52 protein-coding genes and 1 pseudogene (2 of these 53 cut by a window edge) are annotated in these 56,697 nt (G+C 58.3%); 16 read left to right on the forward strand and 37 right to left on the reverse strand.

Going from position 1 to position 56,697, the window contains the following annotated elements:
- On the forward strand, positions 1-726 hold the end of the coding sequence (zwf, locus tag QRN46_RS15300; protein WP_285355635.1) for a glucose-6-phosphate dehydrogenase. It extends 798 nt beyond the left edge of the window; 726 of the gene's 1,524 nt are visible here — the last part of the coding sequence; the start codon falls outside the window, past its left edge; it ends in the stop codon at positions 724-726.
- Complete coding sequence (locus QRN46_RS15305; protein ID WP_285355636.1) at positions 723-1,532, forward strand: HAD family hydrolase; 810 nt, start codon at positions 723-725, stop codon at positions 1,530-1,532. The genes zwf and QRN46_RS15305 overlap by 4 nt, the downstream gene beginning before the upstream one ends.
- A 44-nt stretch (positions 1,533-1,576) precedes the next feature.
- Here QRN46_RS15305 and nhaB read toward each other — a convergent pair whose 3' ends face one another.
- The 3 genes from nhaB to QRN46_RS15320 all read right to left on the reverse strand — a co-directional run bounded on the left by nhaB (position 1,577) and on the right by QRN46_RS15320 (position 4,995).
- Positions 1,577-3,079, reverse strand: coding sequence for a sodium/proton antiporter NhaB (nhaB, locus tag QRN46_RS15310; protein WP_285355637.1), 1,503 nt, complete (start codon positions 3,077-3,079; stop codon positions 1,577-1,579).
- 74 nt (positions 3,080-3,153) lie between these two features.
- Positions 3,154-4,443, reverse strand: a complete 1,290-nt coding sequence (locus QRN46_RS15315) for an NHL repeat-containing protein (protein ID WP_285355639.1) — start codon at positions 4,441-4,443, stop codon at positions 3,154-3,156.
- A 285-nt stretch (positions 4,444-4,728) separates the two neighbouring features.
- Positions 4,729-4,995, reverse strand: coding sequence for a hypothetical protein (locus QRN46_RS15320; RefSeq protein ID WP_011334006.1), 267 nt, complete (start codon positions 4,993-4,995; stop codon positions 4,729-4,731).
- Between the two features lie 344 nt (positions 4,996-5,339).
- On the opposite strand from QRN46_RS15320, the gene QRN46_RS15325 reads away from it, so the two are divergent.
- Positions 5,340-6,665: a sigma-54 dependent transcriptional regulator gene (locus QRN46_RS15325; protein ID WP_201818350.1), complete on the forward strand. Its 1,326-nt coding sequence runs from the start codon at positions 5,340-5,342 to the stop codon at positions 6,663-6,665.
- A gap of 82 nt (positions 6,666-6,747) precedes the next feature.
- On the opposite strand, the gene fapF is transcribed toward QRN46_RS15325, so the two are convergent.
- From fapF to QRN46_RS15370, 9 genes are all read right to left on the reverse strand, one after another.
- Positions 6,748-8,052 carry a fibril amyloid transporter FapF gene (gene fapF / locus QRN46_RS15330; RefSeq protein WP_011334008.1) on the reverse strand — a complete coding sequence of 435 codons (1,305 nt, stop codon included), beginning with the start codon at positions 8,050-8,052 and terminating at the stop codon, positions 6,748-6,750.
- Positions 8,053-8,097: 45 nt separating this feature from the next.
- On the reverse strand, positions 8,098-8,844 hold the full coding sequence (gene fapE / locus QRN46_RS15335) for a fibril amyloid subunit FapE (RefSeq protein ID WP_285355643.1): 747 nt from the start codon (positions 8,842-8,844) through the stop codon (positions 8,098-8,100).
- Positions 8,845-8,887: 43 nt separating this feature from the next.
- Complete coding sequence (fapD, locus tag QRN46_RS15340; RefSeq protein WP_285355645.1) at positions 8,888-9,568, reverse strand: fibril amyloid maturation endopeptidase FapD; 681 nt, start codon at positions 9,566-9,568, stop codon at positions 8,888-8,890.
- Between the two features lie 62 nt (positions 9,569-9,630).
- A complete protein-coding gene (gene fapC / locus QRN46_RS15345; RefSeq protein ID WP_285355647.1) occupies positions 9,631-10,632 on the reverse strand; it encodes an amyloid-like fimbrin subunit FapC in 1,002 nt (333 codons plus the stop codon).
- 68 nt (positions 10,633-10,700) lie between these two features.
- The gene (fapB, locus tag QRN46_RS15350) at positions 10,701-11,273 is read right to left on the reverse strand and encodes a fibril amyloid subunit FapB (protein WP_285355649.1); all 573 of its coding nucleotides are present in this window, start codon (positions 11,271-11,273) and stop codon (positions 10,701-10,703) included.
- A gap of 1 nt (position 11,274) precedes the next feature.
- On the reverse strand, positions 11,275-11,724 hold the full coding sequence (gene fapA, locus QRN46_RS15355; RefSeq protein ID WP_285355651.1) for a functional amyloid chaperone FapA: 450 nt from the start codon (positions 11,722-11,724) through the stop codon (positions 11,275-11,277).
- 357 nt (positions 11,725-12,081) lie between these two features.
- Positions 12,082-12,606 carry an AAA family ATPase gene (locus QRN46_RS15360; protein WP_285355653.1) on the reverse strand — a complete coding sequence of 175 codons (525 nt, stop codon included), beginning with the start codon at positions 12,604-12,606 and terminating at the stop codon, positions 12,082-12,084.
- Positions 12,603-13,166, reverse strand: a complete 564-nt coding sequence (gene pnuC, locus QRN46_RS15365) for a nicotinamide riboside transporter PnuC (protein WP_201818353.1) — start codon at positions 13,164-13,166, stop codon at positions 12,603-12,605. The genes QRN46_RS15360 and pnuC overlap by 4 nt, the downstream gene beginning before the upstream one ends.
- An 81-nt stretch (positions 13,167-13,247) precedes the next feature.
- Positions 13,248-14,882, reverse strand: coding sequence for a methyl-accepting chemotaxis protein (locus QRN46_RS15370; RefSeq protein ID WP_102686233.1), 1,635 nt, complete (start codon positions 14,880-14,882; stop codon positions 13,248-13,250).
- Between the two features lie 303 nt (positions 14,883-15,185).
- Here QRN46_RS15370 and QRN46_RS15375 point away from each other — a divergent pair, with 303 nt between their 5' ends.
- Together QRN46_RS15375 and QRN46_RS15380 are read left to right on the forward strand one after the other, a co-directional pair.
- Positions 15,186-16,016 carry an undecaprenyl-diphosphate phosphatase gene (locus QRN46_RS15375; RefSeq protein WP_285355658.1) on the forward strand — a complete coding sequence of 277 codons (831 nt, stop codon included), beginning with the start codon at positions 15,186-15,188 and terminating at the stop codon, positions 16,014-16,016.
- Positions 16,013-16,441 (forward strand): DUF1294 domain-containing protein, encoded by a 429-nt coding sequence (locus QRN46_RS15380; RefSeq protein WP_285355660.1) that lies wholly within the window; start codon positions 16,013-16,015, stop codon positions 16,439-16,441. The genes QRN46_RS15375 and QRN46_RS15380 overlap by 4 nt, the downstream gene beginning before the upstream one ends.
- Here the strand turns inward: QRN46_RS15380 and QRN46_RS15385 are convergent.
- Both QRN46_RS15385 and QRN46_RS15390 read right to left on the reverse strand, forming a co-directional pair.
- Positions 16,438-16,797, reverse strand: a complete 360-nt coding sequence (locus QRN46_RS15385; protein WP_285355663.1) for an MmcQ/YjbR family DNA-binding protein — start codon at positions 16,795-16,797, stop codon at positions 16,438-16,440. The two genes, QRN46_RS15380 and QRN46_RS15385, sit on opposite strands and share 4 nt — an antisense overlap.
- The gene (locus QRN46_RS15390) at positions 16,794-17,702 is read right to left on the reverse strand and encodes a LysR substrate-binding domain-containing protein (protein WP_127798053.1); all 909 of its coding nucleotides are present in this window, start codon (positions 17,700-17,702) and stop codon (positions 16,794-16,796) included. The genes QRN46_RS15385 and QRN46_RS15390 overlap by 4 nt, the downstream gene beginning before the upstream one ends.
- A gap of 127 nt (positions 17,703-17,829) precedes the next feature.
- Here QRN46_RS15390 and QRN46_RS15395 point away from each other — a divergent pair, with 127 nt between their 5' ends.
- Both QRN46_RS15395 and QRN46_RS15400 read left to right on the forward strand, forming a co-directional pair.
- The gene (locus QRN46_RS15395) at positions 17,830-18,441 is read left to right on the forward strand and encodes an FMN-dependent NADH-azoreductase (RefSeq protein ID WP_221614699.1); all 612 of its coding nucleotides are present in this window, start codon (positions 17,830-17,832) and stop codon (positions 18,439-18,441) included.
- A 235-nt stretch (positions 18,442-18,676) separates the two neighbouring features.
- On the forward strand, positions 18,677-19,714 hold the full coding sequence (locus QRN46_RS15400) for an alpha/beta hydrolase family protein (RefSeq protein ID WP_011334022.1): 1,038 nt from the start codon (positions 18,677-18,679) through the stop codon (positions 19,712-19,714).
- Between the two features lie 4 nt (positions 19,715-19,718).
- On the opposite strand, the gene QRN46_RS15405 is transcribed toward QRN46_RS15400, so the two are convergent.
- Both QRN46_RS15405 and QRN46_RS15410 read right to left on the reverse strand, forming a co-directional pair.
- The gene (locus tag QRN46_RS15405; RefSeq protein WP_285355668.1) at positions 19,719-20,906 is read right to left on the reverse strand and encodes an MFS transporter; all 1,188 of its coding nucleotides are present in this window, start codon (positions 20,904-20,906) and stop codon (positions 19,719-19,721) included.
- A gap of 144 nt (positions 20,907-21,050) precedes the next feature.
- Entirely contained in the window at positions 21,051-22,637 is a 1,587-nt protein-coding gene (locus QRN46_RS15410) for an ABC-F family ATPase (RefSeq protein WP_039768209.1), read from the reverse strand.
- Between the two features lie 390 nt (positions 22,638-23,027).
- Between QRN46_RS15410 and lpxO the strand changes: the two genes are divergently transcribed.
- Positions 23,028-23,927, forward strand: coding sequence for a lipid A hydroxylase LpxO (gene lpxO / locus QRN46_RS15415; protein ID WP_221614697.1), 900 nt, complete (start codon positions 23,028-23,030; stop codon positions 23,925-23,927).
- Positions 23,928-23,969: 42 nt separating this feature from the next.
- Here the strand turns inward: lpxO and ku are convergent, their stop codons facing one another.
- Complete coding sequence (gene ku, locus QRN46_RS15420) at positions 23,970-24,830, reverse strand: non-homologous end joining protein Ku (RefSeq protein WP_236196379.1); 861 nt, start codon at positions 24,828-24,830, stop codon at positions 23,970-23,972.
- A 191-nt stretch (positions 24,831-25,021) separates the two neighbouring features.
- On the opposite strand from ku, the gene QRN46_RS15425 reads away from it, so the two are divergent.
- Both QRN46_RS15425 and QRN46_RS15430 read left to right on the forward strand, forming a co-directional pair.
- The gene (locus QRN46_RS15425) at positions 25,022-25,363 is read left to right on the forward strand and encodes a hypothetical protein (protein WP_007957453.1); all 342 of its coding nucleotides are present in this window, start codon (positions 25,022-25,024) and stop codon (positions 25,361-25,363) included.
- 50 nt (positions 25,364-25,413) lie between these two features.
- Positions 25,414-26,559 (forward strand): PQQ-dependent sugar dehydrogenase, encoded by a 1,146-nt coding sequence (locus QRN46_RS15430; protein WP_285355677.1) that lies wholly within the window; start codon positions 25,414-25,416, stop codon positions 26,557-26,559.
- Between the two features lie 5 nt (positions 26,560-26,564).
- Here QRN46_RS15430 and QRN46_RS15435 read toward each other — a convergent pair whose 3' ends face one another.
- A complete protein-coding gene (locus QRN46_RS15435) occupies positions 26,565-27,668 on the reverse strand; it encodes a GNAT family N-acetyltransferase/peptidase C39 family protein (RefSeq protein WP_285355678.1) in 1,104 nt (367 codons plus the stop codon).
- Between the two features lie 92 nt (positions 27,669-27,760).
- Here QRN46_RS15435 and QRN46_RS15440 point away from each other — a divergent pair, with 92 nt between their 5' ends.
- From QRN46_RS15440 to ilvA, 3 genes and pseudogenes are all read left to right on the forward strand, one after another.
- A complete protein-coding gene (locus QRN46_RS15440; protein WP_243459083.1) occupies positions 27,761-29,335 on the forward strand; it encodes a RimK family ATP-grasp domain-containing protein in 1,575 nt (524 codons plus the stop codon).
- A gap of 7 nt (positions 29,336-29,342) precedes the next feature.
- Complete coding sequence (locus QRN46_RS15445) at positions 29,343-30,266, forward strand: magnesium transporter CorA family protein (RefSeq protein ID WP_064381745.1); 924 nt, start codon at positions 29,343-29,345, stop codon at positions 30,264-30,266.
- Positions 30,267-30,470: 204 nt separating this feature from the next.
- A pseudogene (gene ilvA / locus QRN46_RS15450) lies at positions 30,471-31,460 on the forward strand (threonine ammonia-lyase, biosynthetic); the annotation flags it as partial.
- 26 nt (positions 31,461-31,486) lie between these two features.
- On the opposite strand, the gene eco reads toward ilvA, so the two are convergent.
- Complete coding sequence (gene eco, locus QRN46_RS15455) at positions 31,487-31,972, reverse strand: serine protease inhibitor ecotin (protein WP_011334035.1); 486 nt, start codon at positions 31,970-31,972, stop codon at positions 31,487-31,489.
- A 370-nt stretch (positions 31,973-32,342) separates the two neighbouring features.
- Here eco and QRN46_RS15460 point away from each other — a divergent pair, with 370 nt between their 5' ends.
- A complete protein-coding gene (locus QRN46_RS15460) occupies positions 32,343-32,612 on the forward strand; it encodes a DUF1652 domain-containing protein (protein WP_011334036.1) in 270 nt (89 codons plus the stop codon).
- Here QRN46_RS15460 and QRN46_RS15465 read toward each other — a convergent pair.
- Together QRN46_RS15465 and QRN46_RS15470 are read right to left on the reverse strand one after the other, a co-directional pair.
- Complete coding sequence (locus QRN46_RS15465) at positions 32,609-33,007, reverse strand: hypothetical protein (RefSeq protein WP_011334037.1); 399 nt, start codon at positions 33,005-33,007, stop codon at positions 32,609-32,611. The two genes, QRN46_RS15460 and QRN46_RS15465, sit on opposite strands and share 4 nt — an antisense overlap.
- A gap of 90 nt (positions 33,008-33,097) precedes the next feature.
- Positions 33,098-33,358, reverse strand: a complete 261-nt coding sequence (locus QRN46_RS15470) for a DUF2790 domain-containing protein (RefSeq protein ID WP_011334038.1) — start codon at positions 33,356-33,358, stop codon at positions 33,098-33,100.
- Positions 33,359-33,847: 489 nt separating this feature from the next.
- On the opposite strand from QRN46_RS15470, the gene QRN46_RS15475 reads away from it, so the two are divergent.
- Positions 33,848-34,144 carry a hypothetical protein gene (locus QRN46_RS15475; protein ID WP_011334039.1) on the forward strand — a complete coding sequence of 99 codons (297 nt, stop codon included), beginning with the start codon at positions 33,848-33,850 and terminating at the stop codon, positions 34,142-34,144.
- Positions 34,145-34,243: 99 nt separating this feature from the next.
- Here QRN46_RS15475 and QRN46_RS15480 read toward each other — a convergent pair whose 3' ends face one another.
- From QRN46_RS15480 to QRN46_RS15510, 7 genes are all read right to left on the reverse strand, one after another.
- Complete coding sequence (locus QRN46_RS15480; RefSeq protein ID WP_285355686.1) at positions 34,244-35,140, reverse strand: tetratricopeptide repeat protein; 897 nt, start codon at positions 35,138-35,140, stop codon at positions 34,244-34,246.
- Positions 35,141-35,217: 77 nt separating this feature from the next.
- Positions 35,218-36,189, reverse strand: coding sequence for a tetratricopeptide repeat protein (locus QRN46_RS15485; RefSeq protein WP_041475264.1), 972 nt, complete (start codon positions 36,187-36,189; stop codon positions 35,218-35,220).
- 205 nt (positions 36,190-36,394) lie between these two features.
- Entirely contained in the window at positions 36,395-37,369 is a 975-nt protein-coding gene (locus QRN46_RS15490) for an SEL1-like repeat protein (protein WP_111539340.1), read from the reverse strand.
- Positions 37,370-37,546: 177 nt separating this feature from the next.
- The gene (locus QRN46_RS15495; protein ID WP_011334043.1) at positions 37,547-38,533 is read right to left on the reverse strand and encodes a tetratricopeptide repeat protein; all 987 of its coding nucleotides are present in this window, start codon (positions 38,531-38,533) and stop codon (positions 37,547-37,549) included.
- Entirely contained in the window at positions 38,530-41,820 is a 3,291-nt protein-coding gene (locus QRN46_RS15500) for a hypothetical protein (protein ID WP_236676533.1), read from the reverse strand. The genes QRN46_RS15495 and QRN46_RS15500 overlap by 4 nt, the downstream gene beginning before the upstream one ends.
- Positions 41,821-41,855: 35 nt before the next feature.
- Positions 41,856-42,719: a DUF4123 domain-containing protein gene (locus QRN46_RS15505; protein ID WP_011334045.1), complete on the reverse strand. Its 864-nt coding sequence runs from the start codon at positions 42,717-42,719 to the stop codon at positions 41,856-41,858.
- Positions 42,710-44,764 (reverse strand): type VI secretion system Vgr family protein, encoded by a 2,055-nt coding sequence (locus tag QRN46_RS15510; protein ID WP_285355691.1) that lies wholly within the window; start codon positions 44,762-44,764, stop codon positions 42,710-42,712. The genes QRN46_RS15505 and QRN46_RS15510 overlap by 10 nt, the downstream gene beginning before the upstream one ends.
- Before the next feature lie 362 nt (positions 44,765-45,126).
- Between QRN46_RS15510 and QRN46_RS15515 the strand changes: the two genes are divergently transcribed.
- The gene (locus QRN46_RS15515) at positions 45,127-46,428 is read left to right on the forward strand and encodes an OprD family porin (RefSeq protein WP_285355693.1); all 1,302 of its coding nucleotides are present in this window, start codon (positions 45,127-45,129) and stop codon (positions 46,426-46,428) included.
- Between the two features lie 57 nt (positions 46,429-46,485).
- Here QRN46_RS15515 and QRN46_RS15520 read toward each other — a convergent pair whose 3' ends face one another.
- From QRN46_RS15520 to QRN46_RS15560, 9 genes are all read right to left on the reverse strand, one after another.
- On the reverse strand, positions 46,486-47,106 hold the full coding sequence (locus QRN46_RS15520) for a transglycosylase SLT domain-containing protein (RefSeq protein WP_285355695.1): 621 nt from the start codon (positions 47,104-47,106) through the stop codon (positions 46,486-46,488).
- Between the two features lie 44 nt (positions 47,107-47,150).
- Positions 47,151-48,089 carry a carbohydrate kinase family protein gene (locus QRN46_RS15525; protein ID WP_207864352.1) on the reverse strand — a complete coding sequence of 313 codons (939 nt, stop codon included), beginning with the start codon at positions 48,087-48,089 and terminating at the stop codon, positions 47,151-47,153.
- Positions 48,090-48,102: 13 nt separating this feature from the next.
- Complete coding sequence (xylB, locus tag QRN46_RS15530) at positions 48,103-49,599, reverse strand: xylulokinase (protein ID WP_285355700.1); 1,497 nt, start codon at positions 49,597-49,599, stop codon at positions 48,103-48,105.
- A 204-nt stretch (positions 49,600-49,803) separates the two neighbouring features.
- Positions 49,804-51,276: a mannitol dehydrogenase family protein gene (locus QRN46_RS15535; protein ID WP_011334051.1), complete on the reverse strand. Its 1,473-nt coding sequence runs from the start codon at positions 51,274-51,276 to the stop codon at positions 49,804-49,806.
- Between the two features lie 16 nt (positions 51,277-51,292).
- Positions 51,293-52,396, reverse strand: coding sequence for an ABC transporter ATP-binding protein (locus tag QRN46_RS15540; protein ID WP_041475265.1), 1,104 nt, complete (start codon positions 52,394-52,396; stop codon positions 51,293-51,295).
- A gap of 23 nt (positions 52,397-52,419) precedes the next feature.
- Positions 52,420-53,250: a carbohydrate ABC transporter permease gene (locus QRN46_RS15545; protein WP_285355704.1), complete on the reverse strand. Its 831-nt coding sequence runs from the start codon at positions 53,248-53,250 to the stop codon at positions 52,420-52,422.
- Positions 53,251-53,258: 8 nt separating this feature from the next.
- The gene (locus tag QRN46_RS15550; RefSeq protein ID WP_011334053.1) at positions 53,259-54,185 is read right to left on the reverse strand and encodes a carbohydrate ABC transporter permease; all 927 of its coding nucleotides are present in this window, start codon (positions 54,183-54,185) and stop codon (positions 53,259-53,261) included.
- 145 nt (positions 54,186-54,330) lie between these two features.
- Positions 54,331-55,641 carry an ABC transporter substrate-binding protein gene (locus QRN46_RS15555; RefSeq protein ID WP_221614688.1) on the reverse strand — a complete coding sequence of 437 codons (1,311 nt, stop codon included), beginning with the start codon at positions 55,639-55,641 and terminating at the stop codon, positions 54,331-54,333.
- 226 nt (positions 55,642-55,867) lie between these two features.
- Positions 55,868-56,697 carry the 3' portion of an AraC family transcriptional regulator gene (locus tag QRN46_RS15560; RefSeq protein WP_011334055.1) on the reverse strand. 76 nt of this gene lie beyond the right edge of the window, so 830 of the gene's 906 nt are visible here — the last part of the coding sequence; the start codon falls outside the window, past its right edge; its stop codon occupies positions 55,868-55,870.

The raw sequence follows: 56,697 nt of genomic DNA on the forward strand, positions 1-56,697 counted from the left end.
GCGATGGAGCCGCCGGCCGCGTTCGGCGCCGATGCGGTGCGGGGCGAGAAGGCCAAGGTGGTCGGCGCGATCCGCCCCTGGACCCTCGAAGAAGCACGGGAAAACTCGGTACGCGGCCAATACAGCGCCGGGGAAGTCGCTGGCAAACCGGTGTCCGGTTATCGCGATGAAAACAATGTCTCGCCCGACAGCACCACGGAAACCTACGTGGCGCTGAAAGTGATGATCGACAACTGGCGCTGGGTCGGCGTGCCGTTCTACCTGCGCACCGGCAAGCGCATGAGCGTGCGCGACACCGAGATCGTCATCTGCTTCAAACCGGCGCCGTATGCGCAATTCCGGGATACCGAGGTCGACGAATTGCAGCCGACCTACCTGCGGATCCAGATCCAGCCCAATGAAGGCATGTGGTTCGACCTGCTGGCCAAGCGGCCGGGGCCGGCGCTGAACATGGCCAACATCGAGCTGGGCTTCGCCTACAAGGACTTCTTCGAAATGCAGCCGTCCACTGGCTACGAAACCCTGATCTACGACTGCCTGACCGGTGACCAGACGCTGTTTCAGCGCGCTGACAACATCGAGAACGGCTGGCGCGCGGTGCAGCCGTTCCTCGACGCCTGGCAACAGGACGCGAGCGTGCAGAGTTATGCCGCTGGCGAAGACGGGCCGAAAGCCGCCGATGATCTGCTGACTCGCGATGGTCGCGTCTGGCATGGTCTCGGATGAGTGAGCCGATCCGTTTTCTGTTGAGCGACATGGACGGCACGCTGTTGTTGCCCGATCACAGCCTGAGTCAGCGCACTATCGACGCGGTTCGTTCGCTGCGCGAAGCGGGCGTGTTGTTCAGTCTCGCCACGGGACGGCCGCCCAAAGCGATGCTGCAACAAATCGAAGCCTTGGGCGTCGATCTGCCGACCGCTGCGTTCAATGGCGGCACGATCGTCAATCCGGATGGCAGCATTCTGGTCGCGCATTACCTGCCGGCCACGGCAGCGTTGACCGCACTGGCACTGTTCGCCGATCAGCCGGAGGTCGAAATCTGGGTGTTCAGCGGTGGCGACTGGCTGCTCAAGGATCCGTACGGGCCGATGGTGCCGCGCGAGCAGCATGGGCTCGGTTATCCGCCGGTGGTGGTGGAGAGCTTCGAGCCTTATCTGGAGCGTATCGACAAGATCGTCGCGACCAGCAATAACACTGATCTGCTGATCGAGTTGGAGGCGCGGTTGCTGCCGAAGGTCGAGGGCATGGCGCAGGTGTCGCGCTCGCAACCGGTGTATCTGGACGTGACGGCGCTGGAGGCCAACAAGGGCTCGGCGCTGGTGACGCTGGCTGAACATCTGGGCGTGCCGCTGGCGCGGACGGCGGCGATTGGCGATGGTGGCAATGATCCGGCGATGTTTCATGTCGCCGGTTTGGCGATTGCCATGGGACAGGCCGAGGACGCGGTGAAGCGTCAGGCCGATGTAGTCACCGGGCCGAACACTGAGGACGGGGTGGCGCAGGCCATCGAGAAATACATTTTGCCGCGCTGATTCATGCATAAAAAACGGGAGCCCCAGGGCTCCCGTTGTCGTTTTTACAGCCAGTAGCTCACGGCATACCAGCCGAGCAATCCCATCACGATGGTGTAAGGCAACGCCATCCACACCATCCGCCCGTAGGACAACCGTACCAGCGGCGCAATCGCCGACGTCAGCAGAAACAGAAACGCCGCCTGACCATTGGGCGTCGCCACGCTCGGCAGATTGGTGCCGGTGTTGATCGCAATCGCCAGCGTCTCGAAGTGCTCGCGGCTCATGTGTCCGGACAGGAAAGCCTGTTTTACTTCAGTGATATAGATCGTGGCAACGAACACGTTGTCACTGATCGCCGACAGCAGGCCGTTAGCGATGAACAGCATCCCCGGTTGCTGGTCGGCCGGCAGTGCCAGGACCCACTGGATCAGTGGTGCAAACAGTTGCTGGTCGTGAATCACCGCGACCACGGCGAAGAACACCACCAACAACGCGGTGAACGGCATCGCGTCCTTGAATGCGCTGCCCAGTCGGTGCTCGTCGGTGATCCCGGTGAACGCAGTGATCAACACAATCACCATCAGTCCGATCAAGCCGACTTCCGCGATATGGAACGCCAGCCCGGCGATCAGGATCAGCGCAGCGCAGCCTTGCACCAGCAGGGCGGCGCGTTGACGCGGGGTGCGCTCGGCGTTGTCTTCGGCGGCGTAGTTGGCCAGCACGGCACGTACGTTGTCCGGCAGCAGCGTGCCGTAACCGAACCAGCGCAATTTCTCCAGCAGCAGGCAGGTCACCAGTCCCGCGAGCAGAACCGGCAGGGAAACCGGTGCGACCTTCAGGAAAAACTCGGCGAAGTGCCAACCCATCTCGTGGCCGATCAACAGGTTCTGCGGTTCGCCAACCAAGGTGCAGACGCCACCCAGTGCAGTACCGACGGCGCCGTGCATCAACAGACTGCGCAGGAAGGCGCGAAACTGTTCCAGATCCTCGTGATGCAGCTGGGGCAGATGCCGGTCATCGCTGAATTCGCTGTCCTGGCGCGGATCGTTGCCGGAAGCCACCCGGTGGTAAACCGAATAGAAGCCGACGGCGGCGCTGATGATCACTGCGGTGACGGTCAGTGCGTCGAGAAACGCCGAAAGAAATGCCGACAGAAAGCAGAACATCAGGGCCAGCAGCGCCTTCGAACGCACGCCCAGCAACAGGCGCGAGAACAGGAACAGCAACAGGTCTTTCATGAAATAGATGCCAGCGACCATGAACATCAGCAGCAGAATCACCGGGAAATTGTGCTGCAACTCTTCGTACAGCGCCTGGGGCGTGGTCATTTTCAGCAGCAGCGCTTCGATCAGCAGCAAGCCGCCGGGCATCAGCGGGTAGCACTTGAGCGCCATGGCCAGGGTGAAAATGAACTCGATCACCAGCAACCAGCCAGCGGCGACCGGGCCGACGCTCCACAGCACCAGTGCGTTGAGGATCAGGAACCCGACGATGCACGCCTTGTACCAGCGGGGCGAATGCCCGAGAAAATTGTGCGCGAACGCTTGGGCCATCGAACCGGACATCGGTTGCTCCTTGTATTAAGAAGCGCGCAAGTTGCCGTAAGCCATGGGCAAGATCAAGTGTAGGAAGGTTCGCATCAATGATTCAGATAACGCGCGACTACTGCGCGGTAGTTGCCATCCAGCGAATAACCGCCCACCAGAATCTCGCCCCCCGGCTGGATCGCCAGCGAAGTGGCGGTATCGAGGCTGCGCCCCAGCCGTGTGCGTAACCAGCCATTACCGGAACCGAAGCTTCGATCAAGGCTGCCGTTGGCCAGATAGCGGGCGACGATGAAGTCGGCTTCAACCCCGCCGATGGTCGCGCCGACCGCGAGGGTGCGACCGTCCGGCATCACCTGCGCTGCGCTCCACTGGCAGCCGCTGGGGCCGATTTCCAGAAGATGCGGCTGACCACCGTTGCAGTGCAGGTCTGGGCGGCCGTTGCCATGGACAGACAGCGCCATGCATCGAATCGGATCGCGGCTGCTGCCAAAACAATGCAAATGCTCCGCTGATTCGATGACCTGGTTGACCAGGGTGCTGTGCCCCTGGGCCTTGAAGGCCATGAAACCGTCCACCGCAAAGCGTTCATCGAGCCGCCCGTCCGGCAGGTAGCGGGCGAGCAGGCCTTCCTGAGGGAAGTCGATGGAACCGGCCACTACGATGCGTCCATCGTCTTGCAACAGCAAGCCACCGAGCCAGGTATTGAGCAGCAAGTGACGGACCATGACGAACCCGCGACCGTTGAAGGACGGGTCGAGGCTGCCATCGGGTTTGAGGCGGATCAGCATGCCGACGTGGTCGGCCAGTTCGAAGTGATGGTTGGCGATCAGCAGGATATGCCTGTCCGGCTGCACCGCGAAATCGCAGGCTTCGGCGCCCGGAACGCCTGGCGGGAGCCAGGCATCGCGAGTGCCCATGGACAGGTCGCCGGGCAGACGGACAATCTGTCGACCGTTGTCACCGAAATCCCGGTCAGGTCGGCCCTGAGCATCGAACATCGCCAGGGCGGGCAGGGTGCGATGTTCTGATTCGTAGTGCAGGCCCGCCAGCAGAATCCGCCCGTCGGGCAAGACTTGAACCTTGCCGCCGGTGGCTTCGAAACCGGCAGCGAACCGGCCTATCACGCTGCCTTGAAAGCCGAACCCCAGATCCGCCGAGCCGTCCTCAAGCAGACGGGCCAGACCGAAACAACTGCCTTGAGCAGTGCCCACCTTGGCGGCGACCAAGATCCTGCCCTGCGCGTCGAGCGCCACGCTCTGGATCAGGCTGGACGTACTGCCGGCGAAATAGACCTGCGCAACACCGTTACTCGAAAAGGTCTTGTCGAGTTGTCCGGCGTTATTCGCAAGCGTCGGCAGCGCTATGGCGATCTGGGATGACATGCATGCTTCTCCTTGCTAGTCGACCGATTTCCGGGAGGCGAAACGGGTAACTGCATGAGCGGAACATTCAATCCCTGAATACGCGCAAGTACAACTGACATAACTAACAGGTGGAGGGTCGCACTGTGCCAGAACAGTGTCTTTTTGAACCAGTCGCAAGCCTGCCAAGCATTCAGGCGCGAAAGTATTGAGGAAAGTTGTACAAAAAGACTGAAGTTGGAAAAAGATTCGCAACTAACAGAAGAGGGCGGATGACTTGAGCGTCATCCGCATTACCCGCAAATATCAGTGTGGCATCGACCAGGATTGCAACGCGTAGCCTTCTTCGCTCAGTTCGGCGCGGGCTTGTTGCAACAGGTGTTCAAGTTGCGCCGGATCGGAGTAGGCGCTGCTTGGGATCTGGGTGCGACCGATGTGGGAGTTGGTGCGGTCGATAACGGTCAGGCTCAGTTCGCCATTGCCGTCTTGTGGGGCCCAGGCGACGCATTGAAAAGGTTCAAATGCGCGGTTGGCAATCAAAAGAGCTTCGTTGATACGGAGCGGGGCGGTCATGGGGTCTTCTCTCTATAGTGCCCAATCAAGTGATGTGCCGTCGGTTGGGCTTACCGTTCGGCGAGTTACTTGTACTGATGCACGCAACCCGCTGACAGGTCACACAGAATCTGAAGAAATTTCGACTTTCTTTCATACCTTCAATATTCAGACAGATTTTGAAAGCCTGGCGAAAGAATCAAGTCGATAGCTAACTAATAAAGCGCGTTCTTATAACTGCTTCACTTGCACGCCTATAAGCAATCGATACAAGACGCCGTCAAATTCTTGCTAATGTAACAGTCAGGTTTGCCAAATGACTGTTTTTACGATCATTTCCTAAAATTTGGCGCCAAGGAACAGTCATGAGCGAAGCGCCTGCATTAAGACGTTTATTGGTCGTCGACCCGTGCGACGACTGTCACCGATTGTTGCCGGGTTTACGTGCCGTGGGTTGGGACGTCGACAGTTGCAGCCTGGAAAATGCCGCCGACCGAAGCTGCGATGTCGGCCTGTTGCGATTACAGCCTTTTCACCTGGAACGTCCCGAAGCCGTCAAAGAGCTGATCAGCCGCAGTGGCACCGAGTGGATCGCGGTGCTGAATCAGGAAGTGCTGCGCTTGCAGAACGTCGGCGATTTCGTTTGCGAGTGGTTTTTCGATTTCCATACCTTGCCGTTCGACGTGTCGCGGGTGCAGGTCACCCTCGGAAGGGCGTTCGGCATGGCGCGGTTGCGCGGTCAGGGCACAATTCACGTCGATCAGCCGGAACATGAACTGCTGGGCGACAGCAAACCGATCCGCGAGCTGCGCAAGTTGCTGAGTAAACTGGCGCCCACCGAGTCGCCGGTTTTGATCCGCGGCGAAAGCGGTACCGGCAAGGAACTGGTCGCCCGCACCCTGCACCGGCAGTCGCAACGCCACAGCAAACCGTTTGTGGCGATCAACTGCGGGGCGATTCCCGAGCACTTGATCCAGTCCGAATTGTTCGGCCACGAGAAGGGGGCTTTCACCGGCGCTCATCAACGCAAGGTCGGGCGTATCGAAGCAGCCAATGGCGGCACTTTGTTTCTCGATGAAATCGGTGATCTGCCGTTGGAGCTGCAAGCCAATCTGTTGCGTTTTCTCCAAGAAAAACACATTGAACGGGTCGGCGGCAGTCAACCGATTCCGGTGGATGTGCGGGTATTGGCGGCGACTCACGTCGATCTTGAGGCCGCGATCGCGAAAAAGCGCTTCCGCGAGGACTTGTACTACCGTCTTAACGTCCTGCAGGTGGTAACCGCGCCGTTACGCGAGCGCCACGGCGATCTGTCGATGCTGGCCAACCACTTTTCCCATTTCTACAGCCATGAAACCGGCCGTCGTCCGCGCAGCTTCAGTGAAGACGCGCTGATCGCCATGGGCAAACACGACTGGCCGGGCAATGTCCGCGAACTGGCCAACCGGGTGCGTCGAGGCCTGGTGCTGGCCGAAGGGCGGCAAATCGAAGCGCGTGACCTGGGGCTGATCAGCCAGCAGTCGATCGCGGCACCGATGGGCACCCTGGAAGACTACAAGACCCGCGCCGAACGCCAGGCGTTGTGCGATGTGTTGAACCGGCACAGCGACAATCTCAGCGTTGCCGCCAAAGTGCTGGGGGTTTCCCGACCGACTTTCTATCGTTTGCTGCACAAGCACCAGATCCGCTAGGGCGCGGCGCTTTCTGAGTCCAGGAAGCTGAAAAGGCCCGCTGCGATGCAAGTCGCAGCGGGCCTTTTCATGCTGTTGCGGTTTAGAAGTAATACGGGAATTTCAGGCTGAAGGAGAAGTCCGGGGCATCGTCCGTCATGCCGATGGACAGGTTGGGCACAATGGTCAGGTTGTCGGTGGCCGCGATGGTCATGCCGACGTTGAAGTAACCGGCGTTGGCGTCGCTGGACACCACCGATTCCCAATCCCCGCCATCCTGTTTCAGCTTGCTCTTGCGTTGTACCAGGTCAGACACTGAGAACGACATACTCATCTTCTCGTTCAGTGCGAAGGCAACGCCCGCACCAATCTGGAAGCTGTCGCCGATGCGAACCTTGCCCGGGTTTTTCTGGTTGACGGTCGAACTGATGTCGTCGAACGACTCCTCGAAGTTATGGGTGTAGGACAAACTGCCGAACAACACGGCAGGGTCAAACGTCTTGACCAGCGAGATGCCCGGGGTGATCGACCATACGCCGTTGCCGGTAGGCAAGGTGTCAGGCACGAACAGGTTCGAGTTGGCATCGGTCTGGCGCAGCTTGATCCCGAACGGGTCCTTGCCGGTTGGCGCCTTGACCCGCAAGGAAACCACGGCATCCGGAGTGTTGACCGACTCGTCCAGGAACTTATACGCAATGCCGAAGTTGACGTCGCCGAGAGTCGGGTCGCGGCTGACGTCCTGTTCGGTGGTGACGTTGGATGCACCGCCGTTGCCGCCGCCGGACTGATAGGTCGATTCGCGATACACGACCGGCACGTTCAGGTCGAATTGCCAGCGGTTGTCGAAGTTATAGCGGCCCGTCAGGTCCAGCGTCCAGGTATCGGCCTTGATCCGGTCGAGGTTGATGTTGCCCAGAAAAATCGAGTCCAGGGCGAGGAAACCGTTGAGGATCAGTTGGCGGGTGTCGTAGCGCGAATAGGTCACGCCGGTTTCAAAGCTGAACTTGCCGCCGCCAAAGAAGCCGCTGGCTTCGTCATACAGGTTGGACACGCTCTGTGCCGGTTGCGAATCGTCGGCCAGCGACTGGCCATAGGATGCACCGCTGCCCCCGGCGGCGCCCCCCGACGCTGCTGCAGCCCCGGTCCCTGCAGCCACCCGGTTGCCTTTCATGTCCGAAGGCGATTTGGCCAGGCGTTTTGGGGGTGGTGAGGCGGGCTGTTCTTCAACCTGGCGGACCCGTTGTTCGAGCACCGCCAGGGCTTTCTGTTGTACTTCGTATCGTTGCTTCAGCTCCAGAAGTTCCTGTTTCAGGGCTTCTACGTCGGCGTCGGGTGCTGCTTGCAGCATCGCCGCGGGTAGAAGAGTACTCAAACATACAGCGGCACGCAGTGATACTGATCGATACATGAATAAGCCGTCCCTTTAAGCCCAATGATCGAGACTCAGCGTAGTTCAATATCCGATATTGCGTAGCGCCCCGAGTTGAGTCAGGTTGCAGTCCAGTGCGCCGGCACTTCTGCCGTTATTGTTCAGGACAACGTTGAGTTGTGTCAGGTTGTTGACTACGTTTGCGTTACCGAGCAAGCGGGTGTTTTGCAGCAGTCCGCCCTGGGCGACCTGTTGCAAGGCGGTACCCTGATTGCCGGAGGCCTGAATGGCCATTTGTACACCGCCGCCTGTGGCCGAAACCGCGACGCTGCCGGCGCCGTTGCTGCCGGTAATGGTCTGGCCGGCCATCAAGGCCTGGCCCTGTGCGGGCATCAGTGCGGGTGCCTGACTGGCTTCTTTGACGTTGATCGCAACGTTGTTGTAGGCGGCGTTGCCATCGCCAGCGGCGCGCACACTCTGCGTTACGCCCTGGCTGGAGTTGAGTCCCGCTCCACCAATGACCGCGCCAGTGCCCAGTTCCGGGGTACTGCCGTTGCCGTGTTCCTTGATGGTCGAGACGTAGAATTCAGGTTTTACCGAAGCGGCCTGCAATTGCATCGAGGCCGATGCCCCGATCAGATCTCCACTGGCATTGCGCCAGGTACTGCTCATGACGACACCGAAGCTGATGATCCGGCCCGGCATGACATAGCGACCGCGTAGCTCGGCGAGCTCCTGGTCCTTGATTTCGATGGGTTTGAATCCTGCATTGGCATAGCCTGACGCGCTCGCTGCCAGGCAGGCGGCGGCCAGCCAGTATGAGGTTTTCATCTGCTGCTCCCGGGACATCCAGCCCCACTCTTGTAATCGGCGATTAAAAGAAGTCGCTCTGTATGAACCCGAAGTCCATCAATTCAGCATCTTTGACCGGGTTGAATCCATCCAGCTTGTTTTTGGCCGTCAGCGGTGTCGGAGGACTGCGTAATGCATTGGTCTTGTCGTATCCGGGGCCGACGATGGCAAAGACAATGCCGTTCCAACCTTTGACAAAGTCATCATGGGAGTAGCGTTTGTGTCCTAAAACCGGGTCTCCGATGTAAACCCAATCCTTGTCCGCCCGCTGCATCACCACGAAATGCTTGTAGCCGCGAATTTCCATCAGTACCACCACCGGGATCGTGACTGCGTCGAGTTTTTCTCGGGGAATCTTGTAGCCTCTGGCGCGCATGCCGATGCTTTCTATGTAGCGCTTCATGTCCAGCATGGAAAAACCCTGAGTACGGACAAGGTTCTGGTCAGCGTTGACCAGCATGCCTTTGATGATGTGCTCTTCATCGACGTCGAGCCAATAGGCCTGGCGCAATACCGTCGCCAGTGCGGCGGCGCCGCAGCTGAAGTCGGTTTTCTGTTCGACGATGTCGGCAAACTTGCGCTCACGGATGCTTTGCACGTTCTTGTAGACGAGCGTGCCGCCCGGCAAGGCAGCAACGGGCATCTGGGCAGCCTGGGTCAGGCCGCAGAAGCAAAGCAGAGCGAGGAGGGCAGTCTTACGCATGATCGATACGCCTTTGGGACTGAGGAAAAGCCCCGTTTCCGGGGCTTTCGTTTCGATCGCGATTACATGCAGGCTTTGCAACCTGCGGCGATGGACAGCGAGTTGCTTTGTTGGTTGCCCACACCTGCCGATACGTTCGCTCCGCCGTTGCCGGAGAAGTTGTTCATCGAACCGGTCATGGTTGCGGTGTTGGTTACAGGGTTTTTCCAGCCATCTTTGGTCAACACTTGTTGAGTGGTGACGCCAGCGAGGCCAAAGGTGCCCACAGCTTCGAACTTGGCTTTTTGGTCATCGTTGCCGCCGTGGCCGCCGCCACGGTTGCCATAACCACCGTGGTGGTCATCGTCTTCGATGGTCGCAGTACCTTTGGCCTTGAACACGCCAGCAGCTGCGAAAGTACCGGTGAGGGTGTCTTTTTTGTAGGTCTGCACGCCTTTGTTATCTACGACCAGGCCAGTGGAAGACTGGTTGGCAGCAGCAGCGGCAGTGGCGACACGACCACCCGATACGGCGATTGCCAGGTTGTTTTTCTGTTGGTTGAAGTTGCCGGAAGTCACGTTGATGCCGATGTTCCCGGAACCGTTGTTGCCAGCGTTGTTAAGTGTAGCGGTGTTGGTGGTCGACGAGTTTTTCACATAGTTGTTGTTGTTGACTTGAGTGGCACTCGAGGCAGCAACAGCAGTACCGAAGATGAAACTTTCGTCGGCGGTGGCCAGTGCGGCGGCGTTGTCTTGTTGGTTGCCGTCGCCGGCTGCAACGTTGGCGCCCATGTTGCCGTTGGAGTTGTTCAGCGAGTTGTCAGCCTTCGCATCGTTTTTAGTGCCCTGGTTTTTCACCACGTTGCCATCGCTGTTTTGTGCATCGAGCACTGCAGCGCCGGCGCCGGCGGTAATTTGCAGAAGTTGTTCCAGGGTAGGGCCTTTTGGACCATGGTTGTTGCCATGACCATTGCCGTGCCCATTACCATGACCGTGATCATCATCACGACCGCCTGCCTGTGCTGCGATTGCCATCACTGCTGCGAGTGCGAAAACCAGTGGTTTGAGGGCCATTGTAGGTTTCATGGTGTTTCTCCGTGCTTATTAGTTGGTTAAGTGTTGGTACTTTCTAATTGCACTGCTTTTTATTTGGGTCAGTCTGCGACCCGGATGCTCAGGGTGTTAGCCATTCGGTTCCCCACCCCGGCACTCTGGTTCACCTGGATTACCCCTCGGCTGCCGGTGAAGGCCTGATCACTTGTCGTGACCTGGCGACTGCCGGGTGAGGTGCCAGTTGCTCCTGAGCTCGGTAACAACGCCACGTTCTGTTGGGAAAGGGCGCTATCGTCAACGGCCTGCGGGGCAGCACTGATGCTGACGCGCGTGACGTTGGCCATCTGGTTGTTGGCCCCGGCGCCCTGGTTCACGCCCAGGATCCCGTTGCCATTACTGAAAGAGTTGCCGCCGATGTTGGCGCTCGCATTGATCGAGCGGTCGGCAGGAGTGTCGATTTTCTGTTTCACGCTGGTGGTCGCGTGGGATTCGGTGCCAATGGCGATCGCCTTGACGTTGGCCTGTTGCATCTGGTCGCCGGCGGCCTGGTTGACGTTGAAGTTGCCGCGGTACTGAACGCCGGAGTCTTGAATGTTCGCGTTGTTCACAGCGCTTGGGTCGGCCATCACGCTGGAGCAACCGAGCAGGGCGAGCAGGAGCAGGGAACGATTCATGTCATTGGCCTCCAGCCATGCGGGTCAACGGAGCAAGACCGGAACTCATCGCACGGTTGACGGTATTGGAAATCGAGCCGCCGGCACCGCCGCCATGGCCGCTGCTCATGCCGGGCAGGCCGTTCTGGTTGGTCAGGTTGTTCATGCCGGGCAGGTTGGAGTTGGGGGTGTTGATGTTGCCGCGGATGGAAGAGCCGCTGGCGACACTGGCAAAATCGCCATCACTCAGTTCCGTGTTGCTCAGGGTCGAATTGACCCGGGCCGAAGGGTTGGCATTGACGGTGGTCGGGTATGGGTCTTTGCCGCCGTTGCGGCCGATCGGGATCGGCTGGACATCACGATTGAGTACGATCACGCCATTGCCTTCGGCCTGAACGTTGAAACTGAGGAAAGTGCTGGCAGCTGATCCGATCAGCAGAAGGCAGGTGAAGGCTTTATTGATATTCCCCACGACGGCAATTCCTTCTTCAGTGGGCTGAGCCTGTTCAGCGTTGTGAAGGAGAGAGCGAAAGCTGTGCCGCTTTTGAAATATCTTTAAATTTCAATGCGTTGGGTTTGACGAGTGCAGGCCTGATACAAAAGCTGTTTCATCGTTGAAACAAGTCATTGTCTTCGCAACCCCTTAATGCCATTGCAAAGCTCTGGAACAAGGGTTTGCGCGCAGGTGTTTCAGTTGCGTAACAAGTCGCATGACAAAGGGATGAAGGGCGCTGAGACGGGCACTTTGCACCCGCAGGAGTGTTTCAGGAACGGACACTTTTGCCCCAATACAGGGGGCTACGGCGGGGCAAACGCCCCGAAAACCCGGTCAGTCCGCGAGCAGGGCGCGCACCGCGTCGAAGGCTTGCTGATGGCGTTCGAGCCAGTTGCCCTGAATGATCTGCAAGGGTTGGTGATGGGTTTCCAGCCAGGTCCGGGTGGCCTGATAGAACGCGAGCCGTTCACTGAAATCGGGCTGGCAGCGCTGACCATCGTCCGTCCACTCGATCTGTTCGGGGGAGAGCAGCAGGTGCAGGTCGTAATGCCGCGCCAGCAACTCGGTTTCCAGCCAGGGCGGGCAGTCGCCGAACAGCGTCTGGCTCCACAGGATATTGCTCAGCAGATGCGTATCGAGAATCAGCAGCCGCGGCTGCTGCGCACGTGCCGCGTCTTCCCATTGCAACTGGCCGCGAGCGATCTCGGGAATATCGGCCAAGCAGGTATCCCGAGGGTACAGCTCGATAAACCAGCGCACGTATTCATCCACCCGCAAGCCGCCGAACTGCTGTTGAATCCCGGCCGCCAGCCAGCTCTTGCCCGTGGACTCGGGGCCGGTCAGGACAATCACTTTCATCGTTGCAACGCCGGGTCGGCACGCCATTCGCGCCAGCCTTGCACCGCGATCAGGGTGAACAGGGCATACAGCGCCGCTGTGAGGTACAGCCCTTTATAGAGGAACAGACCGACGAAGATCACATCCAGCACGAACCACAACGCCCAGCATTGCAGACGTTTGTGGGCCATCCAGAACTGCGCAACCAGACTGAAACCGGTCAGCGCGGCGTCGAGCCAAGGTTGTGCAGCGTCGGTCCAATGGGCCATCGCAGCGCCCAGCAGTAGACTGCCGACAGTGCCGATGGCCAGTCCCTGCACAATCGAGCGACTGTTGAGCCGGCTGACTTCGCGCCCGTCATGCATCGTCCCGGCCCGGGTCCATTGCCACCAGCCATAGATTTGCAGCCCGGCATAAACCACCTGAAGCAGCATGTCCGAATACAGCTTCACCTCGAAGAACACCCAGGTGTAGAGCGACACCATGACCAGCCCGATCGGCCAGCACCACGGATTCTGTTTGACCGTGAGCCACACGGCGATCACGCCGAGGGCGGCGGCAAACAGTTCTAGCCCGGACATGCAGGATCCTTGGGGGAGTTGGGAAGGGAGCGGATTGTACCGAAAAACAGGTGGGAAACGAGTTCCCACCTGTTGCAGGGATCAGACGCGGAACTGGCGCAGGAGCCCGTTCAGTTGTTCGCTGAGCTGGCCGAGTTTCACACTCGCCACGCTCGACTGCTCGGCCGCCAGTGCCGTGCTGTGAGACAACCCCGCCGCCTGGGTAACGTTCTGGTTGATGTCCTCGACCACATGCGCCTGTTGCAGCGTTGCGCTGGCAATCGAGGCGTTCAGGCCATTGAGGTTGCGCAGGGCCTGGCCGATGGCATTCAGACTCGCACTGGCCAGGCCGGCCTGTTCGATGGTCAGTTGCGAAGCCTTGCTGCTGTCGCCGATCACCTTCACGGCGGCTTCGGAGTGGTTTTGCAGGCGTTCGATCATCGTCTGGATTTCCGCCGTGGACTTCTGCGTGCGCTGAGCCAGCAAACGTACTTCGTCAGCAACCACCGCAAAACCGCGACCCTGTTCGCCAGCGCGAGCCGCTTCAATCGCGGCGTTGAGGGCCAGCAGGTTGGTCTGCTCGGCAATCGAGCGGATCACTTCCAGCACGCTGCCGATCTGCGTGCTTTCGGTCGCCAGCGTGCGGATGACCTCGACGGCCTGATCGATGGTGCCGGAGAGCTTGTCGATCTGTTGCAGGCTGCCGTCGATGTTGATCTGGCCCTGTTGCGCCTGGGCTTCGGCATCACGCATTTCGCTGGCAGCGTGTTCGGCGTTTTTCGCCACGTCCTGCACGCCGTAGGTCACTTCGTTGACGGCAGTGGCCACCAGCTCCATCTGCTGTGACTGCTGCTGGCTGCGTTGCTGCGCTTGCGCCGCGTCGTTGCCCAGTTCGCTGGACGATTGGCCCAAAGCGCTGGCGGACACCTGCAAGTCACCGATCACCCGGCGCAGCTTGGCGGTGAAGGCGTTGAAGTGATGGGCCAGCTGAGTGACTTCGTCCTGGCCGTGGGTATCGAGACTACGGGTCAGGTCGCTTTCGCCGCTGGCGATGTTGGCCATGGCGTTCACGGTTTCTTGCAACGGACGGACGATGCTGCGGGCAATCAGAATCACCAGCAACGCCATGATCACCGCGATGACCAGACCTACCACCGACGCCTTGATCACCTGGCCCTGGAACTCGGCCTGCACGTCATCGACGTAAACGCCGGAACCGATCACCCAGCCCCAAGGCTCGAACAATTTCACGTAAGAGGTCTTGGCCACCGGTTCACTGGCACCGGGCTTGGGCCAGCGATAGTCGACCATGCCGGCGCCCTTGGCCTTGGCGATGGCGACCATTTCATTGAACACCGCGAAACCGTCCGGGTCGCGGATCGCCGAGAGGTTCTGGCCTTCGAGCTTGGGATTGGTCGGGTGCATGACCATCACGGGCGTGAGGTCGTTGATCCAGAAATAGTCATTCTGGTCATAGCGCAGGCCACGGATCGCGGTCAGCGCCTGTTTCTGTGCCACATCGCGGGTCAGGGTTCCTGCGGCTTCGAGGCCTTGGTAGTAAGTCAGCAAACCGCTGGCGGTCTGCACCACATGCTGGGTTTTCTGGGCCTTGGCGTGGTAGAGGTCATCATGGATCTGCTTGAGCATCAACACGCCCAACGTCAACAGCATGACCACGGCCACAATCAAGATGAGCCACAAGCGTCGGCTGATCGACACACTGCGCAAGCTGTTCATAACGCTGTCACTCCGGATTCTTTTTCTTGTAATAAACCACCGCCAGCATCCAACCACGTTTCGGTGACCGGGCATACGCGACCCAAGTCGTAGAACGCGGCAGCGCTATTACGGCTTGTCTGTTAGGATTTCGGCCCCGCGCGTGAAAACCTGAATCGAAATTGATTTTTCACGGAATTTTGACTGTTTCGTGTGGATTCTGTGCGCGCGGAATCGGTACAGCTTTAACCAGCTACGCTGAACGCAGTGAACGTAAAAAATACTATCGGGGCATGCCTCTGTGCATCGCTCTCTGGGGGATTGATGGATCTTTGGACGGCCTTGCAGGCACTGATTCTAGGAGTTGTAGAGGGGCTGACGGAGTTTTTGCCCATTTCCAGTACCGGACACCAGATCATTGTTGCCGACTTGCTCGATTTCGGAGGCGAGCGGGCCATGGCGTTCAACATCATCATCCAGCTCGGCGCGATTCTCGCGGTGGTCTGGGAATTCCGCCGCAAGATCCTCGACGTGGTCATTGGCCTGCCGACCCAGCCGAGTGCGCGACGTTTCACCGCCAACCTGCTGATCGCCTTCCTGCCCGCCGTGGTGCTTGGCGTGATCTTCGCCGACCTGATTCACCATTACCTGTTCAACCCGATCACTGTGGCCGCCGCGCTGGTGGTGGGCGGCATCGTGATGTTGTGGGCCGAGCAGCGTCAGCATGAAGTGCACGCCGAAACGGTCGATGACATTCGCTGGACGGATGCACTGAAGATCGGTTTCGCCCAGTGTCTGGCGATGATCCCCGGCACTTCGCGCTCCGGCTCGACCATCATCGGCGGCCTGTTGTTCGGCCTGTCGCGCAAGACCGCCACCGAGTTCTCGTTTTTCCTGGCGATGCCGACCATGGTCGGTGCGGCGGTGTATTCGGGCTACAAGTATCGCGACCTGTTCGTACCGGCAGACTTCCCGGTGTTTGCCATCGGTTTCGTCACGGCGTTCATCTTCGCAATGATCGCGGTGCGCGGCCTGCTAAAGTTCATCGGCAGCCACAGCTATGCAGCGTTTGCCTGGTACCGGATCGTTTTCGGTCTGGTGATTCTGGCGACCTGGCAGTTCGGCTGGATCGACTGGACGGCGGCCCAGCCATGAGCGATTCCCGCGCACGCCGCTCGGATCGCGGGCCTTCAGGTGGCAATATCCAGCATCTGAAATTGAAGCTGGCGGTGCTGCTGATCGTCTGCGCGTTGCCGTTGTCCGGCTCGTTGTCGATGTGGCTGCGCGGGATTTCCCTGGTACCGCTGACGGCTTACGGGCTGGTCAGCGTGCTGGCGTTTTTCCTGTACTGGGCGGACAAGCGCAAGGCGCGGGCCGACGCCTGGCGCACACCGGAAAACATCCTGCACGCGGTGGAACTGGCGGGAGGCTGGCCGGGTGCGTTGATCGCCCAGCAGGTCTTCCGGCACAAGACGCGCAAGGTGTCATTTCAGGTGCTGTTCTGGATGATCGTGGCGTTGCACCAGGTGTTCTGGATCGATCAGTTGTTCCTTGGTTCGAACCTGCTGGCGCTGTTCTAGAGCAACAGCCCGACCTGCACGCGCTTGGGCAGCTTGCTCACCACCAGTTGATGGGAACGCTGCAGCAAGCCTAGCAATTCCTCGGCGCCCAGCGGGTAGGGCGGGTGCATGATGACCCACTGCGCCCGGGCCAGATACGGCGCCGGGTGAATGCCCGGCCGGTCGCAATGACCGATAAACAGATCCTTGTCGACCTTGAACGCCAGCGAATCACCACGCAATCCCTGCAAGGCGAACATCTTGTTGCCGGCAATCGAAAACACCCGCACGCCACCCCATTTGTAGTCTTCCCGGGCGCCGGGCAGGGCCAGGCAGAAGTCCGCGACATCCTGCTCGCTCATCTTTCCTTGTTTCATAGCAGCCGTTCTCCACAGGCATTGAACGATTCGACCAGATGATCGATCCACGCGCGCACCGCCGGCATCACCCCGCGCCGATGCGGATACACCGCTTGCAGCCAGCCACCGGGCAGTGACCAGTCCGGCAACAATTGCACCAGCGTGCCGTTGTTCAGTTCCGTTTCGCAATACATCATCGGCAACAGAGTGAAACCCTGGCCGGCCAGCACACACGCCTTGCGCACGATGAAATCGTCGATCCCCAGCCGGGCTTCCAGTGCCAGATCACAACTCTTGCCGTGCTGATCGAGCAGGCGCACATGCACCATGCGATCGGCCTCCAGCGCGCCCAGCACCGGCAGGTTCTTCAGATCCTGCGGATGATTGATTTCCACACCCTGTATAAAGGAAGGGCTTGCGACCACCACCATCTGCGCCTGACGCAGGCGGCGGGTCACCAGCATCGGTTCTTCATCACCGTGTTCGCGCACGCGTAGCGCCACGTCGATGCCTTCGGTAATCAGATCGACCCGGCGATTGATCAGGGTGACTTCCAGTTGCACCTGGGGGTATTTGCCAAGGAAATTGCTGATCACCACCGGCAGCATTTCATGAGCCAGCCCCGTCGGGCTTGAAACCCGCAAGCGTCCACGGGGCTCGCTGGACATGCTGGCCACCGTCTCGTCGGCCATTTCCGCTTCCAGCAGCATTGCCTGACAGTGACGCAAATAGCGTTCGCCGACCGCCGTCAGCTTCAGTTGGCGAGTGGTGCGTTGCAGCAAGCGTGCGCCGAGGCGTTCTTCCAGCTCGGCGATGCGCCGCGAAAGGCGTGACTTGGGAATGCCCAGCAAGCGGCCGGCGGCGGCGAATCCGCCGGCCTCCACCACTTTGGCGAAATAGTAGAGATCGTTGAGGTCTTGCATAGGGAAATCCGACTGTTCTATCAGTGGGACAAACTATCGCATTGTTGCCGTCTAATCAGCTATTGGTTTCGTCGGTAGGATTGTCTCCATTCCGTCGCCACCGGCGATTCATTCCAGGAGATTCCACATGAAACTGCTGCACATCGATTCGAGCATTCTGGGCGACAACTCCGCTTCCCGTCAGCTGAGCAGTCAAGTCACTAAAGCCTGGCAAGCCGCCGAGCCAAGCGCTGTCGTGACCTACCGCGATCTGGCTGCTGATGCCATCAGCCACTTCTCGTCGACCACCCTGGTGGCCGCCGGCACCACCGCTGAACTGCGCAACGCCGCACAACAGCACGAAGCCGAACTGAGCGCCACCACCCTGGCCGAATTCATCGCCGCCGACGCCATCGTCGTTGCTGCGCCGATGTACAACTTCACCGTACCGACCCAGCTCAAAGCCTGGATCGACCGCATCGCCGTCGCCGGCCAGACCTTCCGTTACACCGAAGCCGGCCCTGAAGGCCTGTGCGGTGGCAAGAAAGTCGTGATCGTGTCCACCGCTGGCGGCATCCACGCCGGTCAAGCTTCGGGCGTGGCGCACGAAGACTACCTGAAACTGGTCTTCGGCTTCCTCGGCATCACCGACATCGAAGTCGTGCGTGCCGAAGGTCTGGCCTACGGCGAAGAAGTGCGCAACAACGCCATGAGCGCCGCTCAGACGAAGATCAGCGAGCAACTGTTCGCCGCCGCGTAAGGCTTGCGTAAAGAACAGCTCCTGTTCAGGCAAACCCAAAAAAACTCTGTATTCTGGTTCCGCAAGGGCCAGATACGGAGTTTTTTGTTTCTGACTGTTACATAATCTGGCCCGGGTTATGCAGTCCGATGATCAACGTCTGAGTGCAACGTCGCGCCGGATCAGCGAACCTCGGAATCTCGGGCGTCGAACACAACGGATCTTTCGATTGAGTAACAACAGGGTGGGGCATCCCATGATGCGTCTTTGTGCAGCGTTACTGATTTGCCTGCTCGGCAGCCTGAATTCAGTGCACGCTGCACCCGGGCAGCACCCGCGCTGGAGCGTCGGCTACCACGAGATGACGTTCCTCGACCCGCTCGACCTGCAACCGATGCGTGCCATCGCGTTCTATCCCTCCAGCGACCGCGAACACCTGAGCCTGCTCGAAGGCTATTCGGTCGAGGCCGGCGAAGACACCAAAGTCGCCATTGGCCGTTTCCCGATGCTGATGCTGTCCCACGGCAACACCGGCACGCCACTGGCGCTGCACGATCTGGCCACGTCATTGGCACGCAAGGGCTTTGTGGTGGTGGCGGTGATTCATCCCGGCGACAACTCCAAGGATCACAGCCGCCTCGGCACGTTGAGCAATCTTTATGGCCGGCCGATCCAGATTTCCGAAGCCATTACCGCGACGTTGGGCGACCGCATGCTCGCACCCTATGTGAACGCCGAACAGGTGGGCGTGATCGGCTATTCGGCGGGTGGTGAAACGGCGTTGATTCTGTCCGGTGCACAGCCGGATCTGGATCGCCTGCGCCGTTACTGCCAGGAGCGCCCGGACGACCGCGACGCCTGCAACACCCAGGGTGAGTTGATTGTCGACCGCGACGATCTGCAACCGGTGGCCGATCCGCGCGTGCATGCGTTGCTGCTGATGGCGCCGCTGAGTCTGAAGTTCGGTCGCCATACGCTGGCCGATGTGCATGTGCCGGTGCTGCTCTACAGCGGCGACGGCGACAAACTGGTGGCCTTCGACAAAAACGCCGCCGCTCTGGCGCGCAAACTGCCAACGGCACCGGATTTCAAATTGCTGGCTGGGGCAGGGCACTTCGTGTTCATGGCGCCATGCAATGAAGAACAGATTCGTGCGATGCCGGCCCTGTGCACTGATGCCGATGGCGTGGACCGCGAAGACATCCACCGCAACCTGATATCCGAGGCCGGGCGGTTTTTCTCCCATGCCTTGGGCCGGCCGACCCGCGCGGGGATGCAGACGGCGGATCAGTGAGCGTTTACGCCATGGCCCGGCGTTTGAGCAGCAAGGTCAATCCCAGTCCGGTCACGGACAGCATGGCCGCACTGAAGAAAATCCACGAATACCCCAGGTTCAGCGCCACCGCACCCATCAACGGCCCGGCAATCGCCAGCGCCAGATCGAAAAACACCGCATAGGCACTCAACCCGGCGCCGCGACTGGAGTTGGGCACTTGCTTGATCGCCTCGACGCCTAGAGCCGGGTACACCAGCGACAGGCCGAATCCTGCCAGACCGGCACCGATCAAGGCATACGCGGTCGAAGGCGCCAGCCACAGCAGTACCAGGCCGACGGTTTCGATTGTCATGCAGGCAATTGCCGAGGTGAATCCGCCGAAACGGCCGATGGCCGAAATGAACAGTAGCCGCGACAGAATGAAACATACGCCGAACACGGTCAGGCAGTACGCCGCGCCGGTCCAGCCGCGATTGAGGTAATACAGGGTGATGAAGGTGGTCAGCGTGCCGTAGCCAATCGACGCCAGGCTCAGGCTGGCGCCGAATGGCGCGATCCGCCCGAACACCGCCCAGAACGGCAGCCGTTCACCGCGCACCACCGGCACCGACGGCTTGTTGCGGATCAGCAGCAAGGCGCCGGCCGCGAGCAGTGACAAGGCGATGCCGAGGCTCTCGAAACCATAGTCGGCCACCATCACCACGCCCAGCGGCGCGCCGATGGCAATAGCGCCATAGGACGCGATGCCGTTCCACGAAATCGAGCGCGCGGTGTGTTCGGCACCGACCTGGCCCATGCACCAACTGATGGTGCCGACGCCGATCAGGCCCTGGGCGATCCCCAGCAGCAGGCGACCGACAATCAGGATCGACAGGCTCAACAACGGCAGGCTCTGCAGCAACGTCGAAACCAGCGTCAGCACACCGCTGAGCACAATCCCCGACAAGCCATACACAATCGCCCGTTTGGTGCCGATGGTGTCCGACATGCGCCCGGCCATTGGCCGGCTGAGCAGGGTGGCCAGGTATTGCGAACCGATCACCAGCCCCGCGATCACGGCACTGAACCCCAATTGTTCGTGCACGTAGCCGGGCAGCACCGCAATCGGCAGGCCGATGCAGAGGAAGGCAATAAAGGTATAGAAAACGATGGAGACGATCTGCTGGGTGATCGCCATGGAGCTTTGCGGTGGCAGTTGCTGCGCATACATGAGGACTCGTTCGCGGGCGGCGGTGGGAGAGTCCGCATCATGGCTTGGCGCCAAACTAAAAGAAAGCAGGCTAACGATCTTTTCCTCAACGCAAAAAAAGCCCCGTCACAAGGACAGGGCTTTCTGTTTACCGCTCGATTCGACTCAGAACACTACGCCTTGGCTGCGCAGGTAATCGTCGTAGGTGCCGCTGAAGTCGGTCACGCCATTCGGGCTCAGCTCGATGATGCGCGTGGCCAGGGACGATACGAACTCACGGTCGTGGCTGACGAAGATCAGCGTGCCCGGATAGTTTTCCAGCGCCAGGTTCAGCGCCTCGATCGATTCCATGTCCAGGTGGTTGGTCGGTTCGTCCATCACCAGCACGTTCGGCTTTTGCAGGATCAGCTTGCCGAACAGCATGCGACCTTGCTCACCACCGGAAATCACCTTCACCGACTTGAGGATCTCGTCGTTGGAGAACAGCATGCGACCGAGGGTGCCACGGATCACTTGCTCGCCCTGAGTCCACTGACCCATCCAGTCGAACAGGCTGACATCGTCTTCGAAGTCGTGGGCGTGATCCTGAGCGTAGTAGCCCAGCTCCGCGCTTTCGGTCCACTTCACTGAACCCGCGTCCGGGGTCAGTTCGCCCATCAGGGTGCGCAGCAGGGTGGTCTTGCCGATCCCGTTCGGGCCGATGATCGCCACGCGCTCGCCGGCTTCAACGGTAAAGCTGAAGTTCTTGAACAGGGTCTTGCCGTCGAAGCCTTTGGACATCTGCTCGATGGTCACGGCCTGGCGGTGCAGCTTCTTGGTCTGTTCGAAACGGATGAACGGGCTCACACGGCTCGATGGCTTGACCTCGGCCAGCTGGATCTTGTCGATCTGCTTGGCGCGGGAAGTGGCCTGCTTGGCTTTCGAGGCGTTGGCCGAGAAGCGGCTGACGAACGTTTGCAGTTCGGCAATCTGGGCTTTCTTCTTGGCGTTGTCCGACAGCAGTTGCTCGCGGGACTGGGTCGCCGCGGTCATGTACTCGTCGTAGTTGCCCGGGAACAGACGCAGCTCGCCGTAGTCCAGGTCGGCCATGTGGGTGCAGACGCTGTTCAGGAAGTGACGGTCGTGGGAAATGATGATCATGGTGCTGTTACGCGCCGTCAAAATCGTTTCCAGCCAGCGGATGGTGTTGATGTCCAGGTGGTTGGTCGGTTCGTCGAGCAGCAGCACTTCCGGATCGGAGAACAGTGCCTGGGCCAACAGAACTCGGAGTTTCCAGCCCGGCGCGACTTCGGTCATCGGGCCGAAATGCTGTTCCAGCGGAATGCCCAGACCCAGCAGCAGTTCACCGGCGCGGGATTCGGCGGTGTAGCCGTCCATCTCGGCGAACTCGGTTTCCAGCTCGGCCACGGCCATGCCGTCTTCTTCGCTCATTTCCGGCAGCGAGTAGATGCGGTCGCGCTCGGCCTTGACCTTCCACAGCTCTTCGTGACCCATGATCACGGTGTCGATCACGGTGAATTCTTCGTAGGCGAACTGATCCTGGCGCAGTTTACCCAGGCGTACGTTCGGCTCCAGCATGACCTGGCCACCGGACGGCTCAAGGTCGCCGCCGAGGATTTTCATGAAGGTCGACTTGCCGCAACCGTTGGCGCCGATCAGGCCATAGCGGTTGCCGCCGTTGAATTTGACCGAAACGTTTTCAAACAGCGGCTTGGCGCCGAACTGCATGGTGATGTTAGCTGTAGAAATCAAAGGTTTTTCCTGCGAAGCGTGCTGAGTAGCGAGGGTGCAGCCGGAGCGCTTGGCCCGAGTCGAAGTGCGCTGAGGCGGGACTATCCCGTCATCAACCAAGGGGGCGCGTAAAGTTTGGCGGCGATTGTACTGGTCTGGCTCTTTAAACGATAGGGCGCTGACATTCCGATTGCCGTTTGGAGCAATCGCGAGACAGTTTTTCACAGATGAAGGTTCACTATTGGTTACAAACTGTGGCTAAAATGCCATCCATTCACCCAGTGCCTTGTCCGGCATGGGCTCAAGGATGCGCCACCGGGACGTTTTTTTGATTTCAGACCACTGCCACAGACCTTGGGCCACAGCCCGAAAGGCGCGCAGTTTGTTCACTTCTGACGTGTGACGATTTCCGTGAAACTCATCATTGCCGCTGTATATGTCATTTCCATTGCATACGTTCACCTGCGCGGTCGCGTGCGCCACAAGCTCGGTCGTCAACTGAGCGACCACTCTTCGTTCCTGGCACCGATCAACTGCTTCCTTTATCTGTTCTCCAAAAAGCCCAACACGCCGTACCTGGACCCGAAGGACTTCCCCGAGCTGAGCACGTTGCAGGCCCACTGGGAAGAAATCCGTGAGGAAGGCCGCAACCTCCTGCGCGCCGGTGAAATCAAACGCTCGAATCAGTACGACGATGTCGGTTTCAACTCGTTCTTCAAGACCGGCTGGAAGCGTTTCTACCTGAAGTGGTACGGCGACAGCCACCCGTCGGCGCTGCAACTGTGCCCACGCACCACTGAACTGGTGCAGAGCATCGGCTCGATCAAGGCTGCGATGTTCGCCGAGCTGCCGCCGGGCTCGAAACTGGTGCGTCACCGCGACCCGTACGCTGGTTCCTATCGCTATCATCTGGGCCTGGAAACGCCGAACGACGCCGGTTGCTACATCAACGTCGATGGCGAGAACTATCACTGGCGTGATGGCGAAGCGGTGATGTTCGACGAGACCTTCATTCATTACGCGGAAAACACCACCGACCAGAACCGCATCATCCTGTTCTGTGACGTCGAGCGCCCGATGAAGTATCGCTGGGCAGCGGCATTCAACAGTTGGTTCAGCCGTACCGTGATGTCGGCGGCCGGTGCGCCGAACGACGCAGGTGACCGCACCGGCGGCATCAACCGCTTGTTTACCAAGATCTACAAGATTCGCCTGCGCGGCAAAGAGCTGAAAAAGCGCAATCGCAAGCTCTACTACATGGAAAAGTGGGCGATCTTCGGCGGTTTGCTGGCGGTCTTCATTTTGATCTGACGAATCGGGCGACTGTTGCAAGACAGTCGCCCGATTTACTTTTTACGAGGCTTTTTTGGTCTTCTTCGCCGGCGCTGCCTTACTGGCGGTCTTCTTCGCCGGTTTCGCCGGGGCTTTCCCGCCGAGGCTGCGCTTGAGCAGTTCGGTCAAGTCGATCACATCAGCCGATTTGCGCTCTTCTTCTCCGGAAACCGTTTCAACGTCTTCGATCTTGCCTTCATGGGCCTTCTTGTCAACGAGTGCCATGATCTTGTTTTCGAACTCGTCCTTATAGTCTTCGGGCGTCCAGTCCGCCGTCATGTCTTCCACCAGCCGTTTGGCCATGTCCAGTTCGCCCTTTGCCAGTTGCGGCTTGGTCACTTCGCTGCCCAGCTCAAGTTCGTCGAGGCTGCGCACCTCCTGCGGCCAGCGCAGCTTCACCAGCACCAGAGCCGACTCCAGAGGCATCAACGCTGCCAGGTATTGGCGGGTGTGTAAAACGACGCGGGCGAGGGCGACTTTTTTGGTTTTGCTCAGGGTCTCACGCAGCAAGGCGTAGACCTTGCCGCCGCGCTTGTCCGGGGCCAGGTAATAAGGCGTGTCGATGTTCTGCAACGGAATCTGGTCACTGTCGACGAAGGCGAAAATGTCGATGGTCTGGGTCGAAACCGGGTGCGCCGAACGGATCTCTTCCTCGCTGAGCACCACGTAGCGGCCTTTTTCGAACTGCACGCCTTTGACGATGTGCTCTTTGGTGACTTCCTTGCCAGTAACCTTGTTGACTCGTTTATAGCCGACCGGGTCCATGCTGCGGCTGTCGAGCCAGTCAAAGTCGACGCCCTGGGATGACGTCGCCGAGACCAGTGCCACGGGGATGTGCACCAGACCGAAACTGATTGCGCCTTTCCAGATTGCCCGAGCCATGTGCCGTCCTCCGAGTGATGTTCGGGTGACCCGTGGTCCGGCGTAAAAGTTTCCGTTGTTTGTGGGGCGGCGGTAAACGGCAGGTCAAGCCGTGTTACATCTTGTTTAGCGGTGACGGGTTAACAAATCCGAACCCACGGCGTAGCGTGGACTCGAAGGCTCTAATCCACGTGCATCGAAAGAGGCCGTTCATGAACCGTTTCCTGCTTGGCATTGCGTTGCTGGCCCTCAGTGGCGGGCTGGTTCACGCCGAGGGCGCCACCACGCATTCATCGCTGTTGCTGGCGCAGAGTCCGACCGGCAACAGCAACAATCCCTACAACAGCCCGATCCGCCGGGCGAATCCCAACAGCATGCAGGGCACTCAGCCCAGCGCTCCACCCGTTCGCGGGCCGAATACGGTGCCCGTGCCACGGCCGCCGACCCTGGAAAACCGCGGCATCGGCAATGGCCAGCCGCTGCGCTCCGTCCCGAGCACGCCACCCACCTTCATCCCCAACCCACCAGCCCGTGACAGCGGGAGCAACCGTTGAATGGCAGAACCGCTTCTGTCAGCCCTTCAAACGAACAAAAGGAATCGTGCATGTTGCGTAATACCCTTCTGGCCGGCCTGTGTGCCAGTGCACTGATCGCCGCCCCGGCGTTCGCTGCCGCTCCCAAAGAGCTGCAAAGCGAGCAGGGCACTCTTGAAGTCACAACGATTACCCAGGGCCTCGAGCACCCATGGGCTCTGGCGTTCCTGCCGGATCGGCAGGGCATGCTAGTGACCGAACGTCCCGGCAACCTGCGCGTGGTGGATGCCGACGGCAAACTGTCCGCGCCGATCACTGGTGTGCCGGACGTCTGGGCCAAGGGGCAGGGCGGATTGCTCGATGTGGTGCTGTCACCGGATTTCAAACAGGATCGCCTCGTGTACCTGTCCTACGCCGAGGGCGGCGGAGCTGGTGACAAGGCCGGAACGGCGGTGGGGTTCGGGCGTCTGTCGGATGACCTGAAAACCTTGAAGGACTTCAACGTGATTTTCCGTCAGGAACCGAAACTGTCGGTCGGCAACCACTTCGGCTCGCGGCTGGTGTTCGACCGGGACGGTTATTTGTTCATCACCCTGGGCGAGAACAACGACCGCCCGACCGCGCAGGACCTGGACAAGCTGCAAGGCAAAGTCGTGCGAATCTACCCTGACGGCAAGGTGCCCGATGACAATCCCTTTGTCGGCCAGTCGGGCGTACGCCCGGAGATCTGGTCCTACGGCCACCGCAATCCCCAGGGCGCCGCGCTCAATCCGTGGACCGGAACCGTGTGGGAAAACGAGCACGGCCCGCGCGGTGGCGACGAGGTGAACATCATCGAACGCGGCAAAAATTACGGCTGGCCGCTGGCGACCCACGGCATCAATTACTCCATGCAACCGATCCCGGAAGCCAAGGGCAAAACCGCCGAAGGCACGGTCGGGCCGCACCATGTCTGGGAAAAATCCCCGGGCGTCACCGGCATGGCCTTCTACGATGCCGATCGCTTCAAACCGTGGCAGCACAACGTGTTCATCGGTGCGCTGGTGACGCAGGAATTGATTCGCTTGCAGTTCGACGGCGACAAGGTGGTGCATGAAGAACGCTTGCTGGGCGAACTGAAGCAACGGATTCGTGACGTGCGTCAGGGGCCGGATGGTTACCTGTATGTGCTGACCGATGAATCCGACGGCTCGCTGTACAAGATCGGACTCAAATAAATGCGTCATGCGGGCGGGCGAGCGTAAAGCACCACCGCCGCCCGCAATTTGCCACGACCGAAGCGGCACATTTTCTCGAACTCCCCATGGCTGACCGGCACGTGCTGGCAGTCCATGGGCTGACGATGCTGACTGTGGTCGACATCCGGGTCGTGGAGGTAGACGAAGTCTTCATCGCAATCGGTGACGATCACCCAGTGCGGTGACTTGGAACGTGTCAGGCGATAGCTGCTGATCAGCACCAGAGGCTGTCCACCGTTGGCCAGCAGTGCCGGTAAGTCCAGCGTTACGCCAATGGATTGATCAACATCGGTGTCGTTCAGTTGCGCCATGAACTCGTCATGCACCAAGCGCATGACGTCTTTTTTATGCGCATCGCGCACGCCGTCGAGAAACAGCGGCCCGGTCATGCTCAGTTGCAAACGCACGTTGAAACCCCGGCGCCACGCTGCCAGTGCCAGGCCTTGCGGGCTGCAACCGCCATGGCCGGCCGTCATGAACACCGTGGTTGCCTCGCGCCACAACTGCAACTCTTCGCGCCGCTCCAATAAGCGATCGGCCTGCAACGCGCCCATGGCCATCAGCAGGCAGGCCGGGCCGCAGGTGAAGTCGGTGGTTTGTCGGTAATAGGGGACTTTGATGTTGCGTGAGTCGCGATGCTGGAGAATGCGTTTCTCCAGGCGCAGCGCGTCGGCGTGATCCTCGTAGTAGTCATGGATCAGCGCAAAGCGCCGGTAACCGTTGCGCTCGTACAGGGCGATGGCGGCCGGATTGTCGGTGCGCACTTCCAGACGCAGGTAGGCGCAGTCGTGCTCAAGCGCGCAGGCCTCGATCCGTTGCAGCAGTTGCTTGCCCAGACCACCACCGCGCGCCTCGGGAGCAATCGCAATCGAGTACAGCCGGGCCAACGAGGTGCCGCGATGAAACAGCACCAGCGCATAACCGGCCAGTTGACCCTCGCATTCGGCCACCCACAATTGCCCGTGGGCCCGGGTGATCATCCATTGGAAACTGCGGCGGGTGAGTCGGTCCGTGGTGAAACAGTGCATCTCCAGCGTGAGCAACGCTGGCAAATCCTCAACGACCGCCAGGCGAAAAGCAGCATTCATATGACCACCGTAAAAGTTGCGTAACGAAACGGGACTTTCGAAAAACTTCGTGCTTAATAGAAAAGGTCTTGTTCTCCAACGGATCAATTTCTATGTCAGCGGTACAGGGTCATTGGCGCGAAGTATCCAGTCAAAGTTTGCCACCGGCAACTTATTTAAAACCGCAGATCAGAACTTCCAGTCAAGTGTTGATCATCGTCGAACGCAAGGAAGACTGGGCCTCGTACTTTCCCAGCGAAGACATCCTGACGGCCCAGGAATACCTCGAACAACCCCCCGACAGCGAGCCGGGAAAACGGGTGCAGGTGATCAACCTGTGTCGCAGCTACAAGTACCTGGGCCACGGCTATTACTGCTCGCTGCTGGCTGAAGCGCGGGGGCACAAGGTGATTCCTTCGGTGCGGACCATCAGCGAACTGACCCGGAAATCCCTTTACGGTCTGGCGCTGGATGACCTGGATAAAACCCTGGAAAAAGCCCTCAGCCATCATCTCTACAGCGACACCGAAGGTTTTACGCTGACACTTTATTTCGGCAGAACCCATATCGAGCCGTTGCAGGATTTGGCCCGGCAATTGTTTGAAGTATTTCCGTGTCCGATTCTGTTAGTTGAGTTCCGCAGAACTAACGGCTGGCACATCGAAGGTATAAAGTCCGGCGCCTTGCACAAGTTGCGCGACGATCAGGAAGATCAGTTCGCCAATGCGCTGGACGGCTTCAGTCGCAAGATCTGGCGTGTTCCGCGTTCGCCGCAAGTGGCGCGTTATGACCTGGCGATCCTGCACGATCCGCAGGAGGCGTTGCCGCCGTCCAACGCCCGGGCGCTGGAAAACTTTGTGCGGGTCGGCAAGGGCATGGGCATCGATGTCGAGCTGATCGAACGCAAGGACTACGCAAGGCTGGCCGAGTACGACGGCCTGCTGATCCGCGAGACCACCAGTGTCGACAACCACACTTACCGCTTCGCCAAGAAAGCCGAAAGTGAAGGGCTGGTGGTGATGGACGACCCGACGTCGATCCTGCGCTGCACCAACAAGGTCTACCTCACCGACCTGCTCAACAGCCATCAACTGGGCATGCCGGCCACGGAAATTCTCTACAAGGAGCGACCCGAAGACTTCGAGCGGGTCGGCGAGCGCCTCGGTTTTCCGCTGGTGCTGAAGATCCCCGACGGTTGTTTCTCCCGTGGCGTGATCAAGGTCGAGAGCCAAGAGGCCTTGTTGGAAGCCACCGCCGAACTGTTCGAGCATTCGGTGCTGTTATTGGCCCAGGAATTCTTCTACACCGAGTACGACTGGCGCATCGGCGTGCTCAACCGCAAACCGATCTTTGCCTGCCAGTACTTCATGTCCAAAGGCCATTGGCAGATCTACAACCACAAGGCCAAGGGCCAGGATGTCAACGGCGAATGCCGCACGCTGGCCATCCACGAAGCGCCGCGCGCGGTGGTGGAACTGGCGGTGAAGACCGCCAACCTGATCGGCGACGGATTGTACGGCGTGGACCTCAAGCAGGCCGGCGACAAGGTGGTGGTGATCGAGGTCAACGACAACCCGAACCTCGACGCCGGTATCGAAGACGCTTATTTGCAAGACGATCTGTATTCGCTGGTGCTGGAAGAATTCGTGCGGCGCCTCGAACTCAAACGCCGCGGCCAGGCCTGGTGACCGGCCGATGATCAACAGCTTTGCACTCAATCACGGCGCCTTGCAGCGGGTCGAGCGGCTGGACGCCGAGGTGATGCTGTTCAGCGACCCCGACGCCGCCGAGCGCGACTTGCTGCACAGTCACTTCAAACTCGACGAGCACGCGCTGGCCTCGGCGCTGGATCCGGACGAGGTGTCGCGGATCGAGTTTCACCCCGATCACCTGTTTCTGATCTGGAAACGCCCGGAGAACTATTCCGGCGGCGGCAGCCTGGCGTTCGAGGTGTCGTCCTGTGGTTTGCTGTTCTCACCTGGCCAGTTGTTGGTCATCGCGACCGACGACACGCCGCTGCACGGTGTCGGTACGCGTCAGCCACTGAACACGCCGCTGGATGTGTTGCTGGACCTGCTGTTCAACAACATCCATCACTACCTCGGGCACTTGAAGGTGATCAAACTGGTCGCCCGGGAATTGCAGCAGAAATTCAACGCCTCGATGCAAAACCAGCATCTGGTGCAGATGTTCAACCTCAGCGAAAGCCTGATCTATTACATCAACGCCCTGCACAGCAACGGCGCGGTGCTGACGCGGTTGCGCAATCACGCGGAAAAGCAGCATTTCGGCAGCGAAGCGATCGGCCTGATCGACGACCTGATCATCGAAAACAACCAGTGCTACAAGCAGGCGGAAATCTATTCGACGGTGTTCTCCGGGCTGATCGACGCCCGGGGCAACCTGATGAACAACAGCATGAACAACCTGCTGCGCAAACTGACGCTGATCAACGTGGTGTTCCTGCCACTCAACCTGATTGCGAGCATTGGCGGCATGTCGGAATTCAGCATGATGACCGCCGGCACGCCGTGGTGGGTGTCGTACCCGTTGTTTCTGGCGGCGATGCTGCTGGGGGCGGGCGGGATGCTGTTCGGGCTCAGGCGTCTGGCGAAATGAAAGCAAAATTCGCCATTGACTTGCCCGCAGCACCCGGGCTAATTTCGGGGCCATGACTTCCACCGTACTGCGCTGCCAGCCAAGCATTATTACCGCCATTCCTCATTTGGCGGGCTAGCTCACGACTGCAGCACCCAACCCGCCCTAGAGGCGGGTTTTTATTTTCTGTCTCCGGGGTTCTGAATCAAACGTCAGGAGACGACCATGCGCTACAGCCCCGCCCAGCAAGCCCTGCTTGAGCAGTACGTGAAAAAGATCCTCGCCGCTCCGGTGTATGAACTGGCGGTGCGCACGCCGCTGCAACCGGCGCCGGCGCTGTCCGAAGCGCTGGACAACCGGATCCTGCTCAAGCGCGAAGACCTGCAACCGACGTTCTCCTTCAAGATCCGTGGTGCCTACAACAAACTGGTGCAGCTGAGTGATGAGCAGAAGGCGCGCGGAGTAATCACGGCGTCGGCGGGCAATCATGCGCAAGGCGTAGCGCTGGCGGCGCGGGAACTGGGTATTGCCGCGACCATTGTGATGCCGGCAACCACGCCTGAGTTGAAAGTGCTGGGCGTCAGTAGTCGCGGAGCCGAGGCGCTATTGCATGGAGAAAGCTTCCCCTTTGCCCTGGCTCACGCGCTGCAACTGGCTGAGCAGACCGGCCGAACGTTCGTCTCGCCATTCGACGATCCCGATGTGATCGCCGGCCAGGGCACGGTCGCGATGGAAATCCTGCGCGAGCACCAAGGCACACTGGATGCGATCTTCGTCCCGGTGGGCGGTGGCGGGTTGATCGCCGGCATCGCGGCGTATGTGAAATACCTGCGGCCTGAAGTACGGATCATCGGCGTCGAGTCGGAGCACTCGGCCTGCCTGAAGGCTGCCATGCTAGCGGATGAGCGAGTGGTGCTGCCCAACGTGGGCACATTCGCCGATGGCGTGGCGGTGGCGCAGATCGGCGCTTACGGGTTCGAGGTTTGCCGCTTCTGCGTGGATGAGGTCATCACCGTCAGCAACGACGAACTCTGCGCGGCGATCAAGAATATCTACGACGATACCCGCTCGATCACCGAGCCTTCCGGTGCTTTGGCGGTGGCGGGCATTAAAAAGTACGTGGCGCAAAGCGGCGCACGGAGTCAGACGCTGATCGCCATCGATTCTGGCGCCAATATCAATTTCGACAGCTTGCGACACGTCGCCGAGCGAGCGGCGGCGTGCGGCGTTGTGGCTTGAAGTTACTCGGGAATGGCCACGCCAATCTTGTCCGAGGCCGACCAGATGCGGAAACGCACTTCAACGTCCTGCGGTGCGTAAACCACGATCGGCAGCTTGCTGTTGTAGCGCACGGTGAAACCGTCACCGATCACCGGCACGAATACGCGTTTTTTCTGGGTGCCGGGCGGGCAGGCCATCAGCGTGCTCATCGGGCCGCTGACTTTTTCCAGGCGGTAGAACGGATAGCCCCAGCCTTCGAGGTTTTTCTCTTCGAGGGTGCCGCCCAGACGCTGGCGGTTGCAATCGACTTCGAGGGTTTTGCCGGCGAGGATTTCGACTTTGAAGTTTTCTTCCTGGGCCTGTTGCGGCAGGTGGATGACCTGGCGCGTGAAGCCCGCTTCGGCCTTCGGATAAGGCGCGGTGTCTTCAAGCTTGGCGGCGTGGGCGAGGGTGGACAGGCTGGCGAGCATCAGGCCGGCCGTCGCGCGGACGGTGAAATTTCCCATTGAAGCCTCCTGGCGGGTGTACGTTGGTTGACGGGCATTCTCACTGTCGCAGGCGATGAATGCAAACCGCCAGCCGCTTGCAAATTGCAGTGCCTGCACGATCGAATCTTGCATTTTGCAACTGGCCAGTTGCCTGCGTTTTGGCCAAGTCTTTGATTTGCAAGGAGGTGAATGCAACCTGATGAAAGGCACGTTTTATGCGTTTATTTGGTGCAGCGCACCGAGTTCGGGCGCCTACACTCCAATGGGCATTTCGCAGTACAGCCGCTTGTCACACCCAAGGATTTAGCGGGGACACACCCGTGGGAACCGTGGCATCGGTCGACGTGAATACTTGATTGGCAGTCTCACAGTAAGGAGAGGTTTCGCCATGTTTCTGTCTGCCTTGGAACTCCGCAACATCATTGAAAGCAGCTTTCTACCGAAACGCTGCCAGTGCACGCTGTCCCCGGATCTGTCGATGACCGTCAAGGTGTATGGCGATCACCAGACCGATCAGGTTGAGCTGCAGGTGAGTGGCATCGATGCCAGTCATTTGAACAGCTGTCGCGAAATCAACGGCCTGATCGCCGGGTTGCGCTCAGATCTTGCGCTACAAACGGCGACCCAACATTCAGTGCCGCGATCCCGAGTCGTCTAACCGACTGTTTCACCCAGTTCGACCGTCACGCGCCGGGCCTGCAAGAAGCCAAGGCCCAGCGCGAACTCGACCAGCACCGCAAGCAGAATCCCGGGGCCGGCGTGGCCGTTGAGCCATTCAGCAAACCCCAGCACCGCCAGGCCAAAACAGCCGACGATAAAGCCGTTGCTCAGCGCATTGCGCGCGATCGATACCGGCGCGTTGCGCACCAGATAAAACATCACCCCCAACGCCGCAAACAGCACCGCGCTGCGCCGTGCGACGAATCCGGCGGCTTCCGAATACTCGATGCTCCAGATCGCCAGCAACATCTGTGGTGCCAGACCCCACGCCAAGGAAAGCAGAAAACAAAGGGAGAAGGTGAGGGTCGAGAGCGTGCGGAACGACAACTGCATGGCGAATCCTTGCGGCAGTGAGGAGGGCCCCGAGCATACTCTTCGAGACCCGTGCTCGCCTACCGCAAAGCCGCAAATCAGAGCTTTCTGTCAGTTCTGGAAGCTGCAGGCGTCAGATAATTTCCGGTAACTGATTTCTTCCGGTTTACCGGTGTTGTCGAGGTACTTCATGTCGGCGGTGATGACCTTGCACTCCTGCGTCTGCGGCTCGGTCAGGGAAACCACTTTGGCGACATGCAGCGGCATGCCGTATTCATAGGGAACAGCCTTGGAGGTGTCATTGGCCTGGGCCAGCCCGGCAAACGCGGTGCAGGCGAGGGCGGTGGTGAGCAGGAACGGACGAATGTTCATGATGGACTCCGGTGCGACGGAAATGGAGTTCGGCGGATTGCCAGCCAAACCTGCCGCACTCGGCGTCAGCCAGGGCTGAGGGTGTGCGGTTCAGTAGAGTTTTTGACCGCGGCGTTAAGCGATGGTTAACCGGGCTGAACGCCGGCTGTCTGGGTGAGGATTGTTTCGCGGGGGAGACTCGGCGGATTCCTACAAGGGTGGATGCCTTGTCTGCTTTCGGGGGCTGGAGCGGGGCGGTTATGGTTTGGCGTCGCTGCAAAATCAGCGGCTTAGGTTTGGTCACCTAAAATAACAGCCCTCAAGTGTGCCATTATTCGCTCCGTGGACATCTATGTCCTCGAAGTGCATTGCAGTGGCGGCTGTGTGCAGGGTCGCCTTCGGGCGTGCTGAGTTGGGTTGTTCTCGGTTGACCAAGCCTGCGCACAGTCCGCCTCCCCATCGTTTGGTCACGGTGTCGGCGGTTACTTACAACCTAATCGAGTAACTCCAATGCCAATCCTGAAAATAAGCTCCGCTCGCTATCTCCCGCTCAACAGCGGCGTCACTGACAGCGCACCGCTGGTCATCGACACCCAAGCCAACCCGAAAGACCTCTTCGAAGCCGCCGTGCAACGCATCCGCGCCGCAGCCGACCTGCTCGAAACCCTGCACTGCCTGTGCTTCAAACACGCCGACGTCCAGGACATTCCCCACATCACCCATGCGCTGTACCTGCTGACGCAGGATGGCAGTGATCTGCTGCAGGTTGCGCAGCAGAAAATGTTGAACTGGCAGGCGCCGGTTTGATGCTGTGACTAAAAAGCGGAAGGAGTGAGGCATCAATGCACTTCACTCCTTCCGCTTTTTCTATGCGCGACTTTCCGAATTCCGTTGGAGAACTTCGAACTAGTTTCCAAGCTTGTCAGGGAAAAAGGAGAGCGGCGGGTGGGTGGCTTTCCATTCCTTTGCTACGATCTTTGATTCTTCGATTTGTTCGGCTGTCATTTTGTTGCGAATTTCGTCACTTTTTCGCTCAACATACCGTCCGATTCCACCGCTATCATCAAGCTCGCCAAGCAAGGTGAACAGTGCATACCCTTTTATCATATCGAGTGGGTAACCAACTTTATCCGGCGTATGGGCTATGTAGGCGCCATAATTGCTTACAGCAGCTTGGTAACCGGTCTCGGCTCCTAACACAAGCCAATGGCGAATGCTCTCTGTATCACCTTCTATATGCAGTATTTCAAGATAGTCCATCATTGCTTTGGGATAGCCGCCTTCAGAAGAAAGCAAAAGCCAGTTTTTAACAGAGGCGTCACGTCTTCCTGGGATAAAAAAGAAACCCTCACCTTGTCGTTCACTTACCGCCATCCAGTATTGTGCGAGGGCATATCCTGCATTTGCGGACTTCTCGAGCCAAATGCGATCAAACGTTATCTCATACATTAGATACAACGACTCAGGATCACCGTTGTTGGCTTTTGCCAGCAGCAATTCTTTGGCATGTGTAAGCCACTCAACAGGAGACTTGGCGCTGGCAGGACAGTTATCCATGATTTTGCATAAATCTTCATTTTTGCGACCTAACTGGATCATTGCATATATGGAACCATTCACTGCCGCTGTTTCATACCAGTGCTGTGCTTCTGGTGTCATATAACGGTTGCGTTTTCGCAGAGCCTCCCCTAAGTAGTACTGAGACTCGACGCTTCCAGATTGTGCCTCTTTTTCTAACGCGGAGATAGCTTCTCCGAGTTTTAACTGATTGAATAAAATAATGCCTGAAGAAGCTTCACGCACCGGCTCCGAGAAAGAGTTAGGTGTGAAGCATATAAAAACCGTCAAGATTAAGCGGTTTATTAATAACCTCACTGGTTTCAATGTCCTAATTTTTCCGGATAAAACGAGAGAGGTGGATGGGTGGACTTCCAGGTTTTTGCGAGCCTTTTTGCTTCTGCCAGCTGCTCTTTGGTCATGTTTTTTTCAACCTCGGGCAATGTGTCTTTAACATTGTTTATCATGTTTCCGCCGCCATCAAGCTCTAGCAGGTTTGTTAGTAGAGCAAATGACGTTATTGGGTCAGGTGTAAATCCGTATGTTGGCTCTATTCCCCCAATATATAACGCATAACCAAAAACACCTGATACATAGCTCGACGCAGCAGCTCGTTCATTCCAAAGTCTGAAGGACGATAAATCTTTTTTTTCCATTCTGGATGCTGCGAAGCCCATCATGCCCGGTGGATAGCCATTTTCCGCAGACGCCTTCATCCATTTTTCAATCGCATCAGATCTTCTTGATGGCAATAGGAATGTACCGCCCCCTTCTTGGTACTTAGTGGCCAAACGAAACTGAGCCAACGCGAAGCCACCTTCCGCAGATTTTTCTAACCAGTCATCATTTCCTGTTATTTTCCATAACAGATACATTGACTCAGTGTTTCCTTTTGATGCCAGTTCAGTTGCAAGCTCTTTAGCTTTATTTGTCCACTCTTCGGGCGAATGCTCCGCAAAAGAACAATTTTTCATCGTTACGCACAAATCTTCGCCCGCTTCACCAAGCCGTATCATCGAATAGATATTGCCTCTTTGGGCAGACTCTTCGTAAGCTTTTTGCGCGTCCTTAGTCATATAGTGGTTATTTTTCCTTATCGCTTCGCCTAAGTAGTAAAGTGCTTCGTCATCACCGCCGTCGGCTGCGATTCTTAGGAAATCAATTGCAGAAATAGCTTTATATTGATTGTAAAGTTCAATGCCTTTGATTTTCGCTTGAGACTGTTCCTGTGTGAGCGCGAACGATGGTGAAGTCGCTAGGCTCAACAAAATTAACGCGAAAGTCACCAATTTCATTTTTGGCTGCCTGGTTATTTTGAATTAGCAAGGGAAAGACTCTGAGTAATTGGATCAATTACCCAGTTTGTCGGGGAAAAGAGAGGCGGTGGGTACCTTTCTTTTCATTGTCACAGATTTCGAGCATTCAATCTGCTCGATAGTCATATTACCTCTAATCACTTCGTATTTAACTTTAGTGACGCTTTGAGTGGCACGGTCCGCATCACAGGCCATATTTCCCTGGGTAGAAAGAAAGTGGCGGGTGAGTGTCTTTCCATTGCTTTGCAAATGCTTTTGCTTCTGTAATCTGCGCCGGACTCATTTTGCTTGCTATTTCTGGCAGTACTTCATCGACATAAGGCTTTATGTTTCCACCGCCATCAAGTTCTGTTAAAAGCGATGTGAGCGCGTAACCTTTAACTAAGTCCAGTGGGAAGTCATAAAGGGAAGAGGCATGTGCTAGGTATGCTCCATAACTGCTTACCCCGGATTGATAGCCGGTCTTGGCCGCTTCTTCGATCCAGTAGCGAGCATCGCTGAGATCTCCTCCGTGTTCATACAGATACGCCGCATATTCAAGCATACCTGCGGGGAAACCATTTTCTGCCGACGCCTTCAATAATCGCCCAACTTCCTCCGAACGTTTCCAAGGTAGAAAAAATTTCTCACCTTCCTTGTACCGGCTTGCCAGTAGCCATTGGCTTCTCGCGAATTTGAATTCAGCGGATTTTTCAAGCCACTCTAATTGCCCAGTGTACAAATACTTAACATACATGGCTTCGCCATCGTTGTTGTTCGCTCTTTTTTCCGTTTCTTTGTTTAAAAGGTCAATCCAGTCAGTACGTTTTTTTGAGCTTTGAGTGCAGTTGTTCATTACGTTGCACAGGTCGTTTTCTGATGTTGCTAATCGCAGCATTGCATAGAGGTCGCCTTGAAGAGCCGCTGCTTCATACCAGTTCTGAGCTTCAGCGGTTATATACTGACTCTGCTGGCGTAGCTCTTCACCTAAATAAAATTGAGCCTCCGTATCTCCAGCTTCTGCTGCAATACGTAATTCGGGTTCGGCTGTTTTATATTGATTGAATAGTGTAATTCCGCGCTTTTTCGCGGCTTCTTGTTCAGGAGTGAGCTGAGCGAAAGCGTAGGTTGAAAATATTAATGCAATCAATGCCATGGCTTTTATTGGTGTGCGGAACATCTTGCTTCGTCCTTCTGCGTGTTGCATCCTCTTAACTGTTTTTCCACATGTGACAAAAGTCTTTCTTGAAATTTAGCGCGATGACGTGGGTAGTTCAATTTTGTGTAGTTCCCCACGCCAGTAAATATAGTAGTTCCAAGCGCTGTCTTTCAAAGTAATTAAGGGGGTGCGACCGTATTAGTCACCTAACTTATCAGGGAAAAAAGAGAGCGGCGGGTGTGTGGCTTTCCACTTTTGTGCGAATACTTTTGCTTCCGCTATTTGCGTTTGTGTCATTTTTGCAGCGATTTTAGGAAGCTTATCATTGACGTTGGCATCCATGCCGCCTCCGCCATCAAGTTCTTTCAATAAATAAATCAAGGCGTACCCTTTGATTATGTCATAAGGGAAGCCATACGTATCAGGCTCATGGGCCAGGTCTGATCCATACCCGTACACCGTAGTGGCGAAGCCAATTGAGGCAGCCTGTTCGTTCCAATATCGAAAACTTTCCATGTCACCCTTCTCGAAAAGAATGGCAGCGTACTCCATCATTCCCTTGGGATTGCCTCCAAGAGCAGACGCCTTTGCCCAGTTCTCGACAGCTTCCGACCGTTTCCAAGGCAACAAAAAGGATCCATTACCTTCCTTATATCGAATAGCAAGCAGCCATTGACCTTGAGCAAAACCAGACTCTGCGGATTTTTTTAACCACTCCAACTGGCCAGTCGCCAAATACATGACATAAGCGGATTCGGCGTCACCCTTTTCAGCTTTAGATGTAGCCAACTCTTTAACTATATTCATCCACTCTGCCGAAGTTTTTTGCCCGGGAGGGCAGTTTTTCATCGTCGTACAGAGATCATTATCCGAGCGGGCGAGCCTAAGCATGGCGTACAGATCACCCTGTGCACTTGCCGCTTCCAACCATTTTTTTGCCTCAGGCGTAATGTATTGGCTTCTTTGTCGGATTTCTTCAGCTAGGTAGAACTGTGCTTCAGCGTCACCTGCTTCTGCAGCAATCCGAAGTTCCGCTTCAGCAGATTTATATTGATTAAAAAGCGTAATTCCTTTTTCTTTAGCAATCGCCTGATCGCTTGTAAGCGCCATCGCGGAATGAGATGCAAAGGCTAGGAACACAAAAAAAACTTGGGCTATTGATTTGTAGTGCTTATTTTTAATCATTTTACGCTATCGTCCGGTCCGGTATAGGTTGCTTTTCCACCTGGCAAATATGTTCTTCCGTAGTGTGTAATCCGAGAGCAATAGCCGTCTAGCCGCTCGCCAAGAGTTTTTACGTGCGCTTTGTATCGGGCTCGGGTGTCGTCACTTGTTCGATCTTGAAGTCGCATAACTGCTTCTGACATGAAGTTATCCATGTGCAGGCGGTTCTCGCAGTACTTCTGGTTTTGGTTCTGCTCTTTTGTCCCAAACCTGTTCATGCACATACAGGCTTCTTCAAATTGGCTTTTCGCCTTTGAAATAGTTCCATCTTTTTCGGCGCGCTTTAATATCCAACCAAGAATGCGCTCAATTGCTTTTTGCTGAAGAAGGTGAGCTTGGTCATGACTATATTCGGAAGCCTGGCTGCTGTCGGATAGCTTTAGTGGAATTTTGAATGCTTCCGCTGCACTGGTAAGTGTCATTAGCATTGGGCCCAGCGCTCCCGGCGTAGCTGCTATGAACCACTCTTCCAGCTCTGCTTGGTTTCGATATGTCATGATGGTATGAGCAACGGTACCACCTCGACCACCCCCCGTTAACGCCTCATACAACGACATCACCATATCAACACCCTGCATATAAGACATCGCTACTTCCATGCCGGCAGCACCTAGGAAGTTGAGCTTATCGATGTAATCAGCCGCATCATCCGTCACAAAAATCAGCGATTTGTCCTGATTTTTGTGCATCTCACGGCGCAGCAGGTTAATCAGGTCAGTAACGCCGTCATACCCGACTTCAAACTGGAATTCGCCGCCGGCACCTGTGCCGACAATGAGAGAGGCCTTGAACCGCATGATGAAGCGGCCTTCGTGCAAGGAAATGCCAATGTCTGCGTTTGCACCGAGGCCGTAAGCGGCAGTAAATCCAGCTGTCAGTCTCGCTAGACTCGACCATTGGCTGGCTTTCGTGCTGTTGACGCTGTTACTCATTCCCGGTGTTGGCGCTGCGCGCAGGGCTGCTATGTCTTTTGGTGGTGCCCAGTTCAAGGCACCGGTCAGCAGAATCCCGGCTTGCACCCCAGCAAAAAGATTGAATTGGGCTTTAGCGCCGTCTTCCACCCGAACCTTGGCAGCGTCGCCCTCAAGTACAGGTTCACTTCGCGCGGTTGCGGCAGTCGCATTGGTGGTATCCGCGCGTTTTGCATCGGTGATTTCCGGAAGGTTGAGCCCGCCTTGCACGTTCGCGCGGCCCAACTGCACGCTGGAAGAAAGGAGGAGGGTTGCACCCGTATACCCCCAGGCTCTAGCGCCCAAGTGAATCGAGAACCGACCCAGGTTCAGATTTTTGCGGTTTTTCTCATAATCCAGGTAAGGCACCAGGATGTCTTTCGCTTGATCTCTCCCCGGAAGATCCATTTTCATCAATTCAACCTCACCGCGAGCGAGGTCGATTCCCAGACTTGCTTCGGCTTTGGCGGAGGCTTTGAAATTATCCGCAACGCTGAAGCTTGGGCCGCTGACTTTGGTAGCGGTGTGAATTGATGACTGCGGTGGGGTGAGGCAGCGAACCAGTTGAGCTTGAGGGCTGTTGTCGAACAGACGCAACGAGCTTCTGACTTCTTCCTTAAAAAGCAACTGACGAAGACGGAGCCCCCAATCTTTGCGCGCCCCCGCATCCTCAAACGTTTCGACCTTGTAGTTCTTTGACTTCAAGTAAGAGTGGAACATCTCAACGTCAAACCAGCCTTTTTCATCAAACCAGTCGCTCTGTTGGTCCTTGATGGCCAAAGCGCCTTGTTCACGAAGCCATTCATGGAAGGGGTTGTCGTCAGAGTCCGACTCTGCCTTTCCGTTGCTGTTACCTGGAAGTTTCTGCAAGTCCTTGCTTGCAGCGGCACCGATTTCGCTTGCGTCTTTTTTCAGCACCTTTGTGATGCCTTCAAGATTGAGCAAGCTCAAGTGTTTGACTGGACTGTTGGGGCTATTGAAAAGCGCGACTTCGCGCAAAGGAAATCCTGCCTTGACCAAGCGCTCTTCCGGTTTCGGTTGAAACTGCTCGGGCTCCCATAACAGGTGACGTAATGGCAAGGCAGCAGCCACTGCTGCCTCGGCGTCTTCACGAAGCTTCAGACGAGCTTGCTGGATACGCTGCCATTCTGCTTGCTCCGCTTCAACGATACCTGTAGGTGCCGCGACGTTCTGCCCGCTCGCGTCAATCCAGGCTTTATATTTCGAACGGATCTGCTCGGTGAGCTTGATCTGTTGCTGTTCCATCTCAAGGTAAGCCTTGAATTTCTCGATGCCTGCACTGATATCGCCAGTGTCGGGAATGAGTGCAAACTCCGGCAGGGCCAAACCGTAGTCAGCAACTTTCAAGATCGAATCAATATACGCGGCGAAGTCTTTTTCGACTTTCTTGCGCTCGTTGGCGACTTCCTTCAAATAGCCACACATCCGGGCTTTGCCATCGATTACGCAGTTAGTCGCGTCCAGATAGGCTTTTTTGTTTTTTTGGAAGTCTTCTTCTTTCAGAGTCGTCAGCTTGCCACTGGAGGTGAGTGCCGAACGTGCCTTCAGATAGGTCTGTACACGACTTCTCGCTTCGAGTGCTCCCGGAGAAAACAGGTTGCCACTTTCGTAGGTGTAGCCTGCTACTTTGGCTTGCGCGACGGCGATGTTTTTCAGCTTCTTCCATTCGCTGTAGAGCCGCTGCAGTTTCTGCCCATCAGAGTTGGCTTCAAGCAGACTCGCTTGTTGTTGATTGGCAAGTTCCCGATTGCGAGCGTATTCGCTCTGGTCCGGTTGCTTGTCCAGCGCCGCACTATTGCGGGCTTCTCGGCTGACAGCCTTCAAGCGCATAGCCATCGTGGGTTGCGCGATATCCGGCTCCTGAGCTTCGATTTCCAGCATTCGGCTTTTTTGCTCGCCTTGCAGGAAGTTAGTCAGCTTTGGCTCAAGGAAGTATTCCAGCAGCCCTGCGGTGTTCATCCCCTTGAGCCGTTCTTCTGGAGACTTGCTTACGCTGATATGTTGTTCAAGTTCATTCATCGCTTCTTTGATCGAGCTGGCAGCACGTTCTGGCAATAGATAGAACATTTTTTCCTTGGTGGCGTAAATCACCTCACCATAGGACGTCGAGCAAGGTGTCTTTACCTTGTCGAACGCGTTGGAACAACTGTCAGGCGCTTTGGGCTGCGGATCAAGCTCCAGCGCTGGCTTGCTCTCAACCGCTGCTGTTTGGGTCGATGCATTTGCAGTTGGACCGTTGAGATTTTCCTTGGGGGCTTTCGAAATACCAGTTTCCATTTCGCTTCCATTCATTCTTTACGCGGACGGGGTCATCAGGCAGCGCTGGTGGAGAGTTGCTGCAGCTGCTGAACCTTGATGAACGACTCTTCCCTGGATTGCAGGATGGTCATTGCCTGAGGCTGCGCTTCGAGCAGCGGGCCGTTGGTGATCTGGCCCAGCTTCAGTAAATGACGACCTTCATAAATGTTGTGGGCAACCAGTACATTGAGGTTTTCGACGAGGTTGGGCAGTTCCTCGTCAGTGGGTTCGCCATAGATGGCGTAATGCTCATCAACCCAATAAACCCAGCCCAGATATTCCTGAACCTTTGGCGCTGCTGGTGGCAGGTTGAACGCTGAGACGTCGCCCAGCCATTCAAGTTCCGAAACGCTGCGCCAGCTTAGCCAATGGCCCCGACTGCTGCCAAAGTGAACCGGGGCAGGGCTGTAGACGCGTTGCCATGGGCCGAATAACTGATGCGAAGTTTCGTCTGCGGTATAGGCCAATGCGGCCCAAAGGCTTGGCTTTTGGTAACTCAGAAGGCTTTGACCGCCGGACCCATCGTTGGCACGCAGCAGCCAGCGAGCATGGGCCAGTGCCTTGGCCGGCTCATCAGTGATGAGTGCAATGCCGGCGTAATCTTCTTCGCAGAGTTTTGCTGCTTCGGCAGCCAGGCGACTGCCCCAAGGCGCGATCAGCCATAACGGGCCGTCATTGGCCATTTCAGCGAAATCGGTGGCGAGAAACAGGCCTTGGGAGTCGATAGGCTCGCCGATGCGATAGAGGCGGCTCATGGTGTCAGGCTGACGGGTACGGTCAATGATGAAACACAGTGTCGAGCCGGCGCTCTCTCGGGGTAGCTGTTCGAATGTGTGGCGCGGAGCCGCCAACAAAGCACTCAGCGCTTTTACATGCATGTGCAATCCTTACGGCTGCAAGCGCCGTTACTCTGTTTTCCGCACAGCGGCGTGATACCGGATTCATTCAGTCGTTTAGGCAGCGGAATCGGGACTTTCCCAGCCTTATCCGCATCCACCACCTTCATCGGCCCCGGCAACAACGGCGCTGCCGGTGTTCCCACGCCCGGCGCGCCGCCGGTGTTGATCTTCACTTCGGCACCACTGATGGTCACGCCGCCGGCATCGGCTTTGACGAAGCTGCCGCCGGCCTTGGCGGTCAGTTCCATTGCGCCTTCGATCACGACTTTCTGGCCGGCGTAGTAGTGGATCTCGGTTCCCGCTTCGACCAGTTGCGCCGTGCCGACCTTGAGGTGCTGGGTCACGGCGACGGTCAGGTGATCGTTGGCGCGCATTTCACTGATCCGATTCAGGTGAGTGATGCGGTGTTCTTCGACCTTGAACTCGCTGTAGGTGTTGGCTTCAACCGTGTCATGCCGCTCGTTGCCGACGCGGATTTTCTGGTCGTGCTCGATGTTTTCGTCCCAGTCGCGCTGGGCGTGGATGTAGATCTGTTCCGCGCCTTTCTTGTCTTCGATGCGGAATTCGTTGTAGCCCTTGCCGCCCGGTGAACTCAGGGTCTTGAAGGTGCTGCGGGTCTTGTTCGCCGGCAGGGCGTAGGGGACGACGTTTTCCTTGTGGTACAGGCAACCGGTCACCAACGGTTGGTCGGGGTCGCCTTCGAGGAAGGTCACCAGCACTTCCATGCCGATCCGTGGAATGGCGATGCCGCCGTAGGCTGCGCCGGCCCAGCCGCTGGCGACGCGCAGCCAGCAGGTGGTCTTGTCGTCGGCCTGGCCGTCGCGGTCCCAGTGGAATTGCACTTTCACGCGGCCGTACTGGTCGCAGTGGATTTCTTCGCCGGCGGGGCCGGTGACGATGGCGGTCTGGCTGCCGAGGACTTTCGGTTTCGGGTGTTCGAGGGCAGGGCGGTAGTGGGCGTCCCACGGGGTGGCCACGAAGCTGTTGCGGTAGCCCTGGTGGAAATCGCTTTTGTTGTCGGTGACGTCGCTGGTGACGTTTTCGCCCAGCACTTGCGGCTGTTTGCCTTCGTGGAAGACTTCCAGCAACAGCCACAGATCGTTCCATTCGGCGCGCGGGTGTTCGGCCAGGGTCATGAAGTGGCCGCTGGTCAGGGTCGGTTCGTCACCTTTGCCTTCGGCGAGTTTGTAGTCGCTGCGATGGCGTTCCAGCGCGCGGGTCGAGAGGAACTTGCCGCGCTCGCGCGTAGTGAAGCGGCCGGGGTAGTCGTAGTCTTCCAGGTCCGGCATGAACGCGGATTTGACCGCGGTTTCGGGCAGGATCTTCGGTTTTTCGAAATCGTAGTCGCGGCGGCTGACGCGGCTGGTACGGGTTTCCAGGCGCAGGTTGAAGCGCTTGATCACCGGTTTGTCGGCGGTCATGCCGGAGTCTTGCTGGTAGTTGACCGGTTTCAGTTTGCGGAACACGGTCTGGTCGTCGCCGAACACCAGTTTGTGGCCGCTGCTGCTGTGCTGGAAGTGGAAGTGAATGCCTTCCTCTTCGCACAGACGCTGGATGAAATGCAGGTCGGATTCGTCGTACTGCACGCAGTAGTCGCGTTCCGGGTATTCGGCGCCGAGCTGGAAGCTGTAGGCATTGCCCAGAATCCCGCGTTCTTCCAGCACCTGGGCGATGATCTTCGGCACGGTGAGGTTCTGGAAAATCTGCTGGTCATGGTTGTGCCGCAGGTAGGCCAGTTGCGGCACCAGGCTCAGGCTGTAACGGGTCAGGGTCTTGCCGGAATCGCCTTGTTCGATGCGATACACCAGGCCATGAATCGTGCCCTCGCCAGTGGCGCCGAAGGTCAGGCAGCCAGGCTTGTGCAGGAGTTCTTCAAGATTGAGGTCGGGACGGGCGCTGACCAGTTCGAGGTCGAAACGGAACGGTTCGTTGAGGGCTTCGCGACCGGTGAAACTGAGGACTTGCAGGTCGGCGGAAGCGCCTTCGAGCGTGAGGGTAATGTGGGTAGCATTGGCGTCCAGCATGCCTTGTTTTCCGTCCTTTGGATTAGCGTGGGCGGATGGTGCAGGATTAAACGGCCTCGTTCAAGGCGCAAATGCCGTAGATGCTGCGGTCCGAACCCATAGGGAAAACCCTTAGGCCCACGGTTGGGCCCAGTAAAACAGGCACTTTCGGACGGACCAATCTGCCGCGGACGCCGAATGCAGCGTCCAGGAACAACCAGTCAGTTTCAGACTAAAGTCGCCTGTAGCACGTCAAAGCCATCTGCCATCATTGCCGTTCACCCCCGCGTGTTCACTGCCTCCCGGTTCTTAACTGGTCCGGGACGGGAGCTATTTCTGGTTGTTTGCGCCTCTGCGCAATCGTTGTTCTGTTGGAGTTTTCAATGCGTCCCCCATTTCCCCTCATCACCCCGCGCCAGTCGCTTGGCTTCGGAGCCTTTGTGCTGTGCGCCGGTTTTACCGCGCAGGTCCAGGCCGGCGGTTTTTTCGAAGACACTACGGCGAAGATCGAGTCGCGCACGGTGTACTTCAACCGCGATTTCCGTGACGGGCATACCTCCAGTGATCAGGGCGCGTCCAAGCGCGAAGAGTCGGCGCAGGGTTTCATTCTCAATCTGCAATCGGGCTACACCGAAGGCACCGTCGGTTTCGGGATCGATGCGCTGGGCATGGCGGGATTCCAGCTCGATTCCAGCCCGGATCGCAGCAACAGCGGCTTGTTGCCGTCCAGCGGCGACAACCCGCGCGGCTCGAAAGGTCAGTACGCGAAAATGGGCCTGACCGCCAAGGTCAAAGTCTCGGACACGGTGCTGAAATACGGCGCACTGCTGCCGGATCTGCCGTTGCTCAAGTACAACGACGGTCGCCTGCTGCCGACCATGTTCAACGGTGCGATGCTGACCTCCAAAGAGGTAAAGGACCTGACCTTCATGGCCGCGCGTCTGGACAAGTACACCGCCCGGGACTCGAGCGATTCGCAAGACATCCGCGTGCACTGCAAGAACAAGCGCTATGCCTGCAACACCACCGCCGATCATTTCGACATGTACGGCTTCGACTACAAGATCAACGATCGCCTGACCGCGCAGTACCACTACGCCGAGCTGGAAGACATCTATCGCCAGCATTTCGTGGGGCTGTTGGCCAATCAGCCGCTGGGTGACGGCGTGTTGAAAGCCGATCTGCGTTTGCTGAAAAGCGCCGACAGCGGCGATGCCAAAGCGGGCTCCATCGACAACCGCGCCTTGAGCGGCATGCTGTCCTACGGCATCAGCGGTCACACTTTCAGCGCCGGCTGGCAGCGCATGAACGGCGACAATTCGATGCCGTATCTGGATGGCAGCAACCCGTATCTGGTGAACTACGTGCAGGTCAACGACTTCGCCGCCGCGCAGGAACGTTCCTGGCAGTTGCGTTACGACTATGACTTCAAGGCGATCGGCATCAACGGCCTGAGCTTCCTGACCCGTTACGTGAACGGTGATCACATCAAAGTTCCGGGCAGCGATCAGGAAGGCAAAGAGTGGGAACGCGACAGCGAGTTGAAGTACGTGATTCAGACCGGCACGTTCAAGGACGTCAGCCTGCGTTTGCGTAATGCGACGTACCGGACGAACTACGAGAAGTTTGCCCGGGACGTGGATGAGACCCGGTTGATTGTGAGTTACAACTTTTCGGTGTTGTAAATCCGCGCCAAAAAAAACCATCGCGAGTTAACTCGTGATGGTTTTTTTGGCTTGGGATCAGAGCCAATGCCAGAACCGGCTCCAGAACCCGCGATTCAAATCATCCTTGCACGCCGCGTATTGCTGGCCGTACATGTCCGAGCGGTTCTGCACCTTGCGCGCCACCGGCATCAGCCACGCCTTGCTGGCGTAGGTCTTCTGGCGAAAGCCGCCCCAGCCTTCGTGGTAGTTGAGGTACTGGTTGTAGGCGTCGTACTTGTACACGCCGTTGATCGAGGTGGTCTTGTCCATGTACCAGCCAACGAAGTCGATGGCGTCGTCGAAGTCTTCACGATCGGCGCCGTAGCGACCGGTGCTTTTCTGGTAATCGGCCCAGACTTCATCCTTGGCTTGGGCATAGCCCGAGGCCGTCGAAACCCGGCCCCACGGGATCACCCACAACAGGTATTTGCGCGGCGTCTTGGCGTCATAGCGGTAACCGGACTCCTGATACATGATCGCGAACGGCACCTGGATCGGTACGCCCCAGCGCTTTTGCGTGACTTGCGCCGCGTCGTACCAATCACTTTTTTCGCGGAAAATCTCGCAGAGGTTTTCCGGCGAACGCGGTGGCGATGTTCCGCAACCGGTCAGCAGTGCCGCCAATACCAACAGTCCAACCGTGCGCCGCGAATTCAAAAGCCGTCATCCCGTCGTGCAAAAAAGGGCGCCAGTCTACGCGGTCAGGTCAACTGGTGGCGATAAGGCAAATCCGGACCTGTTTTGCTGCATGTAAGGGCGGCAGCCTGTACGGCAAACCTGAGCATGGCGTCGATTTGTTCGCGGCCGAGGTGCTGAACACCCTCCACCGAATCCAGCTCATGCTCGGTCAGCCAGGTGATCAACGCGGCCTGGAAAGTATCCCCCGCGCCGACGGTATCGGCGATCTTCACTGAAGAGGCCGGCACCGACCATGAACCGTGAGCACGGCTGAACACGGTCGCGCCTTCACCGCCACGGGTCAGGAAAACCACCTGACAGCGATGCTGCAGCCAGCCTTCGATGACGCGTTGCGGATCCTGCTCGGGATACAACAGGCTCAAGTCCTCGTCGCTGACCTTGATCAGATCCGCCAGTTGCACCAGCGTGGCGATCCGCTCGCGCCACAGGTCGATGTTCGGCTCGGGGTTGAGGCGCACGTTCGGGTCGAGGCTGATCAGGCGTTTGCCGCTTTCACGCTGAATCAGCGCGAGCAGGGTATCGGCCACCGGTTGCACCACCAGCGAGAAGGAACCGAAGTGCAGGCCACGCACTTGCGGGCCCAGCGTCGGCAGATGTGCCTGACTCAACTGCCGGTCGGCGCAACCTTCGCCACGGAAGCTGTAATGGGGCGAGCCATTGGCGCCCACCGCGACCATCGCCAGGGTGGTCGGCGCGGCGAAATCCACCAGGTAATCCGGACGGACGCCTTCATCCTGCAGGACTTGATGCAAACGTCGGCCGAGGTAGTCGGTGGACAACCCGGCGAACAGCGCCGAGTCCACACCCAAACGGCGCAAACCCACCGCCACGTTGAACGGCGAGCCACCGGCAATGGCCTTGAAATTGACTTTCGATGCCTGCCCGCCGGCATCGTCTTCGCTGAAGAAATCGAACAGCGCTTCGCCACACACCAGGTACATAGTTGTTTGCTCTTTATAAGGTTGCGACATGCAGTCGATAGCGTTCATAGGCCTGCTGGAAGGCCGCGACATTCGCGGCAACCGGCAGGGTTTCACTGTTCAGGTCGAGCTTCACGCAGCGCTCGCACAGGTCGGCCAGGGTGTCTTCGTGGCCGTTCGACCACGACTTGCACCACGCCGCCTGAATCGCCGCGCCGAGGGCTGCGGCTTCGCTTTGCTCGGTGCAGATCACTGGGGTGTTCATGATGTCGGCGACGATCTGCCGCCATACCGCGCTTTTCGAACCACCGCCAATCAGGCAAATGCTGCGGCTTTGTAAACCATTCTGGCGCAACAGATCCAATCCATAACGTAGGCCGAAGGTGGTACCCTCGACGGCGGCGCGGCACAGATTGGCCTGGTTCAGGTTATCGATGGTCAGGCCGTGCACGCTGCCGGTGGCGTGGGGCAGGGGCGGCACGCGTTCGCCGTTGAGGAACGGCAACATGCTTACGCCTTCTGCGCCGATCGGAGCCTGGGCTACCAAAGCGTTGAAGGCGTCGAGATCGAGGTTGAACAGTTCTCGGATTGCGCCGGTGGCGTTGGTCAGGTTCATGGTACAGATCAACGGCAGCCAGCCGCCGCTTGACGAACAGAAGGTCGCGACCGACGCATCCGGGCTGACCTTCGGTGCCTCGGCGTAGGCGTACACCGTGCCGGAAGAACCGAGGCTCATGGTGATCGCCCCCGGCTGAATATTGCCGGTGCCGATGGCGCCCATCATGTTGTCGCCGCCACCGCTGGACACCAGCGCGCCGGGGTTGATGCCCAGCTGTTCGGCAATGGCGGGAAGGATCGTGCCGACCGCTTGATGGGCGTCGATCAGTTCCGGCAGCGCGGATTGTAGACGGCCGCTGGCGTCGATGTCGCGCAGCAGCTGCAAATCCCATTGGCGGGTGCGCACATTGAAATAGCCGGTGCCGGATGCATCGCCGTATTCGCTGCACGCACGACCGGTGAGCCAGAAATTCAGGTAGTCGTGGGGCAGCAGAACTCGCGCGATGCGGGAGAACACATTCGGATGCTGCTCCTTGGTCCACAACAGTTTGGACACGGTGTAGCCCGGCGCGATGACCACGCCGAGGCGTTCCAGCGAGCCTTGCTCACCGCCCAGATGAGCGAGCAGTTGATCGTTCTCTGGTGTGGTCTCCGTGTCGCACCAGAGCTTGGCCGGGCGCAGGACCTGGCCTTGGTCGTCAAGCAGTACCAGGCCGTGTTGTTGGCCGGAGACGCCGATGCCGAGGATCGACTGGCCGTCGACATTTGCCGCCAATAAAGCGCGACGGGTGCCGAGGGTGAAGGCTTCCAGCCATTGCGCGGTGTCTTGTTCGCGACGACCGTTGGCGCCGCTGATCATCGTGTGCGCGGCGGCGCCCTGGCCCAACACCTGACCGCTGGTGGCGTCGAGGATGATGGCTTTGGTGCCTTGGGTGCCGCAGTCGATGCCGAGGAATAGTTGTTGTTTGTGCATGGTGTGAACCTGTTGGTTTTTTGGCGACTTCTAAAGCCACCCCTCACCCCAACCCTCTCCCCAGAGGGGAGAGGGGGAAAGGGAGCAGATTTGTGTAGGTTTCAATTCCTGAGTTCGGCTCCGGACTTTCAGGTCGATGTACCTCGGATAAACACCTCGGTCGGCTCCCTCTCCCTCTGGGAGAGGGCTGGGGTGAGGGGCTTTTCACGCCAGAATACGCTCGAGAGTCCGAGTGACGCCTTCTTCTCGCAAGCTGTTCAGACACCACTCAAACGCCGCAACAAACTCTGGCGAACGCGGTATCGCCGTACCGAAGATTTCTTCAACCCCCAACAACCGCTCAGTGATCAAAGCATCCTCCGCCACCAACCCCTGACAGAACGCCGCCCGAGGATCCGGAACCGAGTAAGTGTCGCCATTCTCATCCACGCCCTTCAGGTAAAGGGCCCAGGCCGCCACCACCAAGGCCGCGCGTTTGGTCTCGCGCCCATCGGCAATCAACCGATTGATCGTCGGAATGGTGAACTTGGGAAACTTCGACGAGCCATCGGAGCAAACCCGTTCAAGCTGATCGGCAATCGCCTGATTGGAGAACCGCGCCACCAGCGTGTCCTTGTACTCGGTGAGGTCGATGCCCGGCACCGGCGCCAGCTGCGGAGTCACGTCCAGGTCCATATAGGCGCGCATGTAGCGCACGAACAGCGGGTCGTTCATGGTTTCGTGAACGAAGCGGTAACCCTTCAAAAAGCCCAGGTAAGTCAGCGCCAGATGGCTACCGTTGAGCAGTTTGATCTTCATCTCTTCGTAGGGGGAAACATCGTCGGTGAACTGCACGCCGACCTTTTCCCAGGCCGGGCGGCCGTTGACGAACTTGTCCTCCAGCACCCATTGCACAAACGGTTCGCAGACCACCGGCCAGGCGTCATCGACGGCGTGCTTGTCCGCCAGTTGCAGGCGATGGGCGATGCTGGTCATCGGCGTGATGCGATCGACCATGGCGTTGGGGAAGCTGACGTTGGCGTCGATCCAGTCGTGCAGGTCCGGATCCAGCGAAGCAGTAAAGGCCAACAGTGCCTTGCGGGTCACCGCGCCGTTGTGCGGCAGGTTATCGCACGACATCACCGTGAACGCCGGAGTGCCCGCCGCACGCCGCTTGGCCAACGCCGCACAGAGGAAACCGAACACGGTTTTCGGCTGTTGCGGGTTCGTCAGGTCGTGCTGAATCTGCGGCAGGTGCGCCATGAATTCGCCGTTGCTGTCGTCGATGCAATAACCGCCCTCGGTGATGGTCAGCGAGACGATGCGGATCTGCGGATCGGCGAGTTTGTCGATCAGCGCCTGGGCGCTGTCCTCGGCCAGCAGCATGTCGCGGATCGCGCCGATGACCCGGACTTCGGTGTCGTCGCTGTCGCCCAGTTCGAACAGGGTGAACAGGTAGTCCTGCTCCTTGAGATCGTCGCGGGCGCGGCGGTCTTCGGCGCGCAGGCCAACGCCGCAAATCGCCCAGTCCAGTGCTTCGCCGGTGTTCATCAGCGCATCGGTGTAATACGCCTGATGCGCGCGGTGGAAGCCGCCGACGCCAATGTGGGCGATGCCTTGGCGGGTGTCGCTGAGGCTGTAGGCCGGCAGTTTCACTTCGGCGGCCAGGCGGTTGAGGTTTTGCTGGTTCAGTTTCATCGGGTCAGTCTCGAAATCAGGCGGCCGCGCGCAACGGGCGGGTCAGCGCCACGCCGTTGGCATCGAACAGATGGCAGTGGGAGGCGTCCAGGTGCAGGTTCAGTTGTTCGCCGTAACGGCTCGCCAGATCACCGCGCACGCGCATGGTCAGGGCTTCGCCGGCGTTGGTCTTGACGTGGCAGAAGGTGTCGCTGCCCAGTCGTTCGCTGACGTCGGCGGTAACTTGCAGGGTGCAGTCGCCCGCTTGCGCCAGTTCCAGATGTTCCGGGCGAATACCGAGAGTCACGGCGCTGCCGACGCTCAGGTTCGACGCGTTGAACGGCAGGGTGATGCGGGTGCCGGCGTCCAGCGAGACTTCGCAGCTCGCGCCGTCGATACGGGCGATCTGGCCTTTGAGGAAACCCATTTTCGGCGTGCCGAGGAACCCGGCGACGAACAGGTTGGCGGGGTGGTGATACAGCTCCAGCGGCGAGCCGACCTGTTCGATCTTGCCGCCATTGAGCACCACGACCTTGTCGGCCATGGTCATGGCTTCGACCTGATCGTGGGTCACGTAGATCATCGTGGCTTTCAAATCTTTGTGCAGGCGCAGCAGTTCCAGACGCATCTGCACCCGCAAGGCGGCGTCGAGGTTGGACAGCGGCTCGTCGAACAGGAAGATTTTCGGGTTGCGCACGATCGCCCGGCCGATGGCCACGCGCTGACGCTGGCCGCCGGACAACTGTTTTGGCTTGCGCTCGAGCATCGGTCCGAGTTCGAGAATGCGCGCCGCTTCGCCGACTTTCTTCTCGACTTCAGCTTTCGGCACGCCGGCCAGATCGAGGGCGAACGACATGTTTTTCTTCACGGTCATGTGCGGGTACAGCGCGTAGGTCTGGAACACCATCGCCAGATCGCGCTTGGCCGGGCTGACTTCAGTGATGTCGCGCCCATCCAGTTCGATGGTGCCGCCGCTGACCTCTTCAAGGCCTGCGATCAGTCGCAACAGGGTGGATTTGCCGCAGCCCGACGGGCCGACGAAGACCACGAATTCCTTGTCGTTCACTTCAAGGTCGATGCCCTTGATGATGGAAAAACCTTCGAAGCCTTTTTGCAGATTCTTGATTTTCAGGTTGGCCATGGTGGCGCTCCTCTTGCGAATTCTTATTTGACGGCGCCGAACGACAGACCGCGCACCAGTTGTTTCTGGCTGATCCAGCCGAAGATCAGGATCGGCGCGCAGGCCAGCGTCGAGACGGCCGACAACTTGGCCCAGAACAATCCTTCGGGGCTTGAGTAGGAAGCGATCAGCGCGGTCAGTGGCGCGGCTTTGGACGAGGTCAGGTTCAGCGACCAGAACGCCTCGTTCCAGCACAGGATCAGCGACAGCAGCACGGTGGACGCGAGGCCACCCTTGGCGATCGGCAGCAGCACGCGGAGCATTTCCTGGGCGAGGGTGGCGCCGTCGAGGCGGGCGGCTTCGAGGATGTCCTTGGGAATGTCCTTGAAGTAGGTGTAAACCATCCAGACCACGATCGGCAGGTTGATCAGCGTGTAGATCACGATCAGCGCGATGCGCGTGTCGAGCAGGCCGAAACTCTTGGCCAGCAGGTAGATCGGCATCAGCACGCCCACCGGCGGCAGCATCTTGGTGGAGAGCATCCACAGCAGCGTGCCCTTGGTGCGCTGGGTTTCGTAGAACGCCATCGAGTAGGCCGCCGGCACCGCGATCAGCAGGCAAAGAGCCGTGGCGGTGAAGGAAATCACCACCGAGTTCCAGGCAAAACTGAAGTAATCGCTGCGCTCATTGATGTGCAGGTAGTTCTCCAGCGTCGGCGTGAAGATGAACTGCGGCGGCGTGGCGAAGGCGTCGATTTCGGTCTTGAAACTGGTCAGCACCATCCAGAAGATCGGGAAGAAAATGATGATCGCGATGGCCCAGGCCAGCGTGCCGAGCAGCAGGCTTTGCAGCCGGCGGGATTGTTGAAGAGTCATGGCAGGCCTCAGGCTTTGTCAGTCAGGTTTTTGCCGATCATCCGCACCAGAATGATCGCGGCGATGTTGGCGATGACCACGGCGATCAGGCCGCCGGCCGAGGCCATGCCGACGTCGAACTGCACCAGCGCCTGGTTGTAGATCAGGTAGGCGAGGTTGGTCGACGCGTAGCCGGGGCCACCGTTGGTTGTGGTGAAGATTTCGGCGAACACCGACAGCAGGAAGATGGTTTCGATCATCACCACCACGGCAATCGGCCGCGCCAGGTGCGGCAGGGTCAGGTGCCAGAAGATCGCGATCGGGCCAGCGCCATCGAGGCGCGCGGCTTCTTTCTGTTCCTGGTCGAGGGACTGCATGGCGGTCATCAGGATCAGGATCGCGAAGGGCAGCCATTGCCACGAGACAATGATGATGATCGACAGCAGCGGGTAGTGCGCCAGCCAGTCCACCGGCTGCGCGCCGAACAGTTTCCAGAGGTAGGCGAGGATCCCGGACACCGGATGGAAAATCAGGTTCTTCCAGATCAGCGCACCGACCGTGGGCATGATGAAGAACGGCGAAATCAGCATCACTCGCACGATGCCGCGACCGAAGAATTCGCTGGCTTCCAGCAACGCACTGATCAACACGCCGAACACCACGCTGATCAACAGCACGCTGCCTACCAGCAATAAGGTGTTGGTGGCACCGGGCATGAAGCCGGAGTCGGTCAGAAAGTAGGTGAAGTTTTCCAGCCCGACGAATTCGTTGGTGCCCGGGTCGAGCAGGTTGTAGCGGATCATCGAGAAATAGACGGTCATGCCCAGCGGCACGATCATCCACAGCAGCAACAGGGCCACCGAAGGGCTGACCAGGAACCAGCCGGGATTGGCCACGCGGCTTTTGCGCCGGGGCTGCGACAGGTCGATGTGGGCTTTGGCAGTTGAAGTATTCATGGTGATCACAACCGTTTTAAAAGGCAGACTCGATCCACTCTGGGAGCGAGCCTGTTCGCGATGAGGGTGGTCCATCCGCCACATTTATTGAGACCGGATTACCGCTATCGCGAGCAGGCTCGCTCCCACATGGAAATGCGCAGGATTACTTCGGATAACCCGCGCGCTTCATCTCGCGTTCGGTGGTTTGCTGGGCGGCGGTCAGCGCTTGGTCGACCGTGGTCTGGCCGATCAGTGCGGCGGAGAACAGCTTGCCGACCTGTGTGCCGATCCCCTGAAACTCGGGAATGGTCACCAGTTGAATGCCGATGTACGGCACGGGTTTGAGGGTCGGTTTGCTCGGATCGGCCGCTTTCAGCGATTCCAGCGTGACCTTGGCAAACGGTGCGGCGCTCATGTAAGCGTCGCTGTAGGTCGAGGCGCGGGTGCCCGGCGGAACGTTGGCGATGCCGTCGGTCTTGGCGACCAGTTCGCCGTACTCTTTGGAGGTAGCCCAGGCGCTGAATTGCTTGGCGGCGTCCTTGGCCTTGGAGCTGGTCGGAATCGCCAGCGCCCACGAGTACAGCCAGGCCGAGCCTTTGTCGGTGACCTGATGCGGCGCGTAGGTGAAGCCGACGTGATCGGCGACCTTGCTTTGGGTCTTGTCGGTGACGAACGAGCCGGCGACGCTGGCATCGACCCAGATCGCGCATTTGCCGCTGTTGAACAGGGCGAGGTTCTCGTTGAAACCGTTGCTGGAGGCGCCCGGCGGGCCGGATTTCTTCATGGTGTCGACATAGAAGTTCAGCGCGTTTTTCCATTCCGGACCGCTGAATTCCGGTTTCCATTGCTCATCGAACCAGCGCGCGCCATAGGCGTTGGCCACGGTGGTGATCAGCGCCATGTTCTCGCCCCAGCCGGCCTTGCCACGCAGGCAGATGCCGTATTGTTCCTTGTCCTTATTGGTGAGTTTCTCGGCGAAGCCGGCGATCTGCTCCCAGGTCGGACGCTCCGGCATGGTCAGGCCGGCGTCCTTGAACAGGTCGGTGCGGTAGTAGGTGATCGAGCTCTCGGCGTAAAACGGCAGGGCGTACAGCGAACCCTTGACTGACAGGCCTTCGCGTACGGACGGGAACACATCATCGAGGGCGTAGCTGGCCGGCAGATCCTTCATCGGCTCCAGCCAACCCTTGGCACCCCAGAGTGCGGCTTCGTACATGCCGATGGTCAACACGTCGAACTGACCGCCCTGGGTGGCGATGTCGGTGGTCAGGCGCTGACGCAGGACGTTTTCTTCCAGCACCACCCAATTGAGCTTGATGTCCGGATGCTCGGTCTCGAAGGTTTTCGAGAGCTTTTGCATGCGGATCATGTCGCTGTTATTGACGGTGGCGATGGTCAGGGTCTGGGCGCCAAGGCTGACGCTGCTGAGGGTCATGCAGGTGAGGGCCAGCAGAGCTTTTGCAGTGGGTTGCATCGTGCACTCCTTTTCTGCACCCGGCGGGGGGCAGAAGGACAGTTATTGTTTTTGTGTTCTTCCGGCGGGGGAAGAATGTGCACTGATTACAGCCTTCTGACGCAGGGCTGACAAATCATCCCTAGCACTTGAATCGATACTTTTTTGCACTCGGGATTGGCGCGATAACCGCAGGGAAGGGCGTTTCAGCAGGGCGAAGGGCGCGAAACCGTACAGATTTTCCTGCTCAGCCGTGGTTTTGCTCGGTCAGGCGCTGCACCACCAGCCGCCGGTAATGCGATGGCGTCATGCCTTTGAGCTGCTGAAAGCGCCGATTGAAATTGGAAATATTGTTGAAGCCCGACTCGAAACACACCTCGGTCACCGGTTTGTCGCCATCGGCCAGTAACTCGCAGGATTTGCTGATGCGCAGGCGATTGACGAATTCGATGAAATTGCGCCCGGTGGCCTGCTTGAACACGCGGCTGAAATAGGTGGGTTTCATGCCCAGGTGCTCGGCGACTTCCTCAAGGGGTAGCTCGCGGGCGTAGTGGGCGAAGATGTAATCCACCGCGCGGTTGGTGCGGTCGATGTTGTGCTCGTCGGCCAGTTGCGGGGTGGTTGCGCCGGACAGCAGTTGGTAGTCGTCGCACGCCGCCAGCAATTCCATCAGGATGAAAAAGTGCCCGAGACGGGTGATGCCGGTTGAATCGGCGATGCGTTGCATCAGGGTCATGGCCTGGCGAATTGTCTGCGGCGAGCGGAATTCGATGCCGTACTGCGCACGTTCGAGCAGCGGTGCCAGGGTCTTGAGTTCGGCGAATACCTGATGGCCGCTTTCGAACAGTTCATCGGTGAAGTTGACCAGCATGTCGCGTTTCTCGACCACTTCATCTTCGGCCACCTGGCTGATCCAGTTATGCGGCAGATTCGGGCCGGTCAGGAACAGGGTCTGTGGATAGAAGTTGCCGATGTAGTCGCCGATGAACACCTTGCCCGAACTGGCGACGATCAGGTGCAGTTCGTACTCCTTGTGAAAATGCCAGCGCACCAGCGGGCAGGGGAAACCGTGCTGGC

The organism is Pseudomonas sp. lyk4-R2A-10, assembly GCF_030209075.1.
Classification (GTDB): Bacteria; Pseudomonadota; Gammaproteobacteria; order Pseudomonadales; family Pseudomonadaceae; genus Aquipseudomonas; species Aquipseudomonas glycinae.

Bases quoted from the DNA above. Each gene is read 5' to 3' on its own strand.
- QRN46_RS15305 (WP_285355636.1), top strand. From the start codon at position 723: ATGAGTGAGCCGATCCGTTTTCTGTTGAGCGACATGGACGGCACGCTG.
- nhaB (WP_285355637.1), bottom strand. From the start codon at position 3,079: ATGTCCGGTTCGATGGCCCAAGCGTTCGCGCACAATTTTCTCGGGCAT.
- QRN46_RS15315 (WP_285355639.1), bottom strand. From the start codon at position 4,443: ATGTCATCCCAGATCGCCATAGCGCTGCCGACGCTTGCGAATAACGCC.
- QRN46_RS15320 (WP_011334006.1), bottom strand. From the start codon at position 4,995: ATGACCGCCCCGCTCCGTATCAACGAAGCTCTTTTGATTGCCAACCGC.
- QRN46_RS15325 (WP_201818350.1), top strand. From the start codon at position 5,340: ATGAGCGAAGCGCCTGCATTAAGACGTTTATTGGTCGTCGACCCGTGC.
- fapF (WP_011334008.1), bottom strand. From the start codon at position 8,052: ATGTATCGATCAGTATCACTGCGTGCCGCTGTATGTTTGAGTACTCTT.
- fapE (WP_285355643.1), bottom strand. From the start codon at position 8,844: ATGAAAACCTCATACTGGCTGGCCGCCGCCTGCCTGGCAGCGAGCGCG.
- fapD (WP_285355645.1), bottom strand. From the start codon at position 9,568: ATGCGTAAGACTGCCCTCCTCGCTCTGCTTTGCTTCTGCGGCCTGACC.
- fapC (WP_285355647.1), bottom strand. From the start codon at position 10,632: ATGAAACCTACAATGGCCCTCAAACCACTGGTTTTCGCACTCGCAGCA.
- fapB (WP_285355649.1), bottom strand. From the start codon at position 11,273: ATGAATCGTTCCCTGCTCCTGCTCGCCCTGCTCGGTTGCTCCAGCGTG.
- QRN46_RS15360 (WP_285355653.1), bottom strand. From the start codon at position 12,606: ATGAAAGTGATTGTCCTGACCGGCCCCGAGTCCACGGGCAAGAGCTGG.
- pnuC (WP_201818353.1), bottom strand. From the start codon at position 13,166: ATGTCCGGGCTAGAACTGTTTGCCGCCGCCCTCGGCGTGATCGCCGTG.
- QRN46_RS15370 (WP_102686233.1), bottom strand. From the start codon at position 14,882: ATGAACAGCTTGCGCAGTGTGTCGATCAGCCGACGCTTGTGGCTCATC.
- QRN46_RS15375 (WP_285355658.1), top strand. From the start codon at position 15,186: ATGGATCTTTGGACGGCCTTGCAGGCACTGATTCTAGGAGTTGTAGAG.
- QRN46_RS15380 (WP_285355660.1), top strand. From the start codon at position 16,013: ATGAGCGATTCCCGCGCACGCCGCTCGGATCGCGGGCCTTCAGGTGGC.
- QRN46_RS15385 (WP_285355663.1), bottom strand. From the start codon at position 16,797: ATGAAACAAGGAAAGATGAGCGAGCAGGATGTCGCGGACTTCTGCCTG.
- QRN46_RS15390 (WP_127798053.1), bottom strand. From the start codon at position 17,702: ATGCAAGACCTCAACGATCTCTACTATTTCGCCAAAGTGGTGGAGGCC.
- QRN46_RS15395 (WP_221614699.1), top strand. From the start codon at position 17,830: ATGAAACTGCTGCACATCGATTCGAGCATTCTGGGCGACAACTCCGCT.
- QRN46_RS15400 (WP_011334022.1), top strand. From the start codon at position 18,677: ATGATGCGTCTTTGTGCAGCGTTACTGATTTGCCTGCTCGGCAGCCTG.
- QRN46_RS15405 (WP_285355668.1), bottom strand. From the start codon at position 20,906: ATGTATGCGCAGCAACTGCCACCGCAAAGCTCCATGGCGATCACCCAG.
- ku (WP_236196379.1), bottom strand. From the start codon at position 24,830: ATGGCTCGGGCAATCTGGAAAGGCGCAATCAGTTTCGGTCTGGTGCAC.
- QRN46_RS15425 (WP_007957453.1), top strand. From the start codon at position 25,022: ATGAACCGTTTCCTGCTTGGCATTGCGTTGCTGGCCCTCAGTGGCGGG.
- QRN46_RS15430 (WP_285355677.1), top strand. From the start codon at position 25,414: ATGTTGCGTAATACCCTTCTGGCCGGCCTGTGTGCCAGTGCACTGATC.
- QRN46_RS15435 (WP_285355678.1), bottom strand. From the start codon at position 27,668: ATGAATGCTGCTTTTCGCCTGGCGGTCGTTGAGGATTTGCCAGCGTTG.
- QRN46_RS15440 (WP_243459083.1), top strand. From the start codon at position 27,761: ATGTCAGCGGTACAGGGTCATTGGCGCGAAGTATCCAGTCAAAGTTTG.
- QRN46_RS15445 (WP_064381745.1), top strand. From the start codon at position 29,343: ATGATCAACAGCTTTGCACTCAATCACGGCGCCTTGCAGCGGGTCGAG.
- eco (WP_011334035.1), bottom strand. From the start codon at position 31,972: ATGGGAAATTTCACCGTCCGCGCGACGGCCGGCCTGATGCTCGCCAGC.
- QRN46_RS15460 (WP_011334036.1), top strand. From the start codon at position 32,343: ATGTTTCTGTCTGCCTTGGAACTCCGCAACATCATTGAAAGCAGCTTT.
- QRN46_RS15465 (WP_011334037.1), bottom strand. From the start codon at position 33,007: ATGCAGTTGTCGTTCCGCACGCTCTCGACCCTCACCTTCTCCCTTTGT.
- QRN46_RS15470 (WP_011334038.1), bottom strand. From the start codon at position 33,358: ATGAACATTCGTCCGTTCCTGCTCACCACCGCCCTCGCCTGCACCGCG.
- QRN46_RS15475 (WP_011334039.1), top strand. From the start codon at position 33,848: ATGCCAATCCTGAAAATAAGCTCCGCTCGCTATCTCCCGCTCAACAGC.
- QRN46_RS15485 (WP_041475264.1), bottom strand. From the start codon at position 36,189: ATGAAATTGGTGACTTTCGCGTTAATTTTGTTGAGCCTAGCGACTTCA.
- QRN46_RS15490 (WP_111539340.1), bottom strand. From the start codon at position 37,369: ATGTTCCGCACACCAATAAAAGCCATGGCATTGATTGCATTAATATTT.
- QRN46_RS15495 (WP_011334043.1), bottom strand. From the start codon at position 38,533: ATGATTAAAAATAAGCACTACAAATCAATAGCCCAAGTTTTTTTTGTG.
- QRN46_RS15500 (WP_236676533.1), bottom strand. From the start codon at position 41,820: ATGGAAACTGGTATTTCGAAAGCCCCCAAGGAAAATCTCAACGGTCCA.
- QRN46_RS15505 (WP_011334045.1), bottom strand. From the start codon at position 42,719: ATGCATGTAAAAGCGCTGAGTGCTTTGTTGGCGGCTCCGCGCCACACA.
- QRN46_RS15510 (WP_285355691.1), bottom strand. From the start codon at position 44,764: ATGCTGGACGCCAATGCTACCCACATTACCCTCACGCTCGAAGGCGCT.
- QRN46_RS15515 (WP_285355693.1), top strand. From the start codon at position 45,127: ATGCGTCCCCCATTTCCCCTCATCACCCCGCGCCAGTCGCTTGGCTTC.
- QRN46_RS15525 (WP_207864352.1), bottom strand. From the start codon at position 48,089: ATGTACCTGGTGTGTGGCGAAGCGCTGTTCGATTTCTTCAGCGAAGAC.
- xylB (WP_285355700.1), bottom strand. From the start codon at position 49,599: ATGCACAAACAACAACTATTCCTCGGCATCGACTGCGGCACCCAAGGC.
- QRN46_RS15535 (WP_011334051.1), bottom strand. From the start codon at position 51,276: ATGAAACTGAACCAGCAAAACCTCAACCGCCTGGCCGCCGAAGTGAAA.
- QRN46_RS15540 (WP_041475265.1), bottom strand. From the start codon at position 52,396: ATGGCCAACCTGAAAATCAAGAATCTGCAAAAAGGCTTCGAAGGTTTT.
- QRN46_RS15545 (WP_285355704.1), bottom strand. From the start codon at position 53,250: ATGACTCTTCAACAATCCCGCCGGCTGCAAAGCCTGCTGCTCGGCACG.
- QRN46_RS15550 (WP_011334053.1), bottom strand. From the start codon at position 54,185: ATGAATACTTCAACTGCCAAAGCCCACATCGACCTGTCGCAGCCCCGG.
- QRN46_RS15555 (WP_221614688.1), bottom strand. From the start codon at position 55,641: ATGCAACCCACTGCAAAAGCTCTGCTGGCCCTCACCTGCATGACCCTC.